This window comes from Kineosporia babensis (assembly GCF_021129305.1).
Classification (GTDB): domain Bacteria; phylum Actinomycetota; class Actinomycetes; order Actinomycetales; family Kineosporiaceae; genus Kineosporia; species Kineosporia babensis.
The window spans coordinates 56,771-114,441 of sequence record NZ_JAJOMB010000023.1 but is presented as its reverse complement, the minus strand read 5'-3'; the positions used below and the strand labels follow the sequence as shown (position 1 = coordinate 114,441).

The following is a 57,671-nucleotide window of genomic DNA, read 5'->3' as shown; positions in this document are numbered from 1 at the left end:
TGACCCTGCCGCTGCTGCGCCCGGCCATCCTGCTGGGCTGCGTGATGATCAGCGTCTACTACTTCCAGTTCTTCGAAGAGGCGTTCGTGATGACCGGCGGCGGCCCGCTGGACAGTACCAAGTCGATCACCTACTTCACCTACGACCAGTTCGGCTTCGGCAACTACGGCTACGCCTCGGCCGCCAGTTACGTCCTGGCGATCGCGATCGGGCTGGTCACGCTGGTGCAGTTCCGGCTGCTGAGGGAGAAGTGATGAGAGCTCGCTGGTACCTGTACGTTCCGCTCAGCGCGGCGCTGCTGGCAACGATCTTCCCGTTCGTCTGGATGGCCAGCGGTGCGTTCAAGCCCCGGCAGGAGATCCTGGCCGGCGGGGCGAGCATCCTGCCGCACAACGCCACCCTGGAGAACTTCCGGGACCTGTTCACCCGCACCGACTTCACCGGCTACTTCCTCAACAGCGGGCTGGTCGCCGTCGCGGTGGTGGCGGGCAACCTGGTGTTCTGCTCGATGCTGGCCTACGCGCTGACCAAGCTCGAGTTCCCCGGCCGCAAGCTGCTGTTCGGCACCGTGATGACGATGCTGATGGTTCCCACCGTGGTCACCTTCATCCCGCTGTTCGTGCTGGTCACCAAGATGGGCCTGATCAACACCTACGGCGCGCTGATCCTGCCGTTCCTGGCCACCCCGCTGGGTGTGTTCATCATGCGGCAGTTCATCTCGCAGATCCCCGACGAGCTGATCGAGGCGGCCCGCCTGGACGGCGCCGGCGAGTTCCGGATCCTGTTCACGGTGATCCTGCCGCTGTGCGGGCCGGCCCTGGCCACACTGGCGATCCTGCAGTTCCTGAGCTCCTGGAACGAGTTCCTCTGGCCGCTGGTGGCCGCGCAGACCGAGGACATGTACACCCTGCCGGTCGGGATCGCGCTGATCTCGGCCAGCGCCAACAGCGTCAACTACGGCCTGCTGCTGGCCGGCGCCACGCTGATCGTGCTGCCGATCCTCGGCCTGTTCCTCTTCCTGCAGCGCTACTTCATCCAGGGCGTCGCCACGACGGGCCTCAAGTGAAAGGCACGACCATGTACCACAACCTGCTCGCCGAGCTCACTCTCGAGGAGAAGGTCAGCCTGCTGACCGGGCAGGACTTCTGGTCGACCCGGCCGATCGAGAAGATCGGGCTGAAGTCGATCGTCTTCTCCGACGGTCCTTCCGGGGTGCGCGGTCAGGCCTGGGACGAGCGCGACCCCTCGGTGAACCTGCCCTCGGCCACCGCACTCTCGGCGTCCTGGGACGTAGATGTCGCGCGTCGCTACGGCCAGGTGCTGGCCGACGAGGCGCAGCGCAAGGGGGTGGACGTGGTGCTCGGCCCGACCATCAACATGCACCGCACCCCCTTGGGCGGAAGGCATTTCGAGGCGTTCAGCGAAGACCCCTTCCTGACCGCGGAACTGGCGGCCGCCTACGTCGACGGCATTCAGGAGCTGGGCATCGGCGCCACGCCGAAGCACTACCTGTGCAACGACTTCGAGACCGACCGCTACACCGTGGACGTCCGGGTGGACGAGCGCGCGCTGCGTGAGGTGTACCTGCTGGCCTTCGAGAAGGCGGTGCGGGAATCGCGGGCCTGGCTGGTGATGAGCTCGTACAACCAGATCAACGGCGCCACCGCCAGCGAGAACGACCTGCTGGAGAGCCCGCTGAACGACGAGTGGGGCTTCGACGGGGTGCTGATCGGCGACTGGACCGGGGTGCGCAGCGTCGAATCGGCGCGCTACTCGCAGGATCTGGCCATGCCCGGGCCGGACGGGCCCTGGGGAGAGGCGCTGGTCAAGGCGGTCGAGGCCGGCGACATCCCGCTGGCGGCGATCGACCGCAAGGTCCTGCGGCTGCTGCACCTGGCCGCCCGCTGCGGAGCGCTGGAATCAGTCCCGGCCGAAACTCCCAAGGCTTCGGCCGGTCTGGATGCTGAAGCCTTCGCCCGGGCGGCGGCCAGTGCCGGTGCGGTGCTGCTCGAGAACCAGGACCTGCTTCCGGTCGAGCCCACGGCGACGAAGAAGATCGTGGTGGTCGGCCACAGCGCTCGCTTCCCGCGCACTCAGGGCGGCGGCAGCGCCAGCGTCGAGCCGAAGCGCGTGGTCACGCCGCTCGAGGGTGTGCAGGCGGCCTTCCCCGGCGCCGAGATCGAATACCTGCCGGGCGTTCTGGTCGAGAACGGCCTTAATCCACTGCCGGTGAGTCAGCTGCGCAACCCGGTCGCCTCGGAGCCCGGCGTGCACGTGGCCTTCCTCAACGACGGCAACGAGATCCACCTGGAAGAGCGCCGGGCCAGCAAGCTGGTCTGGTTCGGCGGCGACGCCCCGATCGAGCGCACCACCACCCTGGAACTGCTCACCTCGTGGACGCCGGACACCTCGGGCGAGGTCCGCTTCGGCATCGCGACGGTCGGCCGGGTGGAGCTGTACGCCGACAGAAACCTGGTACTGGACACGGTGATCAAGCCGGTCGGGACCGATCTGGGCGCCGCGCTGCTGGCACCCCCGGCCCACGCGGTGAATCTGGCGGTCACCGAGGGCCAGGCGGTGGCCCTGCGGTTGGTGCACACCCCACCGCGTAAGGACGCCGGGCTCCAGAACGCGCTCGGCATCACCTTCGGTCTGCTCCCGCCCGAGATCGACGACGATGCGCTGATCGAGTCCGCGGTGGCCGCGGCCCGGGGCGCCGATCTGGTGGTCGTGGTGGTCGGCAGCAACAAGGAACTGGAGGCCGAGGGGGCGGAGCGGGACACGCTGGCGTTGCCCGGGCGTCAGGACGATCTGGTGGCTGCGCTGGCGGCGGCCAACCCGCGCACGGTGGCCGTGGTGAACACCGGAGCCCCGGTGCTGCTGCCCTGGGCCGAGCAGGTCGGCGCGGTGCTGCAGGTGTGGTTCGGCGGTCAGGAACTCGGCAACGCGATCGGTGACCTGATCACCGGGGCGGCCGAGCCGGGCGGGCGGCTGCCCACCACCTGGCCGGCCAACGAGCAGGACGTGCCGATCTTCCGGATCGAGCCGGTCGACGGCGCGGTCGAGTACACCGAGGGCATCCACGTCGGGTACCGCAACTGGCTGCGGCAGGGCGTGCAGCCCGCCTACCCGTTCGGTCACGGCCTGGGCTACACCACCTGGCAACTGGACTCGCTGGAGGCTCCCCGCGAGGTCCAGGCGGCCGAGGACGGCACCTTCACCGTGTCGGTCCGGGTGGCGAACACCGGCGCGCGGGCCGGCAAGCAGGTGGTGCAGCTGTACGCCGCCCGGCCCGGGTCGTCGGTGGAGCGGCCGGTCACCTGGCTGGTCGGGTTCCGGGCGATCGAGCTGGAACCGGGGACGTCCGCGGTCGTCGAGATCGCGGTGCCCACCCGGTCGCTGGCTCACTACGACGGCGGCTGGCAGTTCGAGCCGGGGGCCTTCCGGCTGGTGGCCAGCACCTCGCTCTCGGCGGCGGGGGTCAGCGGCAGTATCGCTCTGACCGAGTTCTGACAAAGGACGCTGTGGGCACCTCAGGTGCCCACAGCGTCCACAATTGGTGGCTGGTGTCGGGAGAAGGGCAGGTCTCGTGGTTGCGGTCGACCCGCGCGCGATGCGGCGCGCCAACGCCGAGACGGTACGTGCCGTGCTCTACCAGGCTCCGGCCCTGACCCTGGCGGCGGTGGCGAAGGCGACCGGGCTGTCCCGGCGCACCGTCGAGTTGATCCTGATCGATCTGGAACGCGACGGCTGGATCCAGACCCGCCCGCCCGAGCTCGGTGAGAACGGCCGCGGCCGGCCGGCCCGCCAGTTCGAGTTCCGGGCCGGGGCCGGGGCGGTGCTGGCCGTGGACATCGCCCACGACCGCAGCACCGCCACCGTGGCCGACCTGCGCGGCACCGAGATCATCCGGCAGGTGGCCGACGGCCTGAGCGAGGCCGAACGGGACGATCGCCTGGCCCGGACCCGGCAGGCCGTCGCCGGGGCGCTGGAACAGGCCGGGTTGCGGCCCGAGGACCTCGGCGCGGTCTGCGTGGCCACCCCCGGCAACGTGAACGACGCCGGAGCGGTCGACGTCGGCCTCTCGATGCGCGGCTGGGTCGGCTTCAGCCTGCGCGAGGAGATCGCCCGCGACTTCAGCTGCCCGGTACTGGTCGAGAACAACGCGAAACTGGCGGTGCGGGCGGAGCTCTGGGACGGCGGGGCCACCCCGGGCGCCGACCACGTGCTGTGGCTGATGCTCGAGGGCCGCTACAACGGTATGAGCATCGTGGTCAACGGCGAGCCGTACCGCGGGGTGGACGGCGCCGCGGGCGAGATCTTCTGGGCCAAGACCCTGGGCTTCGACGAGCTGACCACCTCACCGCTGATCGGCCTGGGCTCGCTGCAGCCCCCCGAGCAGGCCCGCGCCGCCCAGCAGATCCTGGCCTCGGCCCGGGCCGGTGAACCCGGGGCGCTGGCCGAGGTGGAGCGGCTGGTGGGCATTCTCGGGCACGGCGTGAGCACGCTGGCCTGGGTCCTGGCCCCGCGCTACGTGGTGCTCGGCGGGGCGCTGAACACCGCGCTGGGTGATCTGCTGGCCCCGCGGCTGAGCGCCGTGCTGAAGGATCTCGGCCCGCCGTTCACCGAGATCCGGCGCTCGGCGCTGGGCGACTCGGTGGTCAGCCGGGGGGCCGTGCGCGCCGCGCTCGGGGCCTTCGACTGGTCCGAGTACACCCCGCTGCAGCCTGCTTCTCAGGCCTCGAGCGAGAGCCAGAGCGCCTGAGCCGGTTCCTCGCTGCGGTTGACGATCCGGTGCGGCCGCGAGGAGAGGTAGGCGATCGAGTCCCCGGGCTGCAGCACGTGCACGTCGCCGTCCAGTTCCACGGTGAGCTCGCCGGCGATCAGCACGCCCACCTCACGGCCCTCGGAGTGCTCGGCCGACACCCCGCTGGCTCCGCCCGGCACGTACTGGTGCACCGCCATCTCCACCCCGGCCCGCGGGTCGCGGTAGGCGATCCGCTGCACGCCGCCGGCCCCGGTGGTGGCGGTGATCTGCTCGTCCAGCCGGGTGACGGGGGAGCGGTCGGCGTCCTCGCTGGTGCCGAACAGGTCGGACATGTGCACGCCGAGCGCCGCCGATACCGAGACCAGGGTGCCCACCGAGGCGCTGGCCAGGCCGCGCTCGACCATGCTGAGCATCGAGACGCTGACCCCGGTGCGGTCGGCCAGTGACTTCAGCGTGAGGTTCTGCTGTTTGCGCAGCAGCCGGACCCGGGCCCCCATCATCCGGATCGTGCGTTCGGCCTCGAAATTGTTCGCCGGCCGGCTCACCGGAACCTCCGGACCCGACAGTTGCGGGCCGGTGTCCGGCGAGATGGATCTGACCGTTGCGGGTGCCCCCGTGTCCGCCATGCGTGTCGTTCCCAATCGTCTCAACAAGTGAAAACCGGAAGATGTGGCTGGAACGACTCGGATCGTGCCACATCCGTCCCGATTGCCGCGCTTTCCGCCACGGGTCGTGGCCAAGTTTGCGCTTTGGGTATAGGTTTCGTCACGTTGAGCTACGCACTGCGATCGGGGGACACGCTGTGCAGTCGGAGTTAAGCCGAAATTCGTCGGATGGTCGGGCGAATCGAGCCCGGTTCTGCTTACGGGTGGTCTTCGGCGCAGTGGTCGCCGCGGTCGTGGCAGCAGCCTTCTGGCGCGCGGCGGGCCCGGGCGGAGGGGTCGACGTGGCCTGGAGCGCGGTGGGCCTGCTTCTGGTCAGCGCCGGCTCGGTGGTGCTGGTCCGTGGTCGCTGACTGGTGTGGTGGGCGGGGGCGAGCAGCACCCGATCGGCGGGGGCGGAGCGCAAACTCCACCCCCGCCGTCCTTACATCAGGGAGCCCAGGGCGCCTCCACGGCCCAGGTGGTGTCGGCGTCGTACGAGGTGTCGTTGTCCCAGGCGTTGTTGCCGCCCGGGGTGGCCAGCCAGAGCTCGGCGTCGTAGTGCCGTAGGTACTGGCCGGGGAAGTTCCAGGCGGTCAGCTTGATCCCGCCGTCGCCCTCCTCCGCACACCAGGTGGCGTCCGCATCGAACAGCGCGGTGCCGTCGTCCGGGTTCTGCTTGACCCGGTAGGCCTGGTGCCGCAGATACGTCCCCGGGTAGTTGACCGCCTCGAACGAGTAGCACGACGCGTCGGCCAGACCCGGCACGATGTTCCAGGTGGCGTCGTTCTTCAGCAGCGCCTCGCTGGCCTCGGTGACCACCTCGGTGTAGCCCAGCGCCTGCCGGTGCCGGATGTACCGGTCGTCGAATCCCTCGGTGGTGGCCCGGACCGAGTGCCGGCCCAGCGCCACCTCCGGCGTCGGGTTCGAGGTCGGCGCCGCGATCAGCCGCTCGTTGGCCTGCTTCAGCCGGGGCACGTCCACCTTGACCACCTGCCGGTCGTAGGTGGCCAGGCCGTTCACCTCGTTCTCCACGTCGGTGGTCTCGGTGTAGACCGACGCCGAAAGCCCGGCCGCCACCCCCGAGGTGGTCATCTGCGTCCACAGCCCGACCAGCCGCCGGTTCAGCTTCGCCGCCGTGCCCTGGTCCTCGTAGCTGAATCCACCGTTCGGGAACCACTCGTGGCCGGGAACTTTCAGCCCCAGGCCACCGAACTCGCCCACCACCGCGGCGCGGGTGTCCGAAGGCCGGGCCACTCCCGGGCCGGTGTAGTTGTGGAAGTCGATGACGTCGCCGTTACCGCCGTCCACCGCCCCGCAGCAGTTGATCCCGCTCATGTTGTTCACCAGCCGGGTCGGGTCGTAGGCCTTGACCAGGTCGGCCACCCGGGCCTGCTCGTACTGGCCCCAGCCCTCGTTCTGGGCCACCCACATCACCACCGACGGCGAGCTGCGGTGCTGGTCGACCAGTGCCCGGAACTCCTTCTCCCACTGCGCCTTGGCCGCCGCACCGGGCTGGTAGTCCGGCCGCATCGAGGGCATGTCCTGCCAGACCAGCAGGCCCAGCCGGTCGGCGTGGTAGAACCAGCGCTGCGGCTCCACCTTGATGTGCTTGCGCACCATGTTGAAGCCGGTGTCCTTCAGCAGCTGCAGGTCGTACCGCAGGGCCTCGTCGGTCGGCGCGGTGTAGATCCCGTCCGGCCAGTAGCCCTGGTCCAGAGTGCCGGACTGGAAAAGGAACTTGCCGTTCAGCACGATCCGCTGCTTGCCGTCCACCTGCTGCACGGCGATCGAGCGCATCCCGGCGTACGAACTGATCGTGTCCACCGTCCGCTGACCCTGGCGCAACTCGACCTTGACGTCGTACAGGAACGGGTCGTCGGGCGTCCACAGGCGGGGTTTCGGGATCTTCAGCGACAACTGCTGCCCGGCCGCGGCACTCGCGCTGACCACCTTCTTGCCCTGACTGGAGACGGTGACCACCGACGTCCCCGGTTTGGTGCTGGTTGCCCTGACCTTGAGCGTGGACGACTTCAGATCCGGCACCAGATCGAGCTTGGTGACGTGGTTCTCGGCCACCGGCTCCAGCCAGACCGTCTGCCAGATGCCGGACGCCGAGGTGTAGAAGATCCCGCCCCCGGTCTGCGGCTCGACCGGCTGCGGTTCCTGCTTGCCGACCGCCTGCGTCCCGGCCTGGCCCGGATCCCAGACTCCCACCACGACGGTGTTCTCGCCCGCCTTGAGCAGGCCGGTGATGTCGTGCGAGAAGGCGTCGTAACCACCGTCGTGGGTGGCACCGGCCTTCTGCCCGTTCACCCAGACGTCGGTGCGGTAGTCGACCGCGTCGAAATTCAGCCGGACCTGGTCTTTCCAGCCCGCCGGAACGGTGAAAGTACGCCGGTACCAGAGCTTGTCATCGCCGTCGACCGTGCGCATGATGCCGGAGAGGGCGGATTCGGCCACGAACGGCACCCGGATCTTCTCCGCGTACGTCTGCGGGGGAGCGGTCTGGGTGCTGGGCGTGACCTGAAAATCCCAGATGCCGTTCAGGTTCTGCCACTGCGAACGAGCCAACTGGGGACGCGGGTACTCCGGCAACGGGGTGTCGGAGACCTGGTCGGTCCAGGGCGTGGTCATCGGGGCCGGCTTCGGCTCCCAGTCCGCCTGGGTGGCGGCCTGAGCGCTGGAGCCGACCAGAAGGCCGGTGGTGACCGCCGCGACCGCGGCGAGGACAAACGTCCGCTGTTTCCGAAGTGCCTGGAACAGGGCAGGCCGACGCATGGAAGCTCCCTTCGGTGGGAGCGTCAGCTCACCAGCAAAATCGACAAAAGGCACCTAGCCAGTCGGATAGGTGCCTTTTGTCGGATTATCTGTGCCCTAGAGGTCCCGCGAGGCACCCCGGGAGGGGAGCATCGTCCGGATCACCGGCTCCTTGAAGCCGCGCTCGGCGAAGGTGGCCAGCACCGCCGCCCCCAGCGCCTCGACCTTGTCCTGGCTGACCAGGGCGATCGACGAACCGCCGAAGCCGCCACCGGTCATCCGGGCGCCCAGCGCGCCGTGCTCCAGCGACACCTCCACCGCCACGTCGATCTCCAGGCAGGTGATCTCGAAGTCGTCCCGCATCGAGGCGTGCGAGGCGGTCATCAGCCGGCCGAACTCGCTCCAGTCGTTCTTGCTCATCGCCTGGCCGGCCGCGACCACCCGGTCGTTCTCGGTGACGATGTGCCGGGCCCGCTTGAGCAGCAGCGCGTCTTCCAGGCGGTCCAGGTCCGCCGGGGTGGCCAGGCGCAGCGAGTCCACCCCGAGCGCGGCCGCGGCCGCCTCGCAGGAGGCGCGGCGCTCGCCGTACTCGCCGCCGGCGTGGCTGTGGGTGACCCGGGTGTCGATGACCACCAGGGCCAGCCCGGCGCCGTCCAGGTCGAAGGGGACCTGCTCGGTGCTCAGGTTGAGCACGTCGAACAGCAGCGCGTGACCCTCGGTGCACAGGATCGAGGCGGCCTGGTCCATCAGGCCGGTCTTGGCGCCGACGTACTCGTTCTCGGCGAACTGGGCCAGCTGGGCCACAGCCAGGCCCTGCGGCGCGTCGGCCGGCTCGGCCAGGTCGATCAGGGCGACCGCGACGGCGCACTCCAGCGCGGCGCTCGAGGAGAGCCCGGCGCCCAGCGGCACCCGGCCGTCCATGAACAGGTCGGCACCGGGAACGGCGATCCCCCGCTGCTGCAGCGCCCAGGCGATACCGGCGACGTAGGCGCCCCAGCCCTCGACCGAGCCCGGCTCCAGCTTGTCCAGCTCGATCTCGGCGCCTTCGGCCTGCTGCGCCGAGGCGATCCGCAGGACCCGGGTGTCGTTCTTGGCGGCGGCCACGGTGACCCGGTCGGGGATCGCCAGCGGCATCACGAAGCCGTTGTTGTAGTCGGTGTGCTCACCGATCAGGTTCACCCGGCCCGGCGAGGACCAGACCCCGGCCGGTGCGGCCCCGTAGAGCTCCTCGAAGGCCGTCTTCACGGACTCGACCGGTTCTGCGTTGGACTGGCTGTTCACGGCTCGCCTTCGGTTCTGCTGCGCTGGGAGTGGTGCTTCATGGTGGCCCATCGGGGCGGGCCGCACCAGATTATGACTGCTCCTTTCGGGTCGCTTGTGATCGGGTAGACGCCTCTTCTGACCGGTTCTGATCGGTTCGGACTATGCTGGCCAGGTGTTCGCCGACGAGCGTCGCCAGAGGATCCTCGAGCTGGTCCGGGCCAACGGGGCGGTCTCGCTGCGCGAGCTGGCCCGGGTGTCCGGCAGCTCCGAGGTCACCGTGCGCCGCGACCTGCGCCTGCTGGAGTCCCAGGGCCTGCTCGACCGCCGGCACGGCGGGGCCGTGTCCACCGGCGGCCTGAGCCACGAGCCCAGCTACTCGGAGAAGTCCGGGGTGGCCTCCCGGGAGAAGAACGCGATCGGGGCGCTGGCGGCCGGCCTGGTCGAGGAGGGGGACGCGATCTGCGTCGGCGCGGGCACCACCACCCAGGCCTTCGCCCGCCATCTGGTGGGCTTTCGCGAGCTCACCGTGGTCACCAACTCGGTGCTGGTCGCGCAGGAGCTGGCCCGTTCGCGCACGATCGAGGTGGTGATGACCGGCGGCACGCTGCGCGGGTCGATCTTCGCCCTGGTCGGCTCGGTGGCCGAGCAGGCGCTCAGCGGCATGCGGGTGCGGCGCACCTTCATGTCCGGCAACGGCCTGACCGCCGAGCGCGGGCTGTCCACCCCCAACCTGGTGGTGGCCGGGGTGGACCGGGCCCTGGCGGCGGCCGCCGAGGAGATCGTGGTGCTGGCCGACCACACCAAGATCGGCCTGGAGACGATGGCCCAGACACTGCCGGTGGAGTCGATCGACCACCTGGTCACCAGCGAGCAGTGCCCGGCCGAGGCGGTGGCGCAGTTCCGGGCGAACGGGGTGCAGGTGCACGTGGCCGGCCCGGATGTTGGGGAGCCGGACGGCTGACCGTTGTTGTCAGTTTCCGATCGAACGTGCCAGATTATGACCAAGTCTTGACAGCTCAGAGCGAGGTTCTCGTGGCAATGATCCGCGATGTGACGACCATGGACGACGGAAGGCGGATCACGTACTACTACAGTGCGCCCGAATCCGTCTCCACCCCGGAGACTTCCGACCAGGACGAGGCGAAGCAGCAGTGAGCGAACGGCGTTTCGACCCGACCACCGGCGAGTGGATCACCTTCGCCACGCACCGGCAGAACCGCACCTTCCTGCCCCCGGCGGACGCCTGCCCGCTGTGCCCGGACCCGAACAACGAGTGGGACGGCGAGATCCGGCGCACCGACGTCCAGATCGCGGTGTTCGACAACCGGTTCCCGGCGCTCAGCCCCACCCCGCCGGCTCCGGACGTGGACAGCGACGAGCTCTTCCGGGCCGAGCCCGCCAGTGGCCGCTGCGAGGTGATCTCGTACTCCTCCGACCACAACGCCACCCTGGCCAAGCTCGGTCCCGAGCGGATCAGCCTGCTGGTCAACGCCTGGGCCGACCGGTACCAGGTGCTCGGCTCCGAAGGCCACGCCTACGTGCTGCCGTTCGAGAACCGCGGTGAGGCGATCGGCGTCACCCTGCACCACCCGCACGGCCAGATCTACGCGTACGACGACATCCCGGCCCGCCCGCTGCGCGAGCTGAGGACGGCCGCCGAGTACCGCACCCGTACCGGCCGCTGCGTGAACTGCGACGTGGTCGCCGCCGAACTGGCGGACGGCCGCCGGATCGTCGCCGAGAGCGAGCACTTCGTCGCGCACGTGCCGTTCTGGGCCCGTTACCCCTACGAGGTGCGGATCGCCCCCAAGGCGCACACCCCGTCGCTGGTCGCGGTGGCCGACGAGGCCCGGGACGACCTGGCCGGGCTGCTGCACCGGGTGTTCGTCGGCCTGGACGACCTGTTCGGCTTCCCGCTGCCCTACGTCCTCGGCATCTTCTCCTCGCCGCTGAACGGTGAGGCGTCGGTGGCCGGCTGGGACGGCAGCTGGGACGACATCTCGCACCTGCACCTGCTGATCTCGCCGCCCAACCGCAGCGCGACCAAGCTGAAGTACATCGCCGGCACCGAGCAGATGGGTGGGGCCTACTCCACCGACATCGCGCCCGAGGTGGCCGCGGCCACCCTGCGGGAGAAGATCCCGCAGAGCTGATCGTGTTCCTGGTGTGCCCCGGTCCGGTGGACCGGGGCACACCTGTTTTGGCGGTTACGTTCGGTGAGTGGGGGCCGACCCGTCGGGGTGAAGACTTGATACCCCGTTCTCATGAGTGCAGAACCTTGGCCAGGCGACCGAAAGTGATGGGACCGGGGAGGGTTCCCGGTCCGGTCCAGTGACGGCCGGGTTCTGCGCGGGTGAGGGGTGTGGGATGTCGTCGTCTCGCTCCTCGGGGGCAGTTGCCGGCTTTCGTGCTGCCCTTTCGCCGGCCTTGTCCGGGGCCCGCCGAATCGGCCCTGCTGCTGCCTTTTCGCTCGGGTGCTTGCTCACGGCTGGATCTTGGGGAGTCCGGCACGAGGGCTGCAGCGGAGGGCTGTGAGCGTGGGCGGGGCCGACGGCGTGGTTGTGCGCCGGTCCGCCGCCCCCACGCGAAAGCCGTTCGGTTTTGCTGCGGTGGCGCGGCTGCTGGCTGTGCTGCTTCTGGCCTGGGTGCTGGTGCCGGTGGCGGCGCAGTCGGCCGAGGCCCTCCATCCCAACGGCTATTCCGTGGCAGCCAGTGCCTACGGTGCTCGGGACGTAAAGGGAAACACCACGTATGCCGCGTCAAGTTATCCCGGAACGCCTTCGGCCACGGCGGGGAACGGCACGATGGTCAGTTCCTCCACGGCAGATCCAATCGCGAACACGGCGTTCGCCACCGCAGACATCACCAATCTGAGCCTGCTCGGCCTGATCAACCTGGCCGGCGCGCACGTCGAGTGCACGGCCAACACGGCCGGAGCATCTTCCAAGGCCCAGGCGTCGGGGCTGACGCTGCTAGGACTTGCACTCAGCAGCGTTCCGGCCGGCAACATTCCACCGAACACTACGGTCCAGCAGACGAACATCCTTGGCCAGAACATCGGATACATCACTTATCACGAGCAGACCGTCACCAATAACAACGGGCAGTGGTACGTCAGCGCCACAGCCGTTCATATCGTCAATAAGACGGCCTCATTGAACGGCACGGGAACGATCACCGACAATCTGGAACTGGGGCATGTGGAGTGCGGTAGCACCCAGTTGCCCACCGTTACCGCGATCAGCCCGGCCACAGGACCGGAGTCGGGCGGAAACCAGGTGACTGTCACTGGTACCAACTTCGCCAACATCACCGGCGTGAAGGTGGGAGCGGCGAATGCCCCGTCGTACACCGTGGATCCCAGCCTCACCTCGATGACCGTGGTGGTTCCGGCCGGTACCGGGGTCAAGGACCTCATCGTCACGAATGCGGCCGGGGCCAGTGCCAACACCGCAGCGGACAACTATGCCTATGTCGCCAAACCAACCATCACTGCGGTAAATCCCAATACTGGACCGGCTTCCGGGGGGACGTCTGTCGTCATCACCGGAACAAACTTCACCAATGTGACGGCCGTGAGTTTCGGCTCGACGGCCGCGACCAGTTACGTCGTCAACAACGCCACCCAGATCACGGCGGTGGCTCCCGCCCGCGCGGGCGGCACGGTCGATGTCAGGGTCACGGCGCTGGGCGGCACGTCCGATCCGGTGTCAGCCGATGAGTACACCTTTGTCGCCGCGCCAACCGTCACCAATCTGTCTCCGAATGCCGGCCCTCTGACTGCGGGTACCCCCGTTGTGATCACCGGCACCAACTTCATCGGGGTCACGGCGGTCAAGTTCGGCTCGAACACCGTGGTCAGTCCCACCATCGACAGCCCGACCCAGATCACTGCGATCGCGCCGGCCGGCGCCGCCGGAACGGTCAACGTAACGGTGACTGCTCTCGGCGGAACATCGACGATGGGGGGTGCGAACCAATACACCTACACGGCGGCGCCCTCGATCACTTCGGTCGCGCCCACCTCCGGCCCGACCACCGCTGGAACCTCCGTGGTGATCAGCGGCACGAATCTGCTCAATGCCTCGGCGGTGAAATTCGGCGCGACCCCTGCGGTCAGCTACACGGTCAACAGCAATACCCAGATCACCGCCACCGCGCCGGCTGGTAGCGCAGGCAAGGTAGATGTCACTGTCACCACTCCCGGCGGCACCTCCGCGAACACTTCCGGGGACGACTACACCTACGTAATTACGCCGACCGTGACTGCGGTTTCGCCAAGCCGGGGCCCGCTGGCCGGTGGTACGACCGTGGTGATCACCGGGACGAACTTCACCGCAGCGAGCTCGGTCAAGTTCGGCCCGACGAACGCGACATCCTTTGTGGTGAACGGCCCCACCCAGATCACGGCGGTTGCCCCGGCTCGCGCGGCCGGGGTCGCGGACATCACCGTGACCACTGGCGGCGGAACATCGCCCACCAGCAGCGTGGACGAGTACACCTACATGGCCGCGCCGACCGTCACCAATGTGTCCCCAGCCGCAGGCCCGACCGCTGGTGGCACCAGCGTGACCGTCACGGGCACGAACTTCACCGGTGCCACTTCCGTGACTTTTGGTGGCACAGCGGGAACTTCGCTCGTCGTCATCAGCGACACCCAACTGACGATTTCCTCGCCGGCTCGCAGTGCGTCCGTCGTTGATGTGGTCGTCACGGCGCCTGGCGGTACGTCCGCCATCACCAGCGCGGATCAGTACACCTACTTCGCGGCTCCGACGGTCACCGGGGTTTCCCCAGCGCTCGGTCCGACTACCGCGGGGACAGCGGTAACGATCACCGGAACCAACCTGACCGGCGCCACAGTCGTCGCCTTCGGGCCGAACAACGCCACCGGGGTCTCGGTCAACGCCGCTGGAACGCAGATCACGGCAACGGCCCCGGCCGGTAGCGGAGGAACTGTCGACGTCCGGGTCACGACGCCGGGCGGCACCTCGCCGAACACGGCCGCGGACGACTTCACCTACTACGCCCGGCCGACGGTCGCCTCGGTCAGCCCGGCCTACGGCCCGTTGGGCGGCGGGACGACGGTGATCATCACCGGCACCAGCTTCACCCCTGGGGCCACGGTGAGCTTCGGGTCCAACCCGGCGACCGGCGTGGTTTTCAACTCGTCTACATCCCTCACGGCGGTCGCACCCTTACGTGTGTCGGCAGGCACGGTCGATGTCACGGTCACCGATGTGGGCGGGACGTCCCTCGCGGTGTCCACCGATGAATACACCTACGTCGGGCCTCCCACGGTCACGGCTGTTTCTCCGAACGCGGGCCCTCTCGCCTCGGGGAACTCGGTGGTCATCACCGGCACCGGGTTCATCAACGCTGCCGGGGCGGCGGCTGCCTCGGCGGTGAAGTTCGGCGCGGCCAATGCGGTCAGCTACTCGGTCGACAGTGCTACCCAGATCACGGCAGTTGCGCCCGCTGGTTCGGCTGGAACGGTCAACGTCACGGTGACGGCGGTCGGCGGGACTTCCGCGACGGGAAGCGCCAACCAGTACACCTATACGGCGGCGCCCTCGATCACTTCGGTCGCACCCGCCTCCGGCCCGACCACGGCTGGAACCTCGGTGGTGATTACCGGCACGAACCTGCTGAATGCCTCAGCGGTGAAGTTCGGTGCGCTCAATGCGGTCAGCTACACGGTCAACAGCGCTACCCAGATCACGGCGGTGGCACCGGCCGGAGGCGCGGGCACGGTGGACGTCGCAGTCACCACCGTCGGGGGGACCTCGGCGAACACTTCGGCCGACGACTACACCTATCTGGTCACGCCGACGGTGACCGCGGTGTCGCCGAACCGGGGCCCGCTGGCGGGCGGTACGACCGTGGTGATCACCGGAACCGGCTTCGTCACCGGCGCCAGCACGGTGAAGTTCGGTTCAACGAACGCCACGTCCGTCGTGGTGAACAGCAACACCCAGATCACTGCAGTGGCCCCGGCCCGGGCGGCCGGCCTGGTGGATGTGACCGTGACGACGGCGGGGGGAACGTCGGCCACCAGTAGCGCAGACGGGTACAACTACGTCGCGGCGCCATCCGTGACCAGCGTGTCTCCGACGGTCGGCCCGACCGCGGGCGGGACCAGCGTCACGGTGACCGGCGCCAACTTCACCGGCGCCACGGCGGTGACGTTCGGCGGGGTGGCCGGGACCTCGATCGTCGTCAGCACCGACTCCCAATTGACGGTCACCGCACCAGCCCATGCTGCGGGCACCGTTGATGTGGTGGTCACCGCGCCCGGGGGATCATCGGCGATCAGCAGCGCCGATCAGTTCAGCTATTTCGCGGCCCCCACCGTCACTGCGGTCTCCCCGTCCTCCGGGCCGACCATCGCAGGTACGCCGGTGGTGATCACCGGTACCAACTTCATCAACGTGACGTCTGTGAAGTTCGGCAACACGGTGGTCAGCGCGAACGCCAACAGTTCCACGCAGATCACGGCCACAGCGCCGGCTGGCACCGCGGGTTCCACAGTGGACGTGACGGTCACTGCTGTAGGCGGCACGTCCGCGACGTCCGCGGCAGATCAGTACACCTTCGTCGCGCTTCCAACGGTGACCGGTATTGCTCCCGTCCGTGGACCGCTGGCCGGGGGTACGACCGTAGTCATCACCGGAACTGGTTTCACTGGTGCGTCTGCGGTTTCGTTCGGGGGTACGGCCGCTACCTCGTATACGGTCAATTCCGCCACGCAGATCACGGCAGTGGCCCCGGCCAGTTCGGCCGGCGTCGTGCACGTAACCGTCACCACTGTTGGCGGTACCTCGGCCACCAGCAGCGCCGACCAGTACACTTACGTCCTCGCGCCGACCGTTACCGGTGTGAGTCCCAACGTCGGCCCGATCGCCGGTGGCACGAGCATCACCGTGACCGGTACCAACTTCACCGGCGCCACCGGCGTGACGATCGGTGGTACGGCCGCCACTGGGGTCACCGTCAGCAGCGACACCCAGCTGGTGATTACCTCTCCGGCGCATGCGGCGGGCCTGGTGGACGTGATTGTGACCGCACCGGGCGGAACTTCGGTCAGCAGTGCCGGCTCCGGATTCACCTACTACGGCATTCCCACGGTAACTGCGATCTCCCCTGCGTCCGGACCGACCACCGCCGGCACGACGGTGACGATCACCGGAACGAACCTGACGGCGGCCACCGCAGTGAAGTTCGGCGCCAACGCGGCAGGCAGCTTTACCGTCAACTCGGCCACCCAGATCACGGCCACCGCACCTTCAGGTAGCCCAGGGACCGTGGACGTTACGGTGACCACACCGGGCGGCATCACCGCGATCACTCCAGCGGATCAGTACACCTACGTCACCGCGCCTACAGTCGCCGTGATCTCCCCGACGAGAGGGCCTCTGGGCGGCGGGAACTCGGTGGTGATCACCGGGTCCAACCTGCTTGGCGCGACTGCGGTGAAAATCGGCGCGGCGAACGCCACCTCGTACACGGTGAACAATTCCAACCAGATCACGGCGGTCGCTCCGGCCGGCAGCCTGGGAACGGTTGACGTCACCGTCACCACAGCCGGTGGTACCTCCGCGGTCAGTACCGCTGACCAGTACACCTACGTCGGCTTGCCGACTGTTACGGCGGTATCGCCGAGTACCGGGCCAACGGCGGGCGGAACGACGGTTACCGTAACGGGAACCGGCTTCACTGGAGCGACCGCGGTCTCCTTCGGCGGGGTTCCGGGGAACAGCATCGCCGTAAGTACGGACACCCAGCTCACGGTCGTCGCACCGGCCCAGGCCGCCGGAACGGTTGATGTGACAGTCACTGCCCCCGGCGGAGTTTCGGCGACCAGCGCGGCGGACCGCTTTACCTACGTGGCCCCACCCGTCGTGACTGGTCTGAGCCCCAGCAGCGGTCCGTTCGCCGGCAGCCTCACTCAAGTAGTGACCATCACCGGAACCGGCTTCACCGGAGCCACCGGCGTTACCTTCGACGGAGTCTCCGCCCTCCAGATCCTCAGCGTGACGCCGACCCAGATCCAGGTCCGCGGAGTGCCGCCGCACGCTACCGGCCCGGTCTATGTCCAGGTGACCACGCCCTACGGAACCAGCGGACAGGTCCCGGCGGCGGTCTACACCTACCAGGGGTTGCCCACCTTGACGGCGATCTCGCCGAACAGTGGACCGACCGCCGGGGGTAACTCGGTGGTGCTGACCGGAACCGGTTTCACCACGGCCACGAGCGTGCAGTTCGGATCCAACGCGGCTGGCTTCACGGTGAACTCGGACACTCAGATCACCGCCACCGTCCCCGCTGGTTCGGCTGGGGCAGTGAATGTCACCGTGACAACGCTTTACGGCCTGACCGGGGGATCGAACCCGCTGCAGTACACCTATGTGGCTGCGCCGGCGGTCTCTTCGGTATCGCCGGTGTCGGGTCCGGTTGCCGGCGGGACGCTGGTCACCGTCACGGGTACGGGCTTCACTGGGGCTACAGCCGTGCGGCTCGATGGTGTTGCGGCGACCGGGGTAACCGTAAGTTCGGACACGCAGATCACCGCCTTCACGCCGACTCATGCGGCCGGAACTGTAGACGTTTCGGTCACCACGGTCGGCGGGACCACAAGTCTCGCTGGGGCTTACACGTACATTGCGGTGCCGGTGGTGAGCTCGATCGTGCCCTCGTCTGGGCCGACCAGTGGGGGTACCTCGGTAGTCATCACCGGTACTGCTTTCAGCGGGGCGTCGGCGGTTTCGTTCGGGGGTAATGCGGCTACGTCGTACACGGTGAACTCGGCGACGCAGGTCACGGCGGTTGCTCCGGCGGGGTTGGCTGGAACTGTGGACGTCCGGGTCACCACGGTCGGTGGAACGTCAGCTGTGGTTGCTGCCGATCGGTATACGTACGTGGCTGCGCCTGCGGTCACGGCGGTTACCCCTCAGGCTGGACCGCTGGCCGGTGGGAACACCGTGATCGTCACGGGCACCGACTTCGCTGGAGCGTCAGCGGTTTTGTTCGGGGGTAATGCGGCTCCGTCGTACACGGTGAACTCGGCGACGCAGATCACCGCGGTTGCTCCGGTAGGTTCCGCTGGAACTGTGGACATCCGGGTCACCACGGTCGGTGGAACATCCGCGGTTGTGGCGGCAGACCGGTACTCGTACCAGGCGGTCCCTTCGATCAGCGGGCTGTCGCCTACGTACGGTCCGGTGGCGGGCGGGACGTTGGTAACGCTCACCGGTTCTGGCTTCAGCGGCGCGACGGCGGTGACTTTCGACGGGGTACCGGCGGCGGGTGTAATCGCGGTCAACAGTGACTCGCAGATCATTGCCCAGGCGCCGGCGCACGTCGCGGGTGTGGTCAATGTGGTGGTGACGGCTCCGGGCGGGACGTCTGCTGGGGCGAGCTACCGGTATGTGGGAACGCCAACGGTTTCCGGTCTTGCTCCGGTGAACGGCCCGATCTCGGGTGGGACCACGGTCGTCATCACCGGCACCGGGTTTGCCACGGCTTCCGGGGCTGCGGCGGTGCAGTTCGGCGGATTGAATGCGGCCAGCTACACGGTGAACAGCGATACGCAGATCACGGCAGTCACCCCGGCACATGCCGCTGGCGCGGTCGGGGTGACGATCAGTACGGCAGATGGGGGGACGTCGGCGGCCACCGCAGCGAGTACGTTCACCTACATCGCGGTGCCCACGGTCACCTCGATCACGCCAGGATCAGGGCCGGAGGCCGGCGGCACCAGCGTCGTCATCATCGGAACCGCGCTGTCCACGGCGAGTTCGGTGCGGTTTGGTGGAGTTGCGGCCAGTTTCACGGTGAACTCGGATACGCAGATCACGGCTGTTTCGCCTCCGGGAAGCGGCCTGGTTGACGTCGTCGTGACCACGGTCGGCGGAAACTCGGCCACCAGCGCGGCGGACCGCTTCCGATACGTGGGTGCGCCGACCGTCACCGGGCTCAGCCCTTCCAGCGGCCCGGTCGCCGGGGGTACATCGGTCACGATCACCGGTACACAGTTTTACGGCGTGACCGGCGTCAGCTTCGGGGGTAGCGCAGCAACATTCACCGTAGCCAGTCCGACCGAGATCACTGCTACTTCACCGTCGCACGCCGCCGGAGCGGTGGCCGTACTGGTGACTACCACCGACGGCGGTACCTCGGCAGCGGGCCAGAACTTCACCTATGTGGCTGATCCGGTGGTGACCGGACTGAACCCCACCACGGGACCGGCCCCCGGGGGCACGACCGTGGTGATCAGCGGCTCAGGGTTCAGCGGGGCCACGGCCGTCAAGTTCGGCTCGACACCCGCCGCCTCTTTCACCGTCAACAGCAGTTCGCAGATTACGGCCGTCAGTCCCGCGGGGTCGGTCGGCACCGTAGACGTAACCGTGACGGGGCAATTCGCAACCTCGGCCACCTCGTCGGCCGACCAATTTACCTACGTGGCCGGTCCAACCATCACCAGTGTCACCCCGGCGTCGGGGCCGTTGGCCGGTACCAACACCGTGACCATCGCCGGCACCGGCTTCACTCTGAACTCGGGTGTGACCTTCGGCGGTGTGGCCGCGACCTCGGTGCAGTACGTGTCCCCGACCCAGCTCACCGCCGTAGTACCAGCTGCCGGCGCGGGCCAGGTCGACGTGGTGGTGACAACCCCCTACGGCCAAGACACACTCGTCAACGGATACCGCTATCGGACCGCGCCTTCCGTCACTGGCTTGAACCCGTCGACCGGGCCGGAAGCCGGCGGGACGTCGGTGACGATCACGGGTACGGGTTTCGACGGCGCTACCGCAGTCCGGTTCGGCGCAGTACCAGCCACCCTCTTCACCGTCAGTACCGACAACTCGATCACCGCTACCGCCCCGGCCGGCAGCGGAGTCGTCGATGTGACGGTGACCGGGCCGGGCGGAACCTCGACCGTGGTCGTCGGCGATCGGTACCGCTACGCGCCCGTGCCGGTCCTGGCCGGAATCTCGCCGACGTTCGGCCCGACTGCTGGTGGAACGGTGGTGACGCTTTCCGGATCGGGCTTCACCGCAGCCAGTTCGGTGACGGTGAACGGCGCGGCCGTCGGCTTCACCGTGAACAGCGATTCCACGATCACGCTCACCACCCCAGGTGGAACCGGCACCGTTCCGATCGTCGTGACCACACCGGGCGGAACGACCGCAGCGCAGCAGTTCACCTACGCGAACGCACCGACGATCAGCAGCCTTTCCCCAGATCGCGGACCCCTGGGCGGCGGCACGTCGGTGACGATTGACGGAACCGGCTTCACCAGCGGATCTTCCGTAACCTTCGGCGGGTCTGCGGCGACATCGGTTCAGTTCGTGAGCAGCACCCGGCTGACTGCGGTCACACCGGCCACGGCTACCGCAGGGCCGGTGACCGCGACCGTTACTACCGCCTACGGCAGCGCGTCCAGCACCTACCGTTACGTGCAGGCTCCGACCGTAACGGCCGTTCAGCCCGGCGCGGGTCCGCTGGCCGGGGGTACCGCGGTCACGATCACCGGTACTGGCTTCACCGAAACCTCCGTAGTTCAGTTCGGCTCTACCCCGGCGACCAGCTTCACGGTGAACAGCGATACGTCGATCAGCGCAGTCGCTCCAGCTCGCCCGGCCGGAGCCGTGGACGTGACCGTAACTACCCCGGGCGGAACCTCGGCCACCTCCGCGGCCGACCAATTCACCTACCTCGTGGCGCCCAGCGTCATAACGCTCTCGCCCTCCTCCGGGCCAATCTCCGGTGGCACCAGCGTGACCATCACCGGTACGGGTTTCACGGCGGCATCCGCGGTCACGTTCGGGGGCGTCGCCGCCGCGTCCGTCAGTTACGTGAGCCCCACCGAACTCCAGGCCGTCTCCCCGAGCACAGGTAGTGCCGGGCCGGTTCTGGTGCGGGTAACCACTGCGGGCGGTGCTGACTCCGGCCTCTTTACCTACCGCGATGCGCCGACCGTGACTCAGATTCAGCCGGGAGCCGGGCCTGAGGCCGGGGGGACGACGGTGGTGATTACCGGGTCCGACTTCAGCGCCGCTACGCAAGTGCGCTTCGGAGCTGCCACGGCCACGTTCACTGTTGACAGCAACACCCGAATCACCGCAACAGCCCCAGCTGGAACCGGCACCGTCGACATCCGGGTGACTGGTCCGGGCGGAACCTCGGCTGTCTCGCCCGCTGACCGTTACCGCTACGCGCCGGTCCCCGCCGTAAATACCTTGTCGCCTACATTCGGGCCGACCGCGGGCGGGACTTCGCTAACGCTGTCGGGATCCGGCTTCACCGGGGCTACAACGCTTACTGTGAGCGGTGCTTCGGTTCCGTTCACCGTGGTCGACGACTCCACGATCACGGTGACTACGCCTGCCGGTACGGCGGGGAACGCGGCCGTTGTAGTGGTGACGCCCGGCGGGACGTCGGCGCCCATCCAATTCCTGTACGCGGACGCTCCTACAGTCAGCAGCCTGACACCGACGGAAGGGCCTCTGACCGGGGGTACGGCGGTCACCATCACCGGTACGGATTTCACCGCCGCCTCTGCGGTTACCTTTGGGGGACTAGCAGCTTCAGCGGTGACGTTCAGCAGCCCGACGCAGCTAGTGGCGGTCTCGCCGCCGAAGGCTACGTCTGGCCCGGTCAACGTGGTGGTGACTACGGCTTACGGCGCATCCGGATCAGGTATCACTTTTACCTACCGGGACGCGCCGACCGTAACCTCGGTCTCGCCTACGGCCGGTCCGGAAGCCGGTGGAACGCTGGTGACGATCACGGGTACCGGATTCACCGGGGCGACTAACGTGCGGTTCGGCTCAGCTCAGGCCACCGGGCTTACAGTCAGCAGCGACACTCAGATCACGGTCTTCGCCCCGGCCGGCACCGGCACAGTAGACGTGTTGGTGACCGCTCCAGGTGGTACATCGGCCCCCAGCGCTCAATACCGTTACGCGCCGGTGCCGTTGCTTAGCTCGCTCAGCCCCAACTCAGGGCCAGTGACCGGTGGCACCTCAGTAACGCTTACGGGTAGCGGGTTTACCGGTGCCAGCGGGGTAACCATCGCAGGTAGCCCCAACCCGTTCTCGGTTGTGAACGACACCACCATCACCCTGACCACCCCGGCCCACAGCGCCGGCAATACCCCGGTCGTGGTGACTACCCCTGGCGGATCGTCGGCCCCGGTGCAGTTCCTGTATGTGGATGCGCCCACCGTCAGCGCTATCTCACCAGACGCTGGTCCGTTGGGCGGCGGTACTACCGTGACCATCACGGGCACCGACCTCACTGCGGCCTCGGCGGTGACGTTCGGGGGAGTGGCCGCCACGTCGGTGCAGTACGTGAGCCCAACCCAGGTGCGAGCCGTATCCCCGGCCAAGGCAACGGCCGGCACCGTGAACGTCGTGGTCAGCACGATCTACGGCACCTCGGGCCCGGGTAATGGCTTTACCTACACCATTGCTCCCACCGTCACGACGGTTTCCCCGCAGGCCGGTCCTGTGGCCGGGGGTACAACGGTCACCATCTCAGGCTCGGGTCTGACCGGTGCCTCGAGCGTCACGTTTGATGGGGTAGCCGCGGCCTCTTACGCGGTGAACAACGACTCAACGATCACCGCCACCACTCCGCCGGGTGCAGCCGGGAACGCGGTGGTCCGGGTGACCACGGTCGGCGGCTCGGACATCGGCGTCTTCCGCTACGCCAGTGTGCCTTCCGTAAGTACCATTGCCCCTACAGCGGGCCCGGAAGCGGGCGGAACGTTGGTGACGATCACAGGTAGCGGATTCACTGGTGCCACCAGCGTCAGCTTCGGGGCCACGGTCGTGACCGGTGTGACGGTAAGCAGCGATACCCAGATAACCGTTTTCACCCCCGCGGGCACCGGAACCGTAGACGTGCGAGTTACCGCTCCTGGTGGTGTTTCAGCTCCGGGCGTCAGTTACCGCTTCGTGCCGCTGCCTGCAGTAGCTCAGATCAGCCCCAACTCGGGCCCGGTTACGGGCGGTACATCGCTGACGTTGACGGGTAGCGGGTTCACCGGCGCCAGCAGCGTGACCATCGCCGGCAGCCCCAACCCGTTCTCGGTTGTGAACGACACGACCATCACCCTGACCACCCCCGCACACGCAGCTGGCAATACCCCGGTTGCGGTAACAACCCCCGGAGGAACAACCGCCCCGGTCCAGTTCCTTTACGTCAACGCGCCTACCGTCACCAGCCTCTCACCGGTGGAAGGCCCGCTGACCGGTGGGACAGCAGTAACGATCATCGGTACCGATTTCACGGCTGCATCGGCAGTGACGTTCGGTGGAACTGCCGCGCAGTCGGTGCAGTACGTGAGCCCGACCCAGCTAACGGCGGTAACGCCGGTCAAGGCATCGGCCGGCCCGGTCAACGTCGTCGTCACCACGATCTACGGCGCGTCGGGCCCGGGTAACACCTTCACTTACCGGGACGCGCCGACCGTCACCTCGATCGTGCCCACAGCCGGTCCGGAAGCCGGCGGAACACTGGTGACAATTACGGGCACGGGATTCACCGGGGCTACGAACGTGCGGTTCGGCTCGGCTCAGGCCACCGGGCTTACGGTCAGCAGCGATACCCAGATCACGGTCTTCGCCCCCGCAGGCACGGGGACAGTAGACGTTCTCGTCACCGCACCCGGCGGTACTTCAGTTCCGAGCGCGCAGTACCGGTATGCCCCGGTGCCTACGGTCAGCCAGATCAGCCCTAGCTCGGGCCCGGTCACCGGCGGCACCGCCATAACGCTGACCGGAAGCGGATTTACCGGCGCCAGCAGTGTCACCATCGACGGCAGCAGCCAGTCGTACCAGGTCGTGAACGATTCGACCATCACGCTGACTACCCCCGCGCACCCAGCTGGCAATACCCCGGTCGTGGTGACTACCCCCGGCGGAACGACTACCCCGGTCCCGTTCCTCTACGTCAATGCCCCAACGGTCAGCGCAATCTCACCGGATGCTGGGCCGTTGAGTGGCGGCACCACAGTCACCCTCACCGGCACCGACTTCACCGCGGCCTCAGCAGTGACGTTCGGGGGAGTGGCCGCGTCCTCGGTGCAGTATGTAAGCGCGACCCAGATACGGGCGGTTTCCCCGGCCAAGGCAACGGCCGGTGCGGTCAACGTTGTGGTCAACACGATCTACGGAACGTCGGGCCCGGGAAACACTTTCACCTACACCAATGCCCCCACGGTTACGTCGGTCTCCCCGCAAGCTGGACCCCTGACCGGCGGTACAACCGTCACCATTTCCGGCTCAGGTCTGACTGGCGCTTCGAGCGTCACGTTCGACGGGGTAGCAGCGACGTCGTACACGGTGAACAACGACTCAACGATCACCGCGACCACCCCACCCGGATCGGCCGGGAACGCGGTGGTCCGGGTGGCCACGGTCGGCGGATCGGATATCGGCGTCTTCCGGTACGCCAATGTGCCTACCGTAAGCGCGGTTTCTCCTCTGTCCGGTCCGGAAGCCGGCGGAACACTGGTGACGATCACAGGTACCGGATTCACCGGCGCGACCAGTGTCAGCTTCGGGTCCACGGTGGTCGCCGGCATAACAGTGAGCAGCGACACCCAGATCAGCGTCTTCGCTCCCGCGGGCAACGGAATGGTTGACGTACTGGTCACCACGCCGGGCGGAACATCGGCCCCCAGCGCCAAATACCGCTACGCCCCAGTCCCGACCATCAACCAGATGACGCCTGACTCGGGTCCGATCACCGGTGGCACGGCCGCAACGCTCACCGGAACCGGCTTCACCGCAGCCACCAGCGTGACCATCGACGGTTCGGCCGCATCGTTCACGGTGGTGGACAGCGCGACCATCACCCTGACCACGCCGGCCCACGCAGCCGGAACCGTGCCGGTCGTGGTGACTACCCCCGGCGGAACAACGACTCCAGCGCAGTTCCGTTACGTCAACGCCCCGACCATCACAGCCATCTCACCGAATGACGGCCCGCTCGGCGGCGGTACCAACGTCACGGTGACCGGCGCCGACTTCACCCCCGACACGACCGTGACCTTCGCCGGTACCAGCGCTACTCAGGTGCAATACGTCAGCAGCACCGAACTCGTCGCCACCTCACCGGCCCACACTCCGGCCGGAACCGTGAACGTCCTGGTGAACAGCCCGTACGGCATCTCTAGCCCGGCCCCCTTCACCTACCGCAACACACCCGTCATCACCTCGATCACGCCCAGGGCCGGGCCGGAAGCGGGCGGTACGAGCGTCACCATCACCGGTACGGACTTCGCCGCCGCCAGCAGCGTCCGATTTGGCGCCAACCAGGCCTCGTTCACGGTGGACAGCAACACGCAGATCACTGCGACAACCCCGACCGGCACCGGCACCAGCCCAGTTACCGTCGTAACGCCGGGCGGAACCTCAGTAGCGGAACCATTCCGCTACGCCCCAGTCCCGGCCATCAGCCAACTGACGCCCACCACCGGCCCGCTGACCGGCGGCACTCTCGTCACCGTCTCGGGCAACGACTTCACCGACGCCTCCAGCCTGACCATCGATGGCTCTTCGGTCCCGTGCACCGTGGTCAACGCCTCCACGATTACCTTCACCACCCCCGCCGGCACTGCCGGAACCAAGAACGTCGCCATCACCACCCCCGGCGGTCAGACCCCTCCGGCGCAGTTCCGATACGTAACCCAGCCCACCATCGCCACCGTCACGCCCGCCGCAGGCCCCATCGCCGGCGGTACCACCGTGACCATCGCAGGCAGCAACCTCACCGACGTCACCACCGTGACTTTCGGCGGAACGCCGGCCACCACGTTCACCATTGACGACGCCAACACCATCACCGCCACCACCCCACCCGGCTCCGCCGGCACCGCAACCGTGCAAGTGACCAGCGCAGGCGGAAACGCCACCGGCACCTACCGCTACGCAAACGTCCCCACCATCACGCAACTCCAGCCCAGCGCGGGCCCCGAAGCCGGGGGCACCGCCGTAACCATCACCGGCACCGGCTTCACCGGCGCCACCAATGTCCGGTTCGGCGCCGTGCCCGCCACCTTCACCGTGGTCAGCAACACCGAGATCACGGCCACCACTCCGCCTGGCACCGGAACCAGCGCAGTCACCGTCCAAACGCCGGGCGGAACCGCGGCCGCCACGCAGTACCGGTACGCCCCCGTGCCCACCGTAAGCAGCCCGCAACCGCAGTCGGGCCCGCTCGGCGGGGGTACCACCGTGACCCTGACCGGCAGTGGTTTCACCGGAACAAGCACAGTCACCCTGAACGGCAGCCCGATTCCGTTCACCGTGGTCGACGACTCCACCATCACGTTCGCCACCCCTGCGGGCACTGCAGGCAGCAAGACCGTGGCGGTGACTACCCCGGGCGGTTCCGCGAGCACCCAGTTCCAGTACGTGAATGCGCCGGCCATAACGAACCTGCAGTCCGACGAAGGTCCCCTGACCGAAGGCACGCTGGTGACCATCACCGGCACCGGCTTCAACGCAGCCACGGTGGTCGACTTCGGCGGAACCCCGGCCACTAGTTTCGTCGTCAACACCGACACCGAGATCACGGCCCGCGCCCCCGCCCACAGCGCCGGCGTAGTAGACGTCCGAGTCACCGGCCCTGGTGGAACTTCGGGGCCGGCTCAGTTCACCTACCGCGCTGTCCCGCAGATCACCGGTCTGAGCCCCTCCTCCGGCCCGATCACCGGCGGCACCGTAGTAACGCTGACAGGGAGCGGATTCACCGGCGCTGGCACGGTCACCCTGAACAACAGCCCAATCCAGTTCACCGTGGTCAACGACTCCACCATCACGTTCACCACTCCCGCCGGTTCAGCAGGCACTGCGCCGGTAGCAGTCTCAACCGTAGGCGGCACGGCAACCGCAAGCTTTACCTACGCCAACGGCCCGACGGTCACAGCACTCACCCCGACGGCAGGTCCGTTGTCCGGCGGGACAGCCGTGACCATCAGCGGTACGGGATTCACGCTGGGCTCCGCGGTGAGCTTCGGCGCTGACCCCGCAGCCTCGGTGCAATGGGTCAACCCCACCGAAATTGTTGCTACAACGCCGATCAGCACTACCCCCGGCTCGGTGGACGTGGTCGTCACAACGATCTACGGCAACTCCGGAACCGCCGGCACCGACAACGACTTCACCTACACAACCGCACCCGTCATCACCAGCCTTCAGCCGAACCAGGGTCCGATCGCCGGTGGGAACACCGTGACCATCACCGGACTGGACTTCAGCGGAGCGACGGGAGTCAGCTTCGGAACCACCCCTGCGACAAGCTTCTTCGTCAGTAGCGACACCGAGATCACCGCAGTCGTTCCCGCGCACGCAGTCGGAACAGTAGACGTCCGGATCACCAGTCCGGGAGGAACGTCGGCGGCGGGCCAATACACCTACCTAGGCGTGCCCACCGTCGTTAGCCTTTCGCCGGACTCGGGCCCAGTTTCCGGAGGTACCAGCGTCACCATCACCGGTACCGGATTCACACCGACGTCCACAGTGACCTTCGGGGGTACGTCGGCGGGCCCGGTGCAGTGGCTGTCGGCAACCAAACTGGTGGTCGACAGTCCGGCCAAACCCGCTGGAGCAACGGACGTTGTGGTCACCACGCTTGGCGGCTCATCTGGTCCCGGCAACAGTTTTGACTACCAGAACACGCCGACCATCAGCGCGCTGACTCCCGACCGAGGGCCCTTACAAGGCACCACCGTCACCATCACCGGCGCCAACTTCACGCAGTTCGCCACCGTGAAGTTCGGCTCCACCCCAGCTGGCCCGGTGCAGTTCGTCTCGGTGAACCAGCTCATCGTGCCTGCCCCGCCCAGCAGTTCGGCCGGCCCGGTAGACGTTGAGGTCACGACAGCCGGTGGAACCTCGGCGCCCGAGACCTTCGCTTACGTGGCCGCACCGACCATCGGCGGCATCCAGCCCAGCAGCGGTCCGATCGCCGGCGGAACATCGATCGTCATCACCGGAACCGGCTTCACCGGGGCAGCCCAGGTCAGCTTTGGTTCCGGCCTGGCCACGAGCTTCACCGTGGACAGCGACACCCAGATCACCGCCGTCGCGCCCGCCGTAACCACGGCCACCGCAGTCAACCTCACCGTCGGAACCGTCGGCGGCACCTCCAATCCTGTTCAATACACCTACCGTGCAGCTCCACAGATCACCGGTCTTTCCCCCGACAACGGCCCGGCCGTGGGCGGCACCGTGGTCACCATCAACGGCAGCGGATTCACCGGCACGACCACGGTGACTCTGGACGGCGGCCCGATCCCGTTCACCGTGGTCAGCGACACCGAGATCACCTTCATCACGCCCGCCGGCCCGGTCGGACCGAAGCCGGTGACAGTCCGAACACCGGGAGGTTCGGCCGCGTCCACCTTCGATTTCCGAAACCTGCCGGTAATCAATAGCATTACGCCCAATACTGGACCACTTGCCGGTGGTGGGGCAGTCGCCATCGAAGGGTCAGGCTTCACCGGCGCCACGGCGCTCCGGTTCGGCCTGGTCGCCGCGACCAGCTGGTCCATCAGCAATGACACCACCATTACGGCCATTGTCCCGCAGGGTATTTCGCCCGGACAAACCTCTGTCACGCTCACCGGCCCGGGAGGCATCTCACCAGCCGCCGCCTACACCTACGTCGCCCGCCCGACGATCAGCGAGATCGCACCGGCCAGCGGCCCGGTCGGCGGCGGCACGTCAGTCATCATCCGCGGTGATGACTTCAGCAACGCCACCGGCGTGCTGTTCGACGGAATTCCCGCAAGCTCCTACACCGTCCAAGGCCCCCAGAGCATCGTCGCCGTCACACCGAGCAACGCAGCCGGTCCGGCCGATGTAGTCGTCACGACCGCCGGAGGTGACTCCGACCCAGGAACTTTCACCTACATCGCGGTACCACTGATCGCCGTCATCGAACCCGATGCTGGCCCGACCAGCGGCGGAACCGATATCACCATCAACGGTTCCGGCCTGGCCGATGCAGCGGTGACCGTGGACGGCGAACCGGTAAGCCACCAGCAAGTCAGCAGCAACCAGCTCCTCCTGCAAACCCCGCCGCACCCGGCCGGACCGGTGGACATCACCGTGACCACTGTGGCCGGTGTGGCCAGCAGCCCGTTCACCTACGTCGCACCACCGTCCGCCCCCGTCCTTTCGTTGATCAACCCGGCCAGTGGCCCACTCGAAGGAGGTCAGAATGTCACCCTGACCGGTGTCGGCTTCACCGATGCCTCGGCAGTGAACTTCGGTGACGCCACAGCTAGTTTCACCGTCAGCAATGACACCACGATCACCGCCGCGGTCCCGCCCGGCGACGAGGGCGCGGTCCGGGTCTCAGTGAGTACACCGAACGGAGTGACCAGTGAAGCAGTCGACTATGTGTACGTAGCCCCCACCGAAGCGCCCACCATCACCGGGGTAACTCCCCAGGTGGGCCCGGTCGCCGGTGGTACCCGAATCACCATCACCGGAACCGGCTTCGACGAGAACACCACCGTGGCGTTCGACGGAACCCCGGGCACGGACGTGCGGATCGGCGAGGCGGCGGAAGCCTCGCTCGTCCAAGACAGCACGTTGCCCACGGGCATCCGGGCCGCGGCCTCCACCACCCTGACCGTCCTCACCCCTGCGCACGCGGAAGGGCCGGCCACGGTGGAAGTGACGAACTCGGCCGGAAGCGCCTCGGCCGAAGTGCGGTTCACCTTCATTCCGCTGCTCGAGAACGCCACGATCAGCATGCAAGTACCGGTGAACACCGCCATGGCCGTAGCACCCCAAGGCTCGCTCTTCGCCGGGCTGCGGGTCCAGGCCTGCACCATCCCGAACCTGGGGACGACGACGGTCGGCACCAACGCGGCCTTCTGCCGGTACACCGCCCCGGCTCAGGTCGGGCTGGACAGCTTCACCATGCAGGTCACCGACGCCCTGGGGCAGCAGGCCTCCCAAGGAGTCCGGATCACGGTGACGGACTCCGGGGAAGAAGGCACCGGCACCGACCAGGAAGGCGGCAACAACGAGGGCGAGGGCACCGAAACCGACGGGGACGGAGACAACAACACCGGCGGCGAGGGCACCGGCACCGACAGCGCGGGAGGTAATGACGATGGGAGCGGCACCGGGAGCAACGGCGGTAACACCAACGAAACTCCCCGTCCTGGAAGCACTCAAGAACCCGGAGGTGAGGGCACCGGCGGAGCCGGCGGAAACGACTCAGGCGAGGAGACCCCCACGCCTACGGCAACCGCGTCCCCGTCAGCGTCCCCGACCACCCCGTCAGCCGGCGCAGAAGACCAAGGCGAGTCCGACGTCCTCAAGTGGTTCCTTGGTCTTCCGCTCCTGCTGTTGTTGCTCTGGCTGCTCTTCCTGCTCCTGGCCCGACGCCGCCGCAAGGAAGAGGAGAAAGCTACGCCGGAAGATCCAGATAAGCGCGGGTGAAGGCGTTGGTGAACTTGCCCTGCGGGTCCACCCGGTGCACCAGTTCTTCGAAGTCGCCGAGCCGGGGGTAGAGCGAACGCACCTGCTCCCGGGGCAGGCCGAACACCTTGCCCCAGTGCGGGCGGGCGTCGAAACCGGCCAGAGCGCCCTCCAGTGCGGCAATCGCCGGCGTCACCTTGGACAGGTCGTCGGTCCAGGTGAAGTGGAAGCCCACGGTGGTCCTTCCGTAGGCCGGGCTGATCCACAGGTCGTCCCCGGCGATCGTCCGGATCTCGGCCACCTGGAGCGCGGGCAGGAACTGCTCGCGCACCGCGTCCACGGCGGCCAGCGCGGCCCCGGCCTGCTCGATCGGCAGCAGGTACTCGGACTGCACCTCGTCCCCGCGCGAGGGGGTGAACTCGAACCGGAAGTGCGGCAGCCGCTCGTGCCAGGGACCAGGCACGCCGAGCTGCTGGGTGGCGTTCTCGGTGGGCATGCCGTCGATCGGGTGCCGGGCGCTGTCGGCCAGCGTGGCCCCGAAGTAGGTCGGCGGCGCGGCCGGGTCGGAGGCCAGTTGCTTGCGCCAGAGCAGATCCATGTTCGGCCCTCGCCAGTGGGTGAACGCGCTGACGCTGTAGGCGCTGCTCATGATCTCGTCGAAGTTGGCGATCAGCGCAGCCAGCGGCAGGTCGTCGTACACGTACTGGCGCACGTCGAAGGTGGGCTGCGCCTTCAGGGTGAGCGCAGTGACCACCCCGGCCAGGCCCAGCGCGATGATCGAGCCGTCGAAGTCCTTGTCACCTGTGCGCAGCGTGCGCAGCTCACCGTCGGGGCCGATCAGCTCGATCCCGGTGACCCCCGCGGCCAGGCAGCGATTACCGGTGCCCGAGCCGTGCGTGCCGGTGGCCGCGGCCCCGGCGACCGAGATGTGCGGCAGCGATCCGGTGTTGTGCAGGGCCAGGCCGGCGCTGTGCAGCGGCGGCATGACGTGCGCGAACCGCGCGCTCGCGGTGACCCGGGCGCTGCTCGTGGCGGTGTCCACGTCCACGTTCAGGGGTAGGTCCTCCAGGCTGAGCAGCAGCCCGTCGGTGGCCGCGACTGTGCTGAACGAGTGACCACTGCCCAGCACCCGTACCTTCGCCGCACCCGCCACCAGCTCTTGCACCTGCTCGACACTGGTGGCCCGGACGTAGCGCTCGGGGGTGAAGACCACGTTCCCGGCCCAGTTCGTGAGCGTCATTGCCTGAAGTCCTTTCGCCGCGGCCACAACCGCGTGGCACCGGGAAGATCCTGCCATCCGACTGGTTCGGCGAATAGCGTGGAGGCCATGAGGCTCTGGAACTCCTCGATCACCGCCCGGCCCGCCGAGATTGTCCGCTGCGGCACGAATGAGCAGGTCAGCCGGGTTGTGCAGCGGGCCCGGGCGGAGGGCAGGCCGCTTTCGGTGCTGGGCGGCGGCCACGACTGGGCCGGTCGCGCGGTCCGGGAGGGCGGCCTTGTCGTGGATCTCTCACCGATGAACCGGGTAGCCGTTTCGGGTGACGTAGCGCTGGCCGGCGGCGGCGCCACCTCGCTGGACGTCATGGAGGCCGCGGTCACGGCTGGCCAGAGCGTGGTGACGGGGACGGTGGGTTCGGTCGGGATGGCCGGGCTGGCGCTCGGCGGGGGGTACGGGCCGCAGTTGGGGAGCGCGGGGCTGGCCTGTGACCTGATCGTCGGCGCGGAGGTGGTTCTGGCCGACGGCACGGTGGTGCAGGCCGATGCCGAGCGAGAGCCTGACCTTTTCTGGGCGCTGCGTGGCGGGGGCGGGAACTTCGGCGTGGTCACCGAACTGCGGCTACGGCTGCGCCCGTTCTCTGCCGCACTGGCCGGCGCGGTGCTGTTCTCTCTGGATCAAGCAGAGGACGTTCTGGGCGCCTGGGCGGAAATGGCCCCTACGGTGCCGGAAGAGTTGGCAGTACAGCTCGGGGTGGCCGCCCTGCCGGACGGCACCCGCGTGATGGCGGTCATGCCGACCTGGGTGGGCGAAGCTGCAGTGGGCGAGGCCTGGGTCGGCCGGATCGAGGGCTGGGGTAAGCCGATGGTGAGCCAGGTGACGCGGGCGCCGCTCACGGAGCCGTTGCGAGCGAACGAGCAGATGTTCGCCGCCGACGGCCGGGGCTGGTTCCTGCGTCAGCGCAACCTGCCCGCCCTTACTCCCGAGATCATCGCGGTGCTGGTGGAGGCCCTGGCGGCCGCGCCGTCCGAGCACGAGGGCATCAGCCTGCACCACTTCCACGGTCGGGCCAGCCGGGTCGCGCCCGAGGCAACCGCTTTCGGTGAACGCCGGCCGCACCTGATGCTGGAGGCCATCACCGCCTGGCGGGGCGACGATCCGCAGCCACATCGCCAATGGGCCGGCGACTTGCACGCGGCCCTGGCTCCGCTGGCGCTGCCCGGTGGCTACCCCAATCTGCTGGCCGCCTCCGACACCGAGCAGATCGCCGCCGCCTGGGGACCGAACGTCACCCGGCTTCAGCAGGTCAAGCAGGCCTACGACCCCGATGGCCGGTTCACCGGTATTCCTCTGCCTGGGCGCACTCCGGGCGACTAGGGTGCTCAGCGTGCTGGATCCCAAGCTGAGACACCAGATTCCGACGATCAACAGACGCAGCCTGCTGAGTGGTGCCGTGCTCGGCCTCACCGGGCTCGTCATCACCGCCTGCGGGTCCTCCTCCGACGACGCCGACGACGCGGCCGACGCCCCCACCTCCGCAGCGAATCCCAGCACCGCCCCGGCCGAAACCACCGCCGAAAGCACCCAGGCCCAGGACGAGGCCGGGAAGGCCGAGTTCGCGGAGCTCGAGAAGACGTACGACGCCCGGCTGGGGGTCTACGCCCTGGACACCGGATCCGGTCAGGCCGTCGCCTACCAGTCCGGTGATCTGTTCGCGATGTGTTCCACCTTCAAGGTTCTCGCGGTCGGCACGGTGCTCAGCGAGATCGGCCTGGACCGGCTGGACGAACAGGTCAAGTACACCGCCGCCGACCGGGTGCCGAACTCCCCGGTCACCCAGGGCAGCACCTCGATGAGCCTGGGCGAGCTGTGCCAGGCCGCGCTCCAGCAGAGCGACAACACCGCCGCCAACCTGGTTGTCCAGCAGGTCGGCGGACCCGAGGGCGTAACTCAGTTCGCCCGCGCCCTGGGCGACGAGGTCACCCGGCTGGACCGGCTGGAGCCCGAGCTGAACGAGTCGACCCCCGGCGACGAACGCGACACCAGCAGCCCCGAGATGATGGGCAGCGACCTGTTCACCCTGCTCGAGGGCGACACCCTGGCCGAGGAGGCCCGCGCGCAGCTGAAGGACTGGCTGCTGGGCAACACCACCGGCGCCAACCGGATCCGCGCTGCGGTACCCAAGGGCTGGAAGGTCGCGGACAAGACCGGCTCCGGCTCGTACGGCACCGCCAACGACATCGCCCTGGTCTACCCCAAGGGCGACCAGGCCCCGATCGTGCTGTCGATCATGTCGAGCAAGGACAAGAAGAACGCCGATCGCGACGAGAAACTGATCGAGGAGGCGGCCAGGGTGGCGCTGGAGGCCCTGGGCGCCCTCGGGAACTGAGCTCACAACCCCTCCCCGGGACTGTGCGGACAACGTAGCGACTGGGTAATGGCAGCGGGACGGCCGGGTAACACGCGATTCCTAGCGTCATCAGGAGCGAGTTGCCCGGACCTAGCCCTTCAGGAGCTGCCCGATGGCCGAGACCGTTACCACCCCGCCCACCGTCACCGGGGAAGGAGCCCGCCGGCGCTGGATCGACCACTGGGATCCCGAGAACGAGCAGTTCTGGCAGCAGACCGGCCGGCCGATCGCCCGCCGCAACCTGATCTGGTCGATCTTCGCCGAGCACATCGGCTTCTCGGTCTGGCTGCTGTGGAGCATCGTGGTGGTGCGCCTGAACGACGTGGGCTGGAGCCTGAGCACCAGCCAGATCCTCTGGCTGACGGCCGTGCCCAGCGGGGTCGGGGCGTTCCTGCGCCTGCCCTACACCTTCGCGGTGCCCCGGTTCGGCGGCCGCAACTGGACCGTCGCCTCGGCCCTGCTGCTGATCATCCCCAGCGCGGGCCTGGCCTGGGCGGTGGAACGGCCCGAGATCGGTTACCCGGCACTGCTTCTGATCGCCGCCACGGCCGGCCTGGGCGGCGGTAACTTCGCCTCCAGCATGGCCAACATCTCGTTCTTCTACCCCGAGCGCGAGAAGGGCTTCGCCCTCGGCCTGAACGCCGCCGGCGGCAACCTGGGCGTGGCCGTGGTGCAGAAACTCGTACCCCAGATCATCGTCCTCGGCGGCGGCCTGACCCTGGCCTACGCCGGGCTGATGTACATCCCGCTCGCGGTGATCGCCGCGGTCTGCGCGTTCCTGTTCATGGACAACCTGACCGAGGCCAAGGCCGACCCGGGCCCGGTCTGGCAGTCGCTGCGCCACCGCGACACCTGGGTGATGTCGTTGCTCTACATCGGCACCTTCGGCTCGTTCATCGGCTACTCCTCGGCCTTCCCGACCTTGCTGGTGGCCGTCTTCGACCGCCAGGACATCGCCCTGACCTGGGCCTTCCTCGGCGCCGGGATCGGCTCGCTGGCCCGGCCGCTGGGCGGCCGGCTGTCCGACCGGATCGGCGGCGCGCAGGTCACCATGGCCAGCTTCGCCGCGCTGGCGCTGGGGGCGGCCGCCGGGCTCTGGTCGGTGCAGCACGCCAGCCTGGGCGTGTTCTTCGTCAGCTTCATGTTCCTGTTCGTGGCCACCGGCATCGGCAACGGCTCGACCTACCGGATGATCTCCCGGCTGTTCCAGCTCAAGGGCCTGCGCGAGGGCGGCTCACCCGAGACCATGCTGCGCACCCGCCGGGAGGCGGCCGGGGCGCTGGGCGTGATCAGTTCGGTGGGCGCGTTCGGCGGCTTCGCCGTCCCGATCTGCTACGCCTGGTCGAAATCCGCCTTCGGGACGATCGAGCCGGCCCTGAAGTTTTACCTGGTCTTCTTCCTGGTTCTTCTGGCTGTGACCTGGTGGCGCTACCTGCGCCGCTCAAGTGTGCTTGGCAGTGAGCAAATCTGAACACTTTCTGTAGATAAACGCCTCAACCGCATAGGCTTTGGCTCTGCATGTCGAGGAAGATTCGCTTCGTCCGGCGACCAAGAAGCAGTCACCGGAAGAACCGGCTTCGAAAGGTGCGACTGCCATGGCCCCCGAGGCTCTCACGGGTTTCAGCATTCTGCTCACCTGCGACCGGCGCGCCGACGAGCTGGCCGCCAACTTCAGCCGGCGTGGCGCCGGGGTGATCCAGGCCCCCACGCTGCGGTTCCTGCCGCTCGAAGAGGACGACGAATTGATCAGCCTGACCAGACAAGTGGTGCGCCGGCCACCCGACGCGGTGATCGTCACCACTGCGATCGGGTTCCGGGGCTGGATCGAGACGGCCGACTCGGCCGGGCTGGCCCCGCACCTGCTCGAGGTGCTGTCCGAGGCCCAGATCATGGCCCGCGGCCCGAAGGCCCGGGGCGCGATCCGCGCGGCCGGGCTGATCGAGAGCTGGTCGGCCGCCTCCGAGACCACCGCCGAGGTGGTGGATGCGCTGGTGGCGCAGGGGGTGGCCGGTCGCCGGGTGGTGATCCAGCTGCACGGCGCCACCGACGAGAGCCTGATCGAACGGCTGCGGGTGGCCGGGGCCGACGTGGTCGCGGTGCCGGTCTACCGCTGGGGCCCGGCACCGGATCCGGTGGCGGTGGAGCGCTCGATCGAGGCCACCTGCAACCGCACGGTCGACGTGGTGCTGTTCACCAGTGCGCCCGGGGCAGAGGCATTTCTGGCCACGGCCGCACGCCTCGGACGCCGAGAAGACCTCATAAAGGCACTACAAATGGACGTCGTTGCCGCGGCGGTCGGTCGGGTGACGGCAAAGCCCTTACTGGAGCAGGGCATCAACCCCCTCATCCCAGACCGTAGCCGACTGGGCGCACTGATCCGCACCACCGTGGACCACCTCACCACCGTACGCACCCGCAGCCTGAACACCGAGCAAGGGGTGCTGGAAATGCGCGGTCAGACGGCTCTTCTCAACGGCAGAACGCTGAACCTGTCGCCCGCCCCGATGGCCATCCTGCGCGAACTGGCCCGCCGGCCCGGCCATGTGGTGGACCGCCCCACCCTGCTGACGGCGCTGCCCGGAGCCAGCGACCTGCACGCGGTGGAGGTGGCCGTGGCCAGACTGCGGGCCGGGCTGGGCACCGCGAAAATCGTTCAGACCGTGGTGAAACGCGGCTACCGCCTGGTCGTGAAGACATGAGAACGGTCAAGACGCACTGCCCGTACTGCTCACTGCAGTGCGGCATCGAACTCAAGGCCGGCGACCGCCCGGTCACCCTGCAACCCCAGCCCGACTTCCCGGTCAACCGCGGCGGCCTCTGCTCCAAGGGCTGGACGGCCGCCGAACTGCTCGACCACCCCGACCGCCTGCTGCACCCCCTGGTTCGGGAGCGCGACGGCGACCGGACCAGCCCGTTCCGGGAGGCCACCTGGGACGAGGCACTGGACCGGGTCGTCCACGGCATCCAGCACGCGCAAGAGAAGTACGGGGTGGAATCGGTCGGCTGCTTCGGCGGGGGCGGCCTCACCAACGAGAAGGCCTACACGCTGGGCAAGTTCGCCCGGGTGGCGCTGCGTACCCCGGCGATCGACTACAACGGCCGCTGGTGCATGTCCTCCGCCGCAGCCGCCGCCAACAGCATGCTCGGCATCGACCGCGGCCTGCCCTTCCCGCTGGAGGACATCGCCCAGGCCGAGGCCGTGCTGCTGGTCGGCTCCAACGCGGCCGAGACCATGCCCCCGGCCATGCAGTTCTTCGACCAGGGCCGGGCCGGCGGTGCCCGGCACATCGTGGTCGACACCCGGGCCACCCCCACCGCCCGCGGCTCGCACCTGCACCTTCAGCCCCGCCCGGGCACCGACCTGGCCCTGGCCAACGGCCTGCTGCACCTGGCGATCCGTCGAGGCCTGGTAGATCAGCAGTACATCGACGCCCGCACCACCGACTGGGTCAAGGCCCGCTCCGGCGTCAACGCGTTCTGGCCCGACCGGGTGGAGCGGATCACCGGAGTGCCCGAGTCCCAGCTGCACGAGGTGCTGGACATCCTGGCCACCGCCCGGTCGGCGATGATCCTGACCGCTCGCGGCGCCGAGCAGCACAGCGCCGGCACCCGGACCGCGCAGGCCTTCATCAACCTGGCCCTCGCCCTCGGACTGCCGGGCCGGCCCTTCAGCGGCTGGGGCACCCTGACCGGTCAGGGCAACGGCCAGGGCGGCCGCGAGCACGGGCAGAAGGCCGACCAACTGCCGGGCTACCGCAAACTCGACGACCCGCAGGCCCGACGGCACGTCGCCGGGGTCTGGGGCGTCGAGCCGGACGAGCTGCCCCAGCCCGGCTTGTCCGCCTACGAGATGCTCGACCGGCTGGGAACCGCCCAGGGTGTGCGGGCGCTGCTGGTGATGGCCTCCAACATCGCGGTCAGCGCGCCCAACGCCAACCATGTACAACGCCGTCTGCAGGCCCTCGACCTACTGGTGGTCAGCGACATCTTCCTCACCGAGACGGCTGCTCTGGCCGACGTGGTGCTACCGACCGCGCAGTGGGCCGAGGAAGAGGGCACGATGACCAATCTCGAGGGCCGGATCATCCGCCGGCGTCGGGCCCTGCCTCCTCCCGAAAATGTCCGCGACGATCTGACCGTCCTCAAGCAGATCTCCGAAAGGCTCAGTCGCGGGCAGTACTTCAGCGCCGATGCCGAGGAGGTCTTCGAAGAACTCCGCGAGGCCAGCCGGGGCGGAATCGCCGACTACAGCGGAGTGACGTACCAGGCCGCCGAACGGGAAGAAGGCGTGTTCTGGCCCTGTCCGGAGGGCGCCGAGCAGGACGGCCGAAGGCTTTTCACCAAGAGCTTTCCAACCATGGACGGACGAGCCCGGTTCGTCCGCACCGACTACCGTGAACCGGCCGAAGCGGCGGATGCGGCGTATCCGTACCTGCTCACCACCGGCCGGGTGATGCAGCACTACCAGAGCGGCGCGCAGACCCGGCGCGTGGCCTCGCTGCGGATGGCCCAGCCGGAAGCGTTCGCCGAGATCCATCCAGACCTGGCTCGTCGCAACGGCATCGAGTCAGGCGACGAGGTGGAACTGCGAACCCGGCGAGGCAGTGGCGTGTTCCGGGCCCGGCTCACCGACACGGTGCGGCCCGACACGATCTTCGTCCCCTTCCACTGGGGCGGCCGCTCCAACGCCAACGCCCTGACCAACCCCGTGCTGGACCAGTTCTCCCGGATGCCGGCCTTCAAGGTCTGCGCGGTGGCGATCACCCGGCCCGGCCCGAACCCGATCGAGGAGAACAACGTCATGCACAGCACCCCCAGGTTCCTGCAGGGAGTCTTCGGCTTCGCCGGTCAGGGTCTGCACAAGCCCCAGCCGGTCGACCCGGCTCTGGCCTTCACCGTTCCGGCCGGAAAGACCGCTCAGGCGCTGTATTTCCGCGGCGGCAACTCCAGTGCGGAGCTGATCACGGTGGTGCTGACGCGGGACGGCCGGCCGATGCGCTACTTCCCGATCGGCGCCCGGTCCGACGTGCACGTGCCGCTGCGGGTGGTCGAGGATCTGGTCGGTGGCACGGTGCTGGAGCTGCACCTGGCCGCGCCGGAAGAGGTCGAGGGCACCTTGGTGGTCGATTTCGGGCTGGTGGAGGTATGAAGCGCCGGCTGGTACTGATCGGCAACGGGATGGCGGCCGCCCGCACGGTCGAGGAGATCCTCGAACGCGGTGGCGGTGACCTCTTCGAGATCACAATGTTCGGCGACGAGCCGTACGGCAACTACAACCGGATCATGCTCTCGCAGGTGCTTTCCGGTGAGGAGGACGAGTCCGGGATCTTCCTGAACGACCTGTCCTGGTACGAAGAGAACGGGATCAGCCTGCGGGCGCCGGTGCGGATCACCCGGATCGACCGCTTCGCCAAGCTGGTCTACGGCGACGACGGAAGCTCCACTCCCTATGACATTCTCGTGGTGGCGACCGGTAGCCGTTCGTTCGTCCCCCCGATGCAAGGGATCTATCGCGAGGACGGGAACCTGACCCCAGGCGTCCTTGGTTTCCGCTCCATCGACGACACCCGCGAGATCGTCCGGCTGGCCGGGCAACACCGCCGGGCCGTGGTGATCGGTGGTGGTCTGCTCGGGCTGGAAGCAGCCCGGGGCCTGCAGTCGCACGGGGTTCAGGTCGAGGTGCTGCACGCGGCCGGGCATCTGATGAACCAGCAGCTCGACGCGCCGGGCGGGGCGATCCTCAAGAGCAGTATCGAGGCGCTGGGGATCACCGTGCGGCTGAACGCGCGGGCGGTTGCGCTGCGGGGCGAACACCACGTCGAGGCCGTGCAACTGGACGACGGCACCGAGATCGAAGCCGACCTGGTGGTCCTCGCCGCGGGCATCCGCCCGAACGTGGACGTGGCTGTGACCAGCGGATTCACCGTGGAACGGGCGATCGTGGTGGACGACCGGATGGGTACCGCCGACGACCCGGACGTGTTCGCGGTGGGGGAGTGCGCCCAGCATCGGGGCGAGGTGTACGGCCTGGTGGCGCCGATCTGGGAGCAGGCCAGGGTACTGGCCGACCACCTCACCGGCGCCCGGCCCGATGCGAGGTACCACGGCTCCCGGACCACCACCAAGCTCAAGGTGGCCGGCGTGGACGTGGCCTCGATGGGGATCACCGCGCCCGAGCGCGACGACGACGAGTTCGTGGTGTTCAGCGAACCGCGCCGGGGCGTGTACAAGAGCGTGATCATCCGCGACGACCGGCTGATCGGCGCCACTTTGATCGGTGACGTGAAGAAGGCCGCCTTCCTGATCCAGGCCTTCGACCGCGGCCTGGCCCTGCCCGAGGAACGGGTCGGCCTGCTGTTCGACCTGGGCGCGACCTCGGCCGAACCGAGCGTGGCCGACCTGCCGGACGAGGTCCAGGTCTGCAACTGCAACGGCGTCAGCAAGTGCACGCTGGTGAAAACCGTTCAGGAAGGCGAGAAGACGGTCTCCGGGGTGATGGACAAGACCAAGGCGGGCAAGGGCTGCGGCTCGTGCAAGTCGCTGGTCAGGCAGATCGTGGAGTGGGCCGCCGGTGACGAGGTACAGGCCGATCCGGCCGAGCACTACTACGTGCCCGGTATCCCGCTGGCCAAGCCCGAGCTGATGTCCCGTATCCGCGAGCAACGGCTGTACTCGGTCTCGGCGGTCTTCGCGGCCCTGGCTCCCGGCGGGAACGAGGACGCCAAGAGCAAGATGGGCCTGACTTCGCTGCTGCGCACCATGTGGCCGCAGGACTTCGTGGACGAGCGCGACGGCCGGTTCATCAACGACCGGGTACACGCCAACATCCAGCGCGACGGCACCTTCTCGGTGGTCCCACAGATGAAGGGCGGAGTGACGTCGGTGGATCAGTTGCGCACCATCGCCGACGTGGCCGAGAAGTACCAGGTGCCGATGATCAAGCTGACCGGCGGCCAGCGGATCGACCTGCTCGGCATCCCCAAGGAGGATCTGCCCAAGGTCTGGGCCGACCTGGACATGCCCTCGGGTTACGCCTACGGCAAGAGCTTCCGCACCGTGAAGACGTGTGTCGGCTCGGACTTCTGCCGGTTCGGCCTGGGCGACTCCACCGCGCTGGGGGTGGCGATCGAGACCCGGTTCCAGGGCATCGAGTCACCCGGCAAGGTGAAGATGGCGGTCAGCGGCTGCCCCCGCAACTGCGCCGAGTCGCTGGTGAAGGACATCGGCATCGTGGCGGTCGAGGGCGGCCGGTGGGAGATCTACGTCGGCGGCGCGGCCGGGGCCCACATCCGCAAGGGCGACCTGCTGACCACCGTGGACACCCCCGAAGAGGTGCTCACCATCAGCGGCCGGTTCCTACAGTACTACCGGGAGAACGCCAAGTGGCTGGAGCGCACCTACGCCTTCGTGCCCCGGCTCGGCCTGGACCACATCCGCGCGGAGATGGAGAAGGACGCAGCAGGCCTGGACGAACGCATGCAGCAGACCGTCGAGGGCTACCGCGATCCCTGGAAGGAAGGCCGCGAACCCGCCGTCCCCGGGCAGTTCCGCACCTCCCTGCCGCTGATCTCGCTACCCCAGGTGCCGGTTCGCGATGGCAGCACCGCGCTGGGCGGCCGGGCCGGGCGTTCCACCACCGCCGATCCCCGTCTGCCGATCCCCGAAGGGCGCTGACCATGACTGCGGTATCCACCGGCATCGTTCTGGGCGCGGTAGACGAGATCCCGCCTGGTGAGGGCCGCGCCTACCAGGTGGGCGGCCGGACCATCGCCGTCTTCCGGCTGCGCTCCGGTGCGCTGAGAGCTTTCCCGGGGGTCTGCCCGCACGCCGGCGGCCCGCTGGCCGACGCCCAGACCGACGAGAACGTGCTGATCTGCCCGCTGCATCTGAACACCTGGGACCTGGCCACCGGCTGCTCCCGTTCCGGCCAGCCCGACCTGGAGGTGGTCCGGGTGCACGAGGCGGAGGGACAGATCATGATCCAGATCTGAACCCCGGCGCGCCGGTCGCCGTGTACACGGTGAAAGGCGTTGCTGAAAGTGTGGAGGTGTACCTCGTGTCGTGCCGGGTCGCGCTGGCCGTCCCCGATCCGTTGACCAAGGCCGGGGTGGAAGGCATCATCGCCGCCAGCCGCCGGGTCAGGGTGGTGCCGGATTCCCGCTCGATCGATGCGCACCTGTTGCTGCTGGTCGTGCCCGGGCCGGGGGCCGAGGCCGAGGAAGCGGTCCGGGCGGTGATCGGGCCGCGCCGGATGCCGATCCTGGCGGTGCTCGACCACCCGGGCGACAGTGACGGCGCCGACCTGGCCGAGCTCGGGGTGGTGGCCTGCCTGTGGCGGGCCGACCTGACCCCGGAGCGGCTGGTCGACGAGATCGTCGCGGCCGCAGCCACCACCCCCGCCCGGCTCACCGAAGATCTGCGCACCTACCGCGAACGCCGGCGCATCGCGCCCAGCCGCCGGGAGACCGACGTGCTCCGGCTGCTCGCCGAGGGCCTGGCGGTGCCCGAGATCGCGCAGCGCCTGGCCTATTCCGAACGGACGGTGCAGAAGACGCTGTACACCGTCACCGCCCGGCTCGAACTGCGCAACCGGACCCATGCGGTGGCCTACGCCTGGCGAGAGGGAGTGCTGTGACTGCCGAAGTGGTGAGCCCGCGGCGGGTGGCCGAGCCCGTGCCGACCCTGCGGATCAGCGTGCTGGCGGCCGACCAGCTGGACGAGGCCGGGGTGGTGAACCTGATCGCCCGGCGCCCGGAACTGACCCTGCAGCCGATCGACCGGCTCGACGAGGCGGCCGTCCTGCTGCTGGCCGCGCCCCGGATCACCGCCCAGGTGCTGCGCCAGCTGCGTGAGCTCACCGCCGGGCGGAACATCCCGATCGCCGCGATCCTGGAACGTTTCGGCGAGGTCGACCTGCTCACCGCCGTCGAAGTCGGCCTGCGCGGTGTGATCTGGCGCCCGCAGGTCACCCTGGAGGGCTTCGCCTCGCTGGTCCAGGTGGTCGGCGCCGGCGGCGGGGAGATGCCCCGGGAGCTGCAGGGCCGGCTGGTCCGGGAGATGGTCGAGCTGCAGCGCACCGTGCTGATCCCGCGCGGGCTGACCCCTTCCGGTCTGCAGCGCCGCGAGATCGAGGTGCTGGAGCTGATCGCCGAGGGCCTGGAGACCGGTGAGATCGCCGAGCGGATGCAGTACTCGCAGCGCACGGTCAAGAACATCATCTCCGGCATGATGACCCGGCTGGGGCTGCGCAACCGTTCTCACGCGGTGGCCTACGCCCTACGCGCAGGCCTGCTCTAACAACCCTGCTGCACGGCGACTTTGGCGTAACCCAGGGTCTGCCGCACGTACTGGTAGGTCCAGTTCAGCGGCCGGATCGACATTTCCGGGGCAACCATGTGCAGCCGGCCCGAGTAGCAGCGCTTCACGATCGTGCGGGTGCGGCTGACGTGATACTTCGCCGCCACCACGGCCACGTCGTCCCAGCCGCGTTCGGTGGCCAGCCTACCTAGCTCGCGCGCCTCGCCGCGGGTGGTGCGCGGATCGGGGTCGAAGCAGATCAGCTCGTAGGTGGTGGGCCGGGACGCGCACAGGTCGTGGATGCCCTGGAACGCCTCGTCCTGGGGGTAGGGGTTGGAGACCAGCACCACCGGCGCAATGCCCTGCTCGGCCAGCCCCACCGCGTAGTAGGCCGTCTCGGTACGTCCGCCCAGAGCCAGCACCGCGTCGATCCGGTCGTCCGACTGCAGCGTGTCCACCTGCGGGAACGAGTACAGCCGCCCGCCGCCGATCCCCACCACCAGGGCGAACACCAGCGCGGCGACGGCGGCCCGGCGAATCCAGCGGCGCCGTGGACAGGTGATCGGCGCCCCTCGCCCCGCAGTAGCCGTCATGACCGCATTCTCGCCGCAAGCGTCCTCTGATTTACAAATAGGCCCGCGCTACCGAAACCGACTGGGCTCCGTAGGACGGCCCGAAAAGGGCGGCATGCACCAGTAAAGGGTGCAGTTGGTGCAGACGGACGCGGTGCTGCCAGCCCGGCGGCAACGGTGCGGTGGCGGTGTAGGCCTCGAGGACGATGTCGAGGTGGGGTAAGCCGAAGAGCGACAGCATGGCCAGATCGGTCTCCGGGTGGCCGCCGTGCGCGGCGGGGTCGATCAACAGTGCCCCCTCCGCTCGCCAGAGCACGTTCCCGCTCCAGAGATCCCCGTGCAGGCGGGCAGCTGGTACCTCGGGGCCGGTGAGCCCCGGGTCACCTTCGCGTAGTTGTTCGCAGAGCTTGAGGACGTCGGCCAGCCCCTTTGCGTCCAGGCTGCCGGACTCCGCTGCGGTACGGGCAAAGGGCTCTACCCGGCATCGCGCGTAGAACTCGCCCCAGTGCGGTGGGGGTTCGGCCAGATGCTGCAGGGGGAGCGTGGCGATGAACCCGTGGTTCAGGCCCGGCGGGGGAGCGCCGTGGTGCGGCGCCCCGGCCTGGTGCGTCAGGGCGAGCCGGCGGCCGAACTCCTGGGCTTGTTCGGGCGACGGCGCCATGCTGTCGTAGCGGGGGAGGGTGATCGACGTGTCCGTCACCTCGAGCACCTCGGCGGTGGGCACTCCCTCCGCGGCTGCCCTCAACCAGCGCAACCCGGCCGCCTCGGCCTGGTAGAAGCCCGGGGCGGCGTTCTCGTCGCGCTTGGTGAAGGTCATGATCAGGCCGGGTGCTCGGTGCGTTCCTGCAGGTAGTCGACGATGCCGTCGGCGGCCGCCTCGATCTGCTCGATCATCTCGACGAACTCGGAGTTCTCGGCACTGCGGTCGTAGTACGGGTCGGCGACGTCGATCCGGCGGTCGTCCTCGGCCACGTGCTCCAGTTCCGGGTCGAACGAGCGCAGCAGCCGGATCTTGTCCGCGGACTCCTCGTCCGGGGCCATCGCGTGCAGCAGCCGGAAGTGACTGCGGTCCAGGGCCACCACCAGGTCGCGCTCGGCGAACCAGTTCTCGTCGAACTGCCGGGCGATGTGCGTGGAGCCGTCGTACCCGGCCTGCTTTATCGCCCACTGCGCCCGTTCGTCGGCCGGATCACCCACGTGATAGCTGTCGGTGCCGGCCGAGTCGACCACCACGTCCAGCCCGGCGTCCTCGGCCCGGGCCCGCAGGATCACCTCGGCCGAAGGAGACCGGCAGATGTTGCCGGTGCAGACAAAACAGATCCGGTACGCCGCCATGCCGCCCATTCTCGCAGCGGGTCCGACGACGTACCGGATCAGTTACCTCAAGCGGCCGGAACCGGCTCCGGGACCGACTCCGGGAACAGCCGTTCCAGCAGGTCGGCCAGGGTGATCACACCCACGAAGCGGCCGTCCTCGGTGACCGCGGCCAGGTGGTTACGGGTCTCCCGCATCTGGTTCATCGCCTGGAACACCTTGGTCTCGACCGGCAGCTGGTACACCGGCCGGGCCAGCGACTCGGCCGGGGCGTCGTCCGGCGCCATCAGGGTGTCCCGCACGTGCACCACCGCGTTCATCGAGTCGCCCTCACCGATCAGGATGCGCAGGTGACCGGAGGCCTGGGTGGCCTCCCGCACCGCCCGCACGTCCGCGCCCGGCGGCACCGAGGTGGTGCTGCGCTCGCGCTGCACCAGGTCGCCGATGGTCAGCGACTCCAGCTGCAGGGCGTTGTTGATCCGGTCGGAGTAGCCCACCTCGAGCGCCCCGGTGCTGGCCGAGTGCTCGACCAGACTGCGCAGCGCGGCCGGGTTCCGGCCCGAGGCCACCTGCTCGGCCGGTTCCACGTTGACCTTGCGCAGGCACCAGTTGGCCATCTCGTTCAGCAGGGTCAGCAGGGGCCGGGTGAGCGCCATGAACGCCCGCATCGGCAGCGCCAGCAGCACCGAGGAGGTCTCCGGGTGCGCGATCGCCCAGGACTTCGGCGCCATCTCACCCACCACCAGGTGCAGGAAGGTGACGATCAGCAGGGCCAGGACGAAACCGACGATGTCGGCCGGCAGGTAGCCCATGCCCCAGGACTCGAACATCGGGGTGAGCCAGTGGTGCACGGCCGGCTTGGTCACCGCCCCCAGCGCCAGGGTGCAGGCGGTGATCCCGAGCTGCGAGCCGGCCAGTACCACGGTCAGCTCGGACGAGCTGCGCAGCGCCGCCCGGGCCGCCCCGCTGTTCACCGCCAGATCTTCCAGCCGGTGTCGTTTCGCGGCCAGCAGGGCGAACTCGATGGCCACGAAGAAGGCGCTCAGCGCGATCAGCGCGACGGTCGCCACGATGACGACGATCGGGTTGCTCACTGGTGCACCTCCTCATGGGTGTCGGACGCTTCGGGCTCTTCGACCTGCTCGATCCGCAGCCGCAGCTCGGCCGGCACGTGCCGGTCCACCCGCAGCACCTCGGCCTGGACGACGAAACGCGGCGGGTCGCCGTCCATCGCCAGCAGCGCCGGGTCGATCGGCAGCTCGACCTCGACCACCGTGCCCACCCCGGGCAGCGAGCCGTACCGGGCGATCACCAGGCCGGCCAGCGTCTCGAAGTCACCACGCGGCAGGTCCATGTCGACCGCCCGCTCCACCTCGTCCAGCGGGGTGGAACCGGGTAGCACCCAGGTGCCGTTCTCGCCCTGCGGCCGGCGCGCGCCCTTGCCCGGCTCGGCCGGGTCGTGCTCGTCGGTGATCTCGCCGACCAGCTCCTCGGCCAGGTCCTCGGCCGTGATCAGGCCGATGAAACCGCCGTACTCGTCCAGCACGCAGGCCATCTGGGCGCGCTTGACCACCAGCAGCTGCAGCAGGGTGGGCAGCGGCATGGTGGTCGGCACCAGGGTGGCCGGGCGCATGATGTCGGCCGCGGTACCCGGGTGGTCGGCCGCCAGCGGCAGCACGTCCTGCAGGTGCACCACGCCGACCACCTGGTCGTCCTCGTCGAGGACGGGGTAGCGGCTGTGCCCCTTGCTCATCTGCTCGCGCACCTCGGCCAGGGTGTCCCCGGCATGCACCACGCCCACCGCGTGCCGCGGGATCATCGCGTGATGCACGTCCTGCTGCGGGAAGTCGAGGATCCGGTCCAGCAGCAGCGACAGCTCCTTGGGCAGGTCGCCGCTCTCGGCCGACTCCGCGACGATGTGCTCCAGGTCGCGGGCGGTGGCCGAGTGCTCCACGTCGTGCGCGGGCTCGATCCCCAGCACCTTCAGCAGGGCGTTCGACGACTTGTCGAAGATCTGGATCAGCCAGCCGAACAGGGCCAGGTAGATCGTCGTCGAGGCGGCCAGCCACAGCGCCACCGGATCGGGTTTGGCGATCGCCAGGTTCTTCGGGAACAGCTCACCGAAGATCATCTGCACACCGGTGGCGAAGATCAGCGCGAACACCGTGCCGATCGCGATGCCGACACCCTGCGGGATGCCGACGCCGCCGAGGGCCTCACCGATCGCCTCGCCGATCAGCGGTTCGGCCACGTAACCGACCAGCAGGCCGGTCACGGTGATCCCCAGCTGGGCGCCGGACAACATGAACGACGTGCGCCGGGTGACCTTCAGGGCCCGCTCGGCCGCGGTGTCTCCCGCGGCGGCCCGGGCGTTCAAGGCGGCCCGGTCAACCGCCATGTAAGCGAATTCCTGCGCCACGAAATACCCGGTGACGGCGGTGATCGCCAGCACTACCAGGATTCCCAGGAGCAGGGTCAGGATCCACATCAGTACGTTCCCCCCTTCACCGCGTCAGTGGCGCAGATCTGGGGGCATGGATAGTGGTAGTCGTCCATCTCTCTCCGTCGTGGGTCCAACTCTCCCGCGCATAACGTGCCATCGGCGGGGCTGGTTCCCACCGTGAGCAGGCATTTTCAGCCCGGCGTCATTTGTCCGGGTTCACCCGCTCCTGGATCAGCCCGATCAGGGCCCGGGCCGCCGCACTCGGCGCCCGGTCGGCGGGCACCGCCAGGGCCAGCGGGAAGGTCAGGTCGGCGCCGGTGACCGGGCGCACCGCGATTCCGGGCACCCCGGCCAGGCCGTAGCGCGGGAACAGCGCCACGCCCAGGCCGTTGCGGACGTAGTCCGGGCCGATCGCGTACTCGGTGATCTCGATGACCACCCGGCGGCGCACCCCGGCCGAGGCGAAGGCCAGGTCGGCCACGCTGCGGCTGCCGTACCCGACCGGTGCGTCGATGAAGTTCAGGTCGGCCAGCTGCTGGATCGCCACGCTCTCCTGCGCGGCCAGCGGATGTCCCTGCGGCAGCACCAGGTCCAGCATCGAGGAGGCCAGGTCGATCAGCTGCACCCCGGCCGGCCGGGGCCCACCCGGGGTGACGAAGGCAAGGTCGAGACGATGCTCGGCCAGTAGTTCGAACAGGCCCTGGGTGCCGGTCGGGGCGGTGCGAGTGTGCAACTGCACCCCGGGATGACGCCGGTGGTACTCGCCCAGAAGCGCCGGTACGTCGACAAAACGGATCGAAGTGAGCACGCCGATCCGTAACGACCCACCCAGGCCGCCCCGCACCCGGGCGACCGCATCGCGGGCGTCGCGGGCCGCGTCCAAAGTTGCTCGGGCGTGCGGCAGCAACTCGGCCCCCGCGTCGGTCAGGCTGACCCGGCGCGAACCGCGTTCCAGCAACTGCGAACCCAGACTGCGCTCCAGCTGCTTGACCGCCGCAGAAACCGCAGACTGCACGATGTGCAGCCGCTCGGCGGCGCGGGTGAAGTTCTGCTCCTCGGCGACCGCGACGAAGTACTCCAGATGGCGAAGCTCCACCCACTCAAGCTATCGCGGATCGCGATGGCAACCAGCGTGAACATTCGTTGGACGCGATAGCTGCCGAGCGCGACATTGGACCGGCACACCCCTTCTCGACACCGGAGCACACGTCATGTCCCAGGCCGCCACCCTGCCGAGAGCCACCGTCCGGGGCTCGCACCGGCACGGCACCGGATTCTGGCTGATCGCCTTCGCCTTCCTCACCGCGATGGCGTTCTCGACCGTCCCCACCCCGCTCTACCCGCTGTACATGGCCCGCGACGGGTTCTCCACGTTCATGGTCACCGTGGTCTTCGCCGCCTACGCGGTCGGCGTGGTGATCAGCCTGATCCTGGCCGGGCACGTCTCCGACTGGGTGGGCCGGCGCCGGGTGCTGGTGCCCGCCCTGCTGCTGGAACTGCTGGCGGCCGGGCTGTTCATCGTCAGCACCGACCTGACCGTGCTGCTGATCGCCCGGGTGATCACCGGTCTGGGCGTCGGCATGATCACCGCCACCGCCACCGCGCACCTGGCCGAACTGCACGCCGCCCACCGTCCCGGCGCCCCGGCGCAGCGTTTCGAGATGGTCTCCACCGCCGCCAACATCGGTGGTCTCGGCTTCGGCCCGCTGATCGCCGGATTCCTCGCTCAGTGGGTGAACGCGCCGCTGCGCACGCCGTACCTGGTGTTCGCGCTGCTCCTGCTGCTCGCGGTGGCCGCCGTGCTGATCGCCCCGGAGACGGTGAAGCGTCCCGAGGTGAGGCCGGCCTATCGCCCGCAGCGGGTCAGCGCCGACCACGGTGACCCGGCCGGGTACATCGCCGCCGCAGCCGCCGCGTTCGTCGCCTTCGCGGTCTTCGGCCTGTTCACCTCGGTGGCCCCGGGCTTCGTGGCGGGCACGCTGAACCAGCCGTCCCGGGCGCTGGCCGGGGTGATCGTGTTCGTGGTGTTCGGGGCGGCCGCGGTGGCCCAGATCGTCACCGCCCGGCTGAGCGCCCGGGCCAAGCTCACCGCTGGTCTGCTGTTCGAGGTGGCCGGTCTGGTGGTCACGGTGATCGGGACGCACGCCGAGAGCCTGGTCGCCTTCGTGCTCGGCGGCGTGCTGGCCGGGATCGGCGCGGGAGTGCTGTTCAAGGCGGCGATCGGCGCCGTGGTCGCGATGGCGGCGCCCGCCCGGCGCGGCGAGGCCCTGGCCGGGCTGTTCCTGATCGGCTACTTCGGTCTGATCATCCCGGTGCTGGGAATGGGCCTGGGGGTACGCAGCTTCGACACCGCCACCGTGCTGACCTGGTTCGCGGCCGCCTTGACGGTGATGCTGGCGACGGTCGCACTAAGGTTGGTGCCCTCGAACCGTGGGTGAAAGGTGCGCGTGATGGCGGTCTGTGTGGTCGGCAGTGTGAATCTCGACCATGTCGTGCGCGCCCCGCGGATCCCCGGGCCGGGGGAGACGATCCTGGGTACGGACGTCGCGGAGCACCCGGGCGGCAAGGGCGCGAACCAGGCCATCGGGTCGGGTCGCAGCGGCGCCGAAACGGTTTTCGTCGGGGCGATGGGGAACGACGCGGCCGCCGCACGTCTGCTCGCGCAGTTGCGCGGGGCTCAGGTCGAGGCCCGGGTGCGCACCACCGAGGCGCCGACCGGCACCGCCTGGATCACCGTGGGCGACGACGGCGAGAACGTGATCATCGTGGTCCCGGGCGCCAACGCCACCATCACCGAACTCACCGCGAACGAGCGCGCACTCGTCGGCCGGGCCCGGGTTCTGCTGATGCAGCAGGAGATTCCGGAAAGCGCCATGCTGCAGGCGGCTTCGTCGGCGGCCGAGGGTGCCCTGGTCCTGCTGAACGCGGCCCCCACCCGCGAGGTTTCGCCTGACCTGCTGAAACTCGTCCACGTGCTGATCGTGAACGAGCACGAGGCGGCCGACCTGTACGGTTCCCCGGCCGAGGCCGCCACCCTGGCCGACGCTCTGCTGGAACGGGTTCCGGCGGTGGTGCTCACTCTCGGCGCCGAAGGTTCGCTGATCGCGGTCCGGGGTCAGGAGCAGGTCCGGATCCCGGCCCACCGGGTGCCGGTCGTGGACACCACCGGTGCCGGAGATGCCTTCTGCGGTGCGCTCGCAGCCGAACTGGACTGCTCGGAAACCGCTTTGGACCTGCGCGAACGTCTGGTCGCGGCGGCCCGCTTCGCCACCTCGGTGAGCGCCCTGGCCGTGCAGCAGCCCGGAGCCGCCAGCAGCATCCCCACCCGTTCGGCGGTGCTGAAGGCCTTTCCGAACTAGGCCGTGTGGACAACGGCTCGCGGGTTTGATTGTCTGAACCGTAGGGCCTGCTGCGTCGCAGCCCCCGGACGAGGGATGCCGTACCCGGAACGCGACAAGACGGCATCGGGAGGCTCGTCATGGCATGGATCGTTCTTGTCGTCTCCGGGGTGCTCGAGGCAGTCTGGGCCACCGCTCTCGGCCGTTCCGAAGGTTTCAGCAAACTCGGCCCCACCGTGGTCTTCGCCGTCGGCCTGGTAGCCAGCATGGCCGGCCTGGCCTACGCCATGCGTACCCTGCCGATCGGTACCTCGTACGCGGTCTGGGTCGGCATCGGCGCGGTGCTCACCGTGGCCTTCGCGATGTTCACCGGCCAGGAGACGGTCTCGGCCACCAAGATCCTGCTGCTGGCGATGATCGTCGGCGGCGTGGTCGGGCTGAAGCTGACTCACTGAAAGCTGACTCGCTGAACTGGGGGCCCACTCAGCGGCCCTGGAGGCTGAGCAGCACCACCAGGGCATCGCAGACCACCACCCAGAAACACGTCTCCGTGAGCAGCTGCCGGTAGTTCAGCACCGAGCGGCGTAGCCAGAGCACCGCGAACACCATGGTGATCAGCGGAGCGACCGCCAGTGCGCAGGTGCCCAGGACGGCGTCGAGGAATCCGCCGTCCTGGGCCCGCGACCTCGCGGTGAGCACCACCAGCAGTTCCGTGGCTGCGGTCAGGGCCAGGGTGCCGGCCCCGATCGCGCTGACCCGGACGGTGCTGATCGAGCGCCGGTAGCGCACCGAAAGGCGCGATTGCACTCCCGGTCTCACCGGCCCACCCCACCTTCGATCACCGTGCGAAGTTCACAGTCTACGGTTGGTGACCGGGGGTGGTCGGATCGGCCGATCGGCCGGAAAACTCCTGCCGCTCATCGGCGGTCCGAAGGTCCCGGGCGACCGTTCGGCGCAGACTTGCTACCGCTCGGCGGCCGTAATCGACCACTTGTCGACGTTAACGGCGCCTTCTGTCACATCCGCAACACACGTTGTGGTCTGATACCGCGCGGAGCGAATGCCCGGTTAGTGAGTAGTTAACGGTCACAAAGTCCCAGTTCAGGCTGTCGTCGAGATCGCGGCGGAGCTTCCGGCGGGCCTCTGAACTGGGAACAAGATCGATTCGGGTGGCCTCTGAGGGGGGCCGAAAGACATCCTTGACACGGATGTGGCCTGTCCCTCAAGCTCTCACATCGGCGAACGTTGTTAACGTTCACAATCTTTGACTCAGTCGAGGGAGACGGGCATGGCGGCGCAACGGCTGCTCAGTAAGCCGCCGGCCGTAGCCGTCAGAGCCGATTCCGGCCCCCGCCCGCTGGGTCACAGCGACGCTCCGAAGAGATCGACCGCTCTGCGACGCCGTGGGCCCGCGGAGCAGATTGCTGGGAAGCCGTGACCGTCACCGAAGACATCCGCGCCACGCTGTCAGGCATCCGCGAGGAGGTGGCCCGGCTGCACGCCGAGCTGCCCCGCAACGGCCTGGTGGTCTGGACCGCGGGCAACGTCTCCGCCCGCGTGCCGGGCGCCGACCTGGCCGTGATCAAGCCCTCCGGGGTGTCCTACGACGACCTCGACGCCGAGTCGATGGTGGTCGTGGACCTGGACGGAAACCTGGTCGAGGGCAACTACTCCCCATCCTCCGACACCGCCGCGCACGCCTACGTGTACAAGCACATGCCGCACGTCAACGGCGTGGTGCACACGCACTCGCCCTTCGCCACCGCCTGGGCGGCCCGGCGCGAGCCGATCCCCTGCGTGCTGACCATGATGGCGGACGAGTTCGGTGGCGACATCCCGGTCGGCCCGTTCGCGCTGATCGGTGACGACTCGATCGGCCGCGGCATCGTCGAGACCCTGACCGGCAGCAACTCCCCGGCGGTCCTGATGGCCCAGCACGGCCCGTTCACCATCGGCAAGAGCGCCAAGGCGGCGGTCAAGGCCGCGGTCATGCTCGAGGAAGTGGCCCGCACCGTGCATCTGGCCCGCACCCTCGGCCCCGTCGAGCGGATCGCCCAGAGCGACATCGACAGCCTCTTCGACCGGTACCAGAACGTCTACGGCCGCTGAGCGCGGCGTCTTAGGGATTACGACATGACGCAGCAGTACCAGATCTGGTTCCTCACCGGCAGCCAGAACCTCTACGGCGACGACGTTCTCGAGCAGGTCGCCGGCCAGTCCCGGAAGATCTCCGAGGCGCTGGACGCGGCCGAGGGCATCGCCTTCGAGATCGTCTGGAAGCCGGTTCTGAAGGAGTCGGCCGCGATCCGCCGGATCATGCTCGAGGCCAACTCGGACGAGCGGGTGATCGGGCTGATCGCCTGGATGCACACCTTCTCCCCGGCCAAGATGTGGATCTCCGGCCTGGACGCGCTGACCAAGCCGCTGCTGCACCTGCACACCCAGGCGAACGAGGCCCTGCCCTGGGGCTCGATCGACATGGACTTCATGAACCTGAACCAGGCCGCCCACGGCGACCGCGAGTTCGGTTACATCCAGACCCGTCTCGGCGTCCCCCGCAAGACCGTCGCCGGTCACGTCAGCTCCCCGCGCACCATCGAGAAGGTGGCCACCTGGGCCCGGGCCGCGGCCGGCCGGCAGGCCGTGCGCACCCTGCGCCTGGCCCGCTTCGGCGACAACATGCGCAACGTCGCGGTCACCGAGGGCGACAAGGTCGAGGCCGAGCTGAAGTTCGGGGTCTCGGTCAACACCTACGGTGTGAACGAGCTGGTCGAGGTCGTCGACGCGGTCGAGGACGCCTCCGTCACCGAGCTGGTGAAGGAGTACCAGGACCTTTACGACGTGGCCGAGGAGCTGCGTACCGGGGGCGAGCGGCACGAGTCGCTGCGCTACGGCGCGCGGATCGAGCTCGGGCTGCGGACCTTCCTCACCGAGGGCGGTTTCGGCGCCTTCACCACGAACTTCGAGGACCTGGGCGGCCTTCGCCAGCTGCCCGGCCTGGGCGTTCAGCGGCTGATGGCCGACGGTTACGGATTCGGCGGCGAGGGCGACTGGAAGACCTCGGTCCTCCTGCACACGCTCAAGGCCGCCGCCCAGGGCCTGCCCGGTGGTACCTCCTTCATGGAGGACTACACCTACCACCTGGTGCCGGGACAGGAAGTGATTCTCGGCGCGCACATGCTCGAGGTGTGCCCGAGCATCGCCGCCGCCACCCCGCGGATCGAGATCCACCCGCTGGGTATCGGCGACCGCGAGGACCCGGTGCGGATGGTGTTCGACGCCGTCCCGGGTCCGGCGGTCACCATCGGTATCGCCGACATGGGAGACCGGTTCCGGTTCGTCGCCAACGAGATCGAGGTCGTCGAACCGCTCGAGGCCCTGCCCAAGCTGCCGGTCGCCCGGGCCGTCTGGAAGCCCCAGCCGGACCTGGCCACCTCGGCCGAGGCCTGGCTGACCGCCGGCGGTCCGCACCACACGGTGCTGTCCTCCGCGCTGAACGGGGAGCACCTGGCCGATCTCGCCGACATGCTCGGGACCGAGCTCGCCATGATCGACGCTTCGACCGACGTCCGCTCGTTCGGACGTGAACTGAAGTGGAACCAGGCGTACTTCCGCCTGGCGCAAGGGTTCTGACGCAACTCCCCTCCCAGTAGTGCAACTGCCCGGCGGCCAAGGATGGCCGTCTGAACAACCGGAGAGAACATGCAACGCAGCAAAGTTACTCGGATCGTCGCCGGCCTGACCATGGTGGCCGCCCTGGCCGCCTGCGGTTCGGCCGAGAAGACCGGTTCCACCGCCCCCAAGGCGGGCGACGATGTCGAGGGTTCGCTGGTCGGTGTGACCATGCCGACCCGTTCGTCCGAGCGATGGATCGCTGACGGCGACAACGTGAAGGCCTCCCTCGAGGAGCTCGGCTACGAGGTCAGCCTCGAGTACGCCGAGGACAAGATCCCGACCCAGGTCGAGCAGATCGAGAACCAGATCGCCCAGGGCGCGCGGGTTCTCATCGTCGCCGCGATCGACGGCACGGCGCTGACCTCGCAGCTGGAGCAGGCCCAGGAGCAGGGCATCAAGGTCATCTCCTACGACCGCCTGATCCGTGACACCGAGGCTGTCGACTACTACGCCAGCTTCGACAACTACAAGGTCGGCGTGCAGCAGGCCACCTCGCTGCTGCAGGGCCTGGGCCTGGTCGAGGCGGACGGCACCACCCGCACCGACGAGAAGGGCCCGTTCAACGTCGAGCTCTTCGCCGGCTCGCCCGACGACAACAACGCCACGTTCTTCTACGACGGCGCGATGGACACCCTGAAGCCGTTCCTCGACGACAAGACCCTGGTGGTCCCCAGCGGCGAGACCGACTTCGACACGATCGCCACCCTGCAGTGGAAGCCGGAGACGGCCCAGGCTCGCATGGAGAACGTGATCACCAAGGCGTACAAGGGTGACACCAAGCTCGACGGTGTGCTGTCCCCGTACGACGGCATGAGCATCGGCATCCTCTCGGCGCTGACCGGCTACGGCACCGCCGAGAACCCCTTCCCGGTCGTCACCGGCCAGGACGCCGAGCTGGCCTCGGTGAAGTCGATCGCCGGCGGCGAGCAGTACTCGACCATCTACAAGGACACCCGCCAGCTGGCGGACGTGGCCGTGGGCATGGCCGACGCCGTGATGAAGGGCGAGGAGCCCGAGGTGAACAACACCGAGGACTACGACAACGGCAAGAAGGTCGTTCCGTCGCAGCTCCTGGAGTCGGTCATCGTCACCAAGGACAACTACAAGGAAACCCTCGTGGACTCGGGCTACTACGAAGAGTCGGAACTCAGCTGACCTGAGTTCCCCAGCAGCCGGGCCGCCCACAGGCATCCCCTCCGCCGGATGTGGGCGGCCCGGCGCATCCCCTTGCTGAGCCCTTTGAGGAGCACGGATGCCCAGCAACATTCTGGAAATGCGCAATATCAGCAAGTCCTTCCCGGGCGTGAAGGCGCTGCAGAACGTCACTTTCACGGTGGCGGAGGGCGAGATCCACGCCATCTGCGGTGAGAACGGCGCCGGGAAGTCCACCCTGATGAAGGTTCTGTCAGGGGTCTACCCGCACGGTGAGTACGAAGGCGACATCGTCTACGAGGGCAACACCTGCCAGTTCGGCGGGACCCGCGACAGCGAGGCCCTCGGCATCGTGATCATCCACCAGGAGCTTGCCCTGGTGCCCGAGCTGTCGATCGCGGAGAACATCTTCCTCGGCAACGAGACGGCCACCCGTGGCCTGATCAACTGGGACGAGACCAATCAGCGCGCGGCCGAGCTGCTCGAGCGGGTCGGCCTGGCCGAGAACCCCACCACCAAGATCATCGATCTGGGCGTGGGCAAGCAGCAGCTGGTCGAGATCGCCAAGGCGATGTCGAAGAAGGTCAAGCTGCTGATCCTCGACGAGCCCACCGCAGCGCTCAACGACGACGACTCCGAGCACCTGCTCGGTCTGCTGCGCGGCCTGCGGGACGAGGGCATCACCTCGGTCATCATCTCGCACAAGCTGAACGAGATCCAGGCGATCAGCGACCAGGTCACGATCATCCGTGACGGTCAGACGATCGACACCCTGCACATGAAGCGGGACGAGGTCACCGAGGACCGGATCATCGCGCTGATGGTCGGGCGTTCCCTGGAGAACCGTTACCCCGAGAAGGATCCCGCGATCGAGATCGGTGCGGAGGTGCTGCGGATCGAGAACTGGACCGTGCACAGCCCCACCCAGCACGGCCGGGTCCTGATCCGCGAGGCCAACCTCAGCCTGCGGGCCGGCGAGATCGTCGGTCTGGCGGGCCTGATGGGCGCCGGGCGGACCGAACTGGCGATGAGCGTGTTCGGCCGCAGCTACGGCACCGGGATCAGCGGCCAGCTGTACAAGTTCGGCAAGCCGATCGAGGCCAAGAACGTGCGGCAGGCGATCCAGCACGGTCTGGCCTACGCCACCGAGGACCGAAAGCGGTACGGCCTCAACCTGATCGACAACATCACGCGCAACGTCTCGGCCGCCGCCCTGGGCAAGCTCGCCCGCCGCGGCTGGGTCGACGACAACCGTGAGCTGTCGGTCGCCGAGGGGTACCGCAAGAGCCTGCGGATCAAGGCGCCCACCGTGGCCTCGATCACCGGCAAGCTCAGCGGCGGCAACCAGCAGAAGGTCGTGCTGG

At 68.4% G+C, this 57,671-nt stretch carries 34 protein-coding genes, 1 pseudogene and 1 riboswitch (2 of these 36 running past the window's edge); of the genes and pseudogenes, 24 read left to right on the top strand and 11 right to left on the bottom strand.

Annotated elements, in window-relative coordinates:
* The 4 genes from LR394_RS32550 to LR394_RS32535 all read left to right on the top strand — a co-directional run.
* A protein-coding gene (locus LR394_RS32550; protein ID WP_231448455.1) for a carbohydrate ABC transporter permease crosses the window boundary here: on the top strand, nt 1–254 show its 3' portion. Its footprint begins 691 nt before the window's first position; the window shows 254 of its 945 coding nt (coding positions 692–945); its start codon lies off the left edge, out of view; the stop codon is at nt 252–254.
* Nucleotides 254–1,066 (top strand): carbohydrate ABC transporter permease, encoded by an 813-nt coding sequence (locus tag LR394_RS32545; RefSeq protein ID WP_231448454.1) that lies wholly within the window; start codon nt 254–256, stop codon nt 1,064–1,066. The genes LR394_RS32550 and LR394_RS32545 overlap by 1 nt, the downstream gene beginning before the upstream one ends.
* The gene (locus LR394_RS32540; RefSeq protein ID WP_231448453.1) at nt 1,063–3,513 is read left to right on the top strand and encodes a beta-glucosidase family protein; all 2,451 of its coding nucleotides are present in this window, start codon (nt 1,063–1,065) and stop codon (nt 3,511–3,513) included. Before LR394_RS32545 ends, LR394_RS32540 begins: the two co-directional genes overlap by 4 nt.
* A gap of 76 nt (nt 3,514–3,589) precedes the next feature.
* Entirely contained in the window at nt 3,590–4,765 is a 1,176-nt protein-coding gene (locus LR394_RS32535; RefSeq protein WP_231448452.1) for an ROK family transcriptional regulator, read from the top strand.
* Here the strand turns inward: LR394_RS32535 and LR394_RS32530 are convergent.
* The gene (locus tag LR394_RS32530) at nt 4,735–5,313 is read right to left on the bottom strand and encodes a cupin domain-containing protein (RefSeq protein ID WP_231448451.1); all 579 of its coding nucleotides are present in this window, start codon (nt 5,311–5,313) and stop codon (nt 4,735–4,737) included. The genes LR394_RS32535 and LR394_RS32530 overlap by 31 nt on opposite strands.
* A gap of 323 nt (nt 5,314–5,636) precedes the next feature.
* Here LR394_RS32530 and LR394_RS32525 point away from each other — a divergent pair, with 323 nt between their 5' ends.
* Nucleotides 5,637–5,783, top strand: coding sequence for a hypothetical protein (locus LR394_RS32525; protein ID WP_231448450.1), 147 nt, complete (start codon nt 5,637–5,639; stop codon nt 5,781–5,783).
* Nucleotides 5,784–5,859: 76 nt separating this feature from the next.
* On the opposite strand, the gene LR394_RS32520 is transcribed toward LR394_RS32525, so the two are convergent.
* Together LR394_RS32520 and galK are read right to left on the bottom strand one after the other, a co-directional pair.
* Complete coding sequence (locus tag LR394_RS32520) at nt 5,860–8,190, bottom strand: AbfB domain-containing protein (protein ID WP_231448449.1); 2,331 nt, start codon at nt 8,188–8,190, stop codon at nt 5,860–5,862.
* Nucleotides 8,191–8,286: 96 nt separating this feature from the next.
* Nucleotides 8,287–9,450: a galactokinase gene (gene galK, locus LR394_RS32515; protein WP_231448448.1), complete on the bottom strand. Its 1,164-nt coding sequence runs from the start codon at nt 9,448–9,450 to the stop codon at nt 8,287–8,289.
* Between the two features lie 154 nt (nt 9,451–9,604).
* Between galK and LR394_RS32510 the strand changes: the two are divergent.
* From LR394_RS32510 to LR394_RS32500, 3 genes and pseudogenes are all read left to right on the top strand, one after another.
* Nucleotides 9,605–10,390, top strand: a pseudogene (locus LR394_RS32510) (DeoR/GlpR family DNA-binding transcription regulator); the annotation flags it as partial.
* A 193-nt stretch (nt 10,391–10,583) separates the two neighbouring features.
* Nucleotides 10,584–11,585, top strand: a complete 1,002-nt coding sequence (gene galT, locus LR394_RS32505) for a galactose-1-phosphate uridylyltransferase (protein WP_231448446.1) — start codon at nt 10,584–10,586, stop codon at nt 11,583–11,585.
* 378 nt (nt 11,586–11,963) lie between these two features.
* The gene (locus LR394_RS32500; RefSeq protein WP_231448445.1) at nt 11,964–30,911 is read left to right on the top strand and encodes a beta strand repeat-containing protein; all 18,948 of its coding nucleotides are present in this window, start codon (nt 11,964–11,966) and stop codon (nt 30,909–30,911) included.
* Here LR394_RS32500 and LR394_RS32495 read toward each other — a convergent pair.
* A complete protein-coding gene (locus LR394_RS32495) occupies nt 30,880–32,130 on the bottom strand; it encodes a D-arabinono-1,4-lactone oxidase (protein WP_231448444.1) in 1,251 nt (416 codons plus the stop codon). The genes LR394_RS32500 and LR394_RS32495 overlap by 32 nt on opposite strands.
* Before the next feature lie 87 nt (nt 32,131–32,217).
* Between LR394_RS32495 and LR394_RS32490 the strand changes: the two genes are divergently transcribed.
* The 9 genes from LR394_RS32490 (at nt 32,218) to LR394_RS43355 (ending at nt 43,813) form a co-directional block, all read left to right on the top strand.
* Complete coding sequence (locus tag LR394_RS32490) at nt 32,218–33,483, top strand: FAD-binding oxidoreductase (RefSeq protein WP_231448443.1); 1,266 nt, start codon at nt 32,218–32,220, stop codon at nt 33,481–33,483.
* Between the two features lie 10 nt (nt 33,484–33,493).
* Nucleotides 33,494–34,495, top strand: coding sequence for a class A beta-lactamase (gene bla / locus LR394_RS32485; protein WP_231448442.1), 1,002 nt, complete (start codon nt 33,494–33,496; stop codon nt 34,493–34,495).
* 133 nt (nt 34,496–34,628) lie between these two features.
* The gene (locus tag LR394_RS32480) at nt 34,629–35,987 is read left to right on the top strand and encodes a NarK family nitrate/nitrite MFS transporter (RefSeq protein ID WP_231448441.1); all 1,359 of its coding nucleotides are present in this window, start codon (nt 34,629–34,631) and stop codon (nt 35,985–35,987) included.
* A gap of 124 nt (nt 35,988–36,111) precedes the next feature.
* On the top strand, nt 36,112–37,215 hold the full coding sequence (locus LR394_RS32475) for a uroporphyrinogen-III synthase (protein WP_231448440.1): 1,104 nt from the start codon (nt 36,112–36,114) through the stop codon (nt 37,213–37,215).
* Nucleotides 37,212–39,665, top strand: coding sequence for a molybdopterin oxidoreductase family protein (locus LR394_RS32470; protein ID WP_231448439.1), 2,454 nt, complete (start codon nt 37,212–37,214; stop codon nt 39,663–39,665). Before LR394_RS32475 ends, LR394_RS32470 begins: the two co-directional genes overlap by 4 nt.
* Nucleotides 39,662–42,190 carry a nitrite reductase large subunit NirB gene (nirB, locus tag LR394_RS32465; protein WP_231448438.1) on the top strand — a complete coding sequence of 843 codons (2,529 nt, stop codon included), beginning with the start codon at nt 39,662–39,664 and terminating at the stop codon, nt 42,188–42,190. Before LR394_RS32470 ends, nirB begins: the two co-directional genes overlap by 4 nt.
* Nucleotides 42,191–42,192: 2 nt before the next feature.
* Complete coding sequence (locus LR394_RS32460) at nt 42,193–42,507, top strand: Rieske (2Fe-2S) protein (protein ID WP_231448437.1); 315 nt, start codon at nt 42,193–42,195, stop codon at nt 42,505–42,507.
* A 56-nt stretch (nt 42,508–42,563) separates the two neighbouring features.
* The gene (locus LR394_RS32455; RefSeq protein ID WP_231448436.1) at nt 42,564–43,151 is read left to right on the top strand and encodes a helix-turn-helix transcriptional regulator; all 588 of its coding nucleotides are present in this window, start codon (nt 42,564–42,566) and stop codon (nt 43,149–43,151) included.
* A complete protein-coding gene (locus LR394_RS43355) occupies nt 43,148–43,813 on the top strand; it encodes a helix-turn-helix transcriptional regulator (protein WP_231448435.1) in 666 nt (221 codons plus the stop codon). The genes LR394_RS32455 and LR394_RS43355 overlap by 4 nt, the downstream gene beginning before the upstream one ends.
* On the opposite strand, the gene LR394_RS32445 is transcribed toward LR394_RS43355, so the two are convergent.
* The 6 genes from LR394_RS32445 to LR394_RS32420 form a co-directional block, all read right to left on the bottom strand.
* Nucleotides 43,810–44,406: a YdcF family protein gene (locus tag LR394_RS32445; protein WP_231448434.1), complete on the bottom strand. Its 597-nt coding sequence runs from the start codon at nt 44,404–44,406 to the stop codon at nt 43,810–43,812. The two genes, LR394_RS43355 and LR394_RS32445, sit on opposite strands and share 4 nt — an antisense overlap.
* Before the next feature lie 31 nt (nt 44,407–44,437).
* The gene (locus tag LR394_RS32440; protein WP_407937173.1) at nt 44,438–45,205 is read right to left on the bottom strand and encodes a fructosamine kinase family protein; all 768 of its coding nucleotides are present in this window, start codon (nt 45,203–45,205) and stop codon (nt 44,438–44,440) included.
* A complete protein-coding gene (locus tag LR394_RS32435) occupies nt 45,205–45,720 on the bottom strand; it encodes a low molecular weight protein-tyrosine-phosphatase (RefSeq protein ID WP_231448432.1) in 516 nt (171 codons plus the stop codon). The genes LR394_RS32440 and LR394_RS32435 overlap by 1 nt, the downstream gene beginning before the upstream one ends.
* Before the next feature lie 47 nt (nt 45,721–45,767).
* The gene (locus LR394_RS32430; RefSeq protein ID WP_231448431.1) at nt 45,768–46,793 is read right to left on the bottom strand and encodes a hemolysin family protein; all 1,026 of its coding nucleotides are present in this window, start codon (nt 46,791–46,793) and stop codon (nt 45,768–45,770) included.
* Nucleotides 46,790–48,190 carry a hemolysin family protein gene (locus LR394_RS32425; protein ID WP_407937172.1) on the bottom strand — a complete coding sequence of 467 codons (1,401 nt, stop codon included), beginning with the start codon at nt 48,188–48,190 and terminating at the stop codon, nt 46,790–46,792. Before LR394_RS32425 ends, LR394_RS32430 begins: the two co-directional genes overlap by 4 nt.
* A 154-nt stretch (nt 48,191–48,344) precedes the next feature.
* On the bottom strand, nt 48,345–49,238 hold the full coding sequence (locus LR394_RS32420) for a LysR family transcriptional regulator (protein WP_231448429.1): 894 nt from the start codon (nt 49,236–49,238) through the stop codon (nt 48,345–48,347).
* A 115-nt stretch (nt 49,239–49,353) separates the two neighbouring features.
* On the opposite strand from LR394_RS32420, the gene LR394_RS32415 reads away from it, so the two are divergent.
* The 3 genes from LR394_RS32415 (at nt 49,354) to LR394_RS32405 (ending at nt 51,935) form a co-directional block, all read left to right on the top strand.
* On the top strand, nt 49,354–50,580 hold the full coding sequence (locus tag LR394_RS32415) for an MFS transporter (protein ID WP_231448428.1): 1,227 nt from the start codon (nt 49,354–49,356) through the stop codon (nt 50,578–50,580).
* 12 nt (nt 50,581–50,592) lie between these two features.
* Nucleotides 50,593–51,501 (top strand): ribokinase, encoded by a 909-nt coding sequence (locus LR394_RS32410; protein WP_231448427.1) that lies wholly within the window; start codon nt 50,593–50,595, stop codon nt 51,499–51,501.
* A 44-nt stretch (nt 51,502–51,545) separates the two neighbouring features.
* Nucleotides 51,546–51,610, top strand: a riboswitch (guanidine-III (ykkC-III) riboswitch).
* A 10-nt stretch (nt 51,611–51,620) separates the two neighbouring features.
* Entirely contained in the window at nt 51,621–51,935 is a 315-nt protein-coding gene (locus LR394_RS32405; protein WP_231448426.1) for a DMT family transporter, read from the top strand.
* Nucleotides 51,936–51,963: 28 nt separating this feature from the next.
* Here the strand turns inward: LR394_RS32405 and LR394_RS32400 are convergent, their stop codons facing one another.
* Nucleotides 51,964–52,287 (bottom strand): hypothetical protein, encoded by a 324-nt coding sequence (locus LR394_RS32400; protein WP_231448425.1) that lies wholly within the window; start codon nt 52,285–52,287, stop codon nt 51,964–51,966.
* Between the two features lie 627 nt (nt 52,288–52,914).
* On the opposite strand from LR394_RS32400, the gene LR394_RS32395 reads away from it, so the two are divergent.
* The 4 genes from LR394_RS32395 to mmsA form a co-directional block, all read left to right on the top strand.
* A complete protein-coding gene (locus LR394_RS32395) occupies nt 52,915–53,589 on the top strand; it encodes an L-ribulose-5-phosphate 4-epimerase (protein ID WP_231448424.1) in 675 nt (224 codons plus the stop codon).
* A gap of 24 nt (nt 53,590–53,613) precedes the next feature.
* On the top strand, nt 53,614–55,113 hold the full coding sequence (gene araA / locus LR394_RS32390; protein WP_231448423.1) for an L-arabinose isomerase: 1,500 nt from the start codon (nt 53,614–53,616) through the stop codon (nt 55,111–55,113).
* A gap of 69 nt (nt 55,114–55,182) precedes the next feature.
* Nucleotides 55,183–56,310 (top strand): multiple monosaccharide ABC transporter substrate-binding protein, encoded by a 1,128-nt coding sequence (gene chvE, locus LR394_RS32385; protein WP_269330154.1) that lies wholly within the window; start codon nt 55,183–55,185, stop codon nt 56,308–56,310.
* Between the two features lie 97 nt (nt 56,311–56,407).
* Nucleotides 56,408–57,671, top strand: the 5' portion of a protein-coding gene (gene mmsA, locus LR394_RS32380) for a multiple monosaccharide ABC transporter ATP-binding protein (protein ID WP_231448422.1). The gene runs 272 nt beyond the window's last position; the window shows 1,264 of its 1,536 coding nt (coding positions 1–1,264); the start codon lies at nt 56,408–56,410; the stop codon falls past the right edge of the window.

What these genes read in the sequence shown, in the direction of transcription:
- LR394_RS32475 (WP_231448440.1), top strand. Translation starts at nt 36,112, where the DNA reads ATGGCCCCCGAGGCTCTCACGGGTTTCAGCATTCTGCTCACCTGCGAC.
- LR394_RS32445 (WP_231448434.1), bottom strand. Translation starts at nt 44,406, where the DNA reads ATGACGGCTACTGCGGGGCGAGGGGCGCCGATCACCTGTCCACGGCGC.
- nirB (WP_231448438.1), top strand. Translation starts at nt 39,662, where the DNA reads ATGAAGCGCCGGCTGGTACTGATCGGCAACGGGATGGCGGCCGCCCGC.
- LR394_RS32415 (WP_231448428.1), top strand. Translation starts at nt 49,354, where the DNA reads ATGTCCCAGGCCGCCACCCTGCCGAGAGCCACCGTCCGGGGCTCGCAC.
- LR394_RS32520 (WP_231448449.1), bottom strand. Translation starts at nt 8,190, where the DNA reads ATGCGTCGGCCTGCCCTGTTCCAGGCACTTCGGAAACAGCGGACGTTT.
- LR394_RS32410 (WP_231448427.1), top strand. Translation starts at nt 50,593, where the DNA reads ATGGCGGTCTGTGTGGTCGGCAGTGTGAATCTCGACCATGTCGTGCGC.
- LR394_RS32495 (WP_231448444.1), bottom strand. Translation starts at nt 32,130, where the DNA reads ATGACGCTCACGAACTGGGCCGGGAACGTGGTCTTCACCCCCGAGCGC.
- chvE (WP_269330154.1), top strand. Translation starts at nt 55,183, where the DNA reads ATGCAACGCAGCAAAGTTACTCGGATCGTCGCCGGCCTGACCATGGTG.
- LR394_RS32435 (WP_231448432.1), bottom strand. Translation starts at nt 45,720, where the DNA reads ATGGCGGCGTACCGGATCTGTTTTGTCTGCACCGGCAACATCTGCCGG.
- LR394_RS32490 (WP_231448443.1), top strand. Translation starts at nt 32,218, where the DNA reads ATGAGGCTCTGGAACTCCTCGATCACCGCCCGGCCCGCCGAGATTGTC.
- LR394_RS32460 (WP_231448437.1), top strand. Translation starts at nt 42,193, where the DNA reads ATGACTGCGGTATCCACCGGCATCGTTCTGGGCGCGGTAGACGAGATC.
- LR394_RS32480 (WP_231448441.1), top strand. Translation starts at nt 34,629, where the DNA reads ATGGCCGAGACCGTTACCACCCCGCCCACCGTCACCGGGGAAGGAGCC.
- LR394_RS32545 (WP_231448454.1), top strand. Translation starts at nt 254, where the DNA reads ATGAGAGCTCGCTGGTACCTGTACGTTCCGCTCAGCGCGGCGCTGCTG.
- araA (WP_231448423.1), top strand. Translation starts at nt 53,614, where the DNA reads ATGACGCAGCAGTACCAGATCTGGTTCCTCACCGGCAGCCAGAACCTC.
- LR394_RS32405 (WP_231448426.1), top strand. Translation starts at nt 51,621, where the DNA reads ATGGCATGGATCGTTCTTGTCGTCTCCGGGGTGCTCGAGGCAGTCTGG.
- LR394_RS32470 (WP_231448439.1), top strand. Translation starts at nt 37,212, where the DNA reads ATGAGAACGGTCAAGACGCACTGCCCGTACTGCTCACTGCAGTGCGGC.